We start from the raw sequence: 57,671 nt of genomic DNA, 5'->3' as shown, positions 1-57,671 counted from the left end.
GTTTAACTCAAGTTGGTTTACTGACAGAGCCATTAAAGTAAGTTATGAAAAAATTTCAAGAGCCACCTTTTAAACAAAATGCAATTGCGCTAGGTTTTACCCTTGGGGTACATGCAATTGCGATTGTTGGCTTGCTTTTCTTAGGTCTAAGTAAACCGCCTGAGCAACCGAAAAAACTGACGACTGTTCTCATCAAGCCTGAAGATTTACCACCACCGATGGCAAAACCTGTAGAACAGGAAACGACTGCTGAAAATCAAGCGGAAGAAATATTAAGCCCTGTTGTAGATAATACTCAACCTGAAAATGTTCCTGTCACTCCACTAACGCCTACTGCACAGCAACTCGCTGATGCAAAACAAAAAGCAAAAGAAGCAGCCCAAGCAAAACAAGCAGAAGAACAACGCAAAATTGCCGAAAAACAACGTGCAGATGAAGAAGTAAAACGTCAAACAGAACAAGCTGCTGCCGATAAAGCTGCGAAAGACAAAGCCGCTGCTGACAAAGCATCAAAAGACAAAGCTGCCGCTGATAAAGCTGCAAAAGACAAAGCCGCTGCTGATAAAGCTGCTAAAGACAAAGCTACTGCTGATAAAGCTGCTAAAGACAAAGCCGCTGCTGATAAAGCTGCTAAAGACAAAGCCGCTGCTGATAAAGCTGCTAAAGACAAGGCCGCTGCTGATAAAGCAGCTAAAGACAAAGCCGCTGCCGATAAAGCTGCGAAAGACAAGACCGCTGCTGATAAAGCTGTAAAAGACAAAGCCGCTGCCGATAAAGCTGCGAAAGACAAGGCCGCTGCTGATAAAGCTGCAAAAGACAAAGCTGCTGCCGATAAAGCTGCGAAAGACAAAGCCGCTGCTGACAAAGCATCAAAAGACAAAGCTGCCGCTGATAAAGCTGCAAAAGACAAAGCCGCTGCTGATAAAGCATCAAAAGACAAAGCCGCTGCTGATAAAGCTGCAAAAGATAAAGCAGATGCCGAAAGAGCCGAAGCAGATGCAAAAGCCGCTGCTGCTAAAAAGGCAGAGCAAGAGGCAGCTCAGAAAAAGGCAGATTCGAAAAAAATTGCTTCGACTGCCAAACGTGATTTCACAAATAAAATTGAAAGAGCTTGGAATGTCCCTGCTGGTTCAACAGGACAAAAAGCAACAGCCCGTGTAACACTTAGTGATAGTGGTGCTGTTTTATCTGTGATTGTAAATTCTAGTGATCCCGATGTAAAAGCAAGTGTAGAAGCCGCTGTTCGAGCCGCTGCTCCTTACCCTATGCCAGATGACCCTGATGCACGCCGTGAAGCAAGAAGCTTTACTTCTAGCTTTACTGCAAAACAGTAATGAATAGTTAACGTTACATGCTTTTAATAGAACAAAGCCTGTAACTATGTTAAATAATCAACAGCCACAAAAATACGAACATAAGTAATTGTAACTATGGACAAGACTCGTAAACACCTCATCTCTTTAGCAGTTTTGACTGCTATTAGCGCAATTGTTCCAACAGCAACTTTTGCACAACTTCACCTTGAAATTGCAAAAGCACCCGAACAAGCGCCAAAAATTGCAATTATCCCTTTTACAAATGACAGTGCGATTTATCCAATCATTGAAAATGATTTAAATCGTTCAGGTCGATTTACAAGTGCATCGCAAAACTTACCTGCAACTGCAAGCATCAACCAAATCCAAGCTGGTGATTGGCAAAATGCTGGTGTTCCATATGTGGTGGTTGGTCAAATTAAAACCATCGATGCGAATACATTTGAAATCCATTACCAACTCTATGATGTACAAAAACAACAATATTTATTAAATGAAGTGCTGACTGTACCAAGCTCTCGTGTTCGTCAAGCTGGGCATATGATCAGTGATGCGATATACCAAGCACTAACTGGTATTGCGGGTGATTTCAGCGGTCGTATCGCTTATGTATTACGTAATCCAGAAACCCCTGCTCAACGTTATACATTACAAATTGCCGATACTGATGGCGAACAACCTAAAACGGTACTGTCATCACGAGATCCAATCCTTTCTCCAACATGGACACCTGACGCTAAAAAGATTGCTTATGTCTCTTTCGAAACTAAACGTCCTGCAATTTACATTCAGGATTTAGCAACGGGTCAACGTGAGGTTTTAGCGAGCTTCAAAGGCTTAAATGGTGCACCAAGCTTCTCGCCCGATGGGCAATCTATGTTGTTCACAGCATCTATGCATGGTAATCCTGAAATTTATCAGATGAATTTAAATACGCGCCAATTACAGCGTATGACCAATGACTCAGCGATTGATACCGAAGCACGTTATGCACCTGATGGAAAATCATTTATTTTTACCTCAGATCGTGGCGGTTCTCCTCAAATTTATCGCTACAGTTTTGATGATAGTTCAGTTAAACGCCTTACCTTCAAAGGTGCATTTAATGCACGCGGCACGTTAAGTGCTGACGGTAAAAAAATTGCTTTAGTTCATCGACCAAGTGGCAGTAATTACAAAGTCGCATTACAAGATATTAATACAGGGATCACTAATATATTGACACCAACCAGTCTGGATGAGTCACCAAGTTTCTCTCCGAATGGGCAGATGGTTGTTTATGCAACACGTGAGGGTAACCGCGGCTTACTCTCTATTATGTCTACAGATGGTCGATTCCGTATGAATTTACCAAGCGAACAAGGTGAAGTCCGTGAACCCGCTTGGGCACCAAAATAAATTTGATTGATTGGAGAATCACATGAATATTAAATACCTAACACTCCCACTCTTAGCTGCGACGATTGCTTTCACGGGTTGTGCGAGTCGTAAACCTGCTGCTGAAATCACAGCAGGCAATACAGCACCTAATACATCAACCACGGTAAGCACTGACGGACTAAGTGAAGATGCTGCATTGAATGCACAGAACTTGGCTGGCGCTTCATCAAAAGGGGTAACTGCTGCGAACAAAGCATTTTTAGCGAAACGTGTTGTTCACTTTGATTACGATAGCAGCGATCTATCAAATGATGACTATCAAACACTTCAAGCACATGCACAGTTCCTTGTTGCAAATGCTAATTCTCGGGTGGCATTGACAGGTCACACGGATGAACGTGGTACGCGTGAATACAATATGGCTTTAGGTGAGCGTCGTGCAAAAGCGGTCGAAAGTTTCTTGATTACCAATGGTGTCAACCCACAGCAGTTAGAAGCCGTGAGCTACGGTAAAGAAGCACCTGTAAACCCGGGTCATGACGAAGCAGCGTGGAAAGAAAATCGTCGCGTAGAAATTAATTATGAAGCAGTGCCACCATTATTAAAATAATGTTCAGATTTGCAATAAAAATGCTCACAATGTGAGCATTTTTATTTTGATTAAGATGAAGATTTTTGCTTCGACTGAGGTTGCATCGACTCAATCATATCGTGCTTATTAAATTCTTTGTACTCAGGCTTCGCTTCATACTCTTTCCAAGCATCTTTCACACTTTCTTTCGAAATCGTATCTAAGCTAATCGATTCACTTGGCGTGGGGGTAGCTTCAAAATTTTTGGTTGACATCGTTACTCTCCAAACTTCCTGTCTAGTATGCAATCAACATAGCATGTAATAGAATGCTTGTAATCACAAAAGCAACATAAATAAAGTAAGATAATTTTTATTTTCGAGCGATCTCATCTAGAATAGCGACATTCTTTTTATCAATTTTTGATGCGGCTAAATCGGAGCAATTCAATATGTCAAACCTTACATTATCCCAATATTTAGAACAACAAAAAGGGAATTTGACACCAGAATTGGCACAAGTCATTGAAACAATCGCGGCAACATGCCAAACCATTGACCAAGCACTACAAAAAGGCGCTTTAGCTGGTATTTTAGGCAGTGCTGGCAACGAAAATGTACAAGGTGAAACTCAAAAGAAATTAGATGTCATTTCTAACGACTATCTTATTGATGCATTAAAAGCGCATCCGCAAGTAGGTGGATTAGCTTCTGAAGAATTGGATGATTTCACACCTGCCCAAGAAAATGGCAAATATTTAGTGTTATTCGATCCACTCGATGGTTCAAGCAACATCGACATCAACATGTGTGTCGGTACAATTTTCTCTATTCTTCCCGCTAAAAATGCAGTCACTCAATCTGCAGATTTTATGCAAGCGGGTACTGAGCAAGTCGCTGCTGGGTATGTACTTTATGGTCCTTCGACCATGTTAGCGCTTACCGTAGGTGCAGGTGTTGTATTCTTTACTTTCGATCCAACCACTCAAACCTTCCTACTTACTACGAATCAAGTTCAAGTTTTAGCAGATACACAAGAATTCGCTATCAACTCATCAAATCAACGTCATTGGGAAAATCCAGTGAAACGCTATATTGACGAGCTTTTAGCGGGTAAAACATCAGTCCGTGAAAAAGATTTCAATATGCGTTGGGTTGCATGTATGGTCGGTGATATTCACCGTATCTTATGTCGTGGCGGCATCTTCCTCTACCCTTATGATCTCAAAGATCCTAAAAAAGCAGGTCGTTTGCGTTTAATGTATGAAGCAAATCCAATGAGCATGTTAATTGAACAAGCTGGTGGTGCCTCTACGACAGGACGTGTTCGCATTATGGATATTCAACCAACAGAATTACACCAACGTGTTCCTGTTATAATTGGCTCTAAAAATGAAGTGGAACGCGTAACAAGCTACCACTAATTACTTTTATATTCAGGGCATTATTATCATCTTATAATGCCCTTTTGGATCTTTATATTATGGCTGTTATTTTTCTAGAATCAAAAGACAATGCAAAAATCAAACATTTGCGTGGGCTGATCGAACTCAATAGTGCTCGAAAGAAACATCAGCAAACTGTTCTAGAAGGTACTCATCTGTGTTTAGCATGGCTACAACAACATAAAAAAATCTTTTCATTATTTACGACTGAACAAGCTCTCGATCATTCTGAATTACAAAAGGTGATTGAATTACACCAGGGACATATTTTTGTCATTAGTGAAGTACTGTATAAAGATTTAAGTACTTTAGGTACAACTCTGCCTTGTTTAGCAATTGTCGATCTCCCTAAAACATCATTAACAATTGATTTTAAAGCTGATACCTTAATCTTAGAAAATGTGCAAGACCCTGGAAATGTTGGTACGCTATTGCGTTCGGCTGCCGCAGCCAACATTAAGCAAGTAATTTGTACGCAAGGTTCAGCCTCTCTTTGGTCCCCACGTGTATTACGCGCAGGAATGGGTGCCCATTTTAGCGTACATTGTTTTGAGAATTTTCAGTTAACCGACATTCTTCCCAAGTTTCAAATTCCTGTGTTTGTAACGAGTTCACATCGTTCAACCAGCTTGTATAGCAAAGATTTAAAGCAAGCATGTGTTTGGATTTTAGGTAATGAGGGACAAGGTGCAAGTGACTATGCCCTAGAACATGCTCAGGCTGTTACTATTCCTCAACCGGGTGGGCAAGAATCTTTAAATGTTGCCATCGCTGGATCAATTTGCTTTTTTGAAATGGTTCGCCAACGCCAATAAAACGTTAAATTATTTTAAATACGATTTTTTTAATGAAAAAATCCATTACACTCATTAAATAATTGCTTAAGTTGTCAACGCATCCACCATTTTCAACGTTATATGATTAATGAATTGAAATAATGGTGGGTATCCATGACAGGATTTTCCATCTCTATGGATTTAGCACCGAAACAGGCTCGAACTGAAAATGGTACTGATTGTAGTACTGTTGAACAACGTCTGTGTTTTTTTATGCAAGACGTTACAGGTCGTGCACTTGTGATGATGGAAAGTGCAACTCAGGGACAACAAGGCATTGCAATGGATTTGGTACAAGAAGCCTTTATTTCATTGCATAAATCGTATTCAGATAAAAGTATTGAAGAATGGTATCCATTGTTTTATACCATTTTAAATAATAAATTACAGGATTGGAGGCGCAAAGAAGCTCGTCGAGCAACTCCTTTCTCATTATTCAAAAAAATTAGCTTAGACGATGATGAGGAAATTATTGATGTGGTAGATGAATCTACCCCCAATCCATTCGAATTTCTGAACCAAGAAGTCACAATGGATGAAATTCAGGCTGCCATCAACCAATTACCAGTACGTCAACAGCAAGCATTTATGTTAAGAGCTTGGGAAGGTTTTGATACGGCAACCACCGCTCAAATTATGAATTGCAGTGAAGGTAGTGTAAAAACCCATTATCATCGTGCAATCCAAGGGCTTAGAATTGCTTTAGAGCATTTAAATCCACATACGGGAGGGTCATCAAATGAATAAAGATGAGTTCACTAAATCAGTGACTTCCAAACTCGATCAACTAGCAAAAGAGCAACATCACAAAAAAATGTTAGTGATGAACCATGTTCTAGATACTGTTCAAAAGAAACCAACCTCTTATTATAGTCTGTGGAAAATGGGAGGCTTTGCTTTAGCAGCAGCTCTTACTGGTATTGTTGTATTACCAAGCTCTCTACAACTGAACGATAAGCCACAAAGTCAGGTCGTTGTAAATCCAAAACTTTCACCACAAATGGTTGAAGATATGGAAATGTTGATGGTACTTGGTGAGGATAAAGTTCCACATGGCAGCTAAGAAAATAGCAATAGTTGTGTGTACACTCAGCTTACTTCAAACAAGTTTTGCTGGTTCTGAGCGTTTTTGGGTGTTCTCAAAATCAAATAAACCAACTACAGAAGAAGCTTGGGATGATTTATCTCCAGAAGTACAACGTGTTCTTATTCAACGTTATCAAAGTTTAAAAGAAATTCCAACTGATCAAGGCTCTCAACTTCAACAAAGAATGGAATGGTTTACTCAGCTTCCAGAAGATGAAAAACAAAAAATGCGTAATGTTTGGCAAAAACTGGGAACTCAGGAACGGAACACTTTGCGTAAACGTATGCAAAATGCCAGTGCCGAAGATAAAGTGAACATCCGTGAAGAATACTTAAGCAAATATTCTGAACACTAATTGTTTTTATATGAATTTCTCTTTAGTTGTATATATTTAATTTATAATTTGAACATATAAAAAGAGCGCTTTAAAAGCGCTCTTTTTATTCACTCTTACTTTTTATAACGACGATATGCTAGTAAACCCAACAAACCTAATGCAGAGAAGATACCCATACTTCCTCCGCCGCTTTTCGCAGGTCGAGTATCATCCGAGGTAGTTGCTGTACTAATTACGTTTACAGTTGCTAAATTTGAAAGTTTTGGTGTTTCATCATTATCATAAACTTGATAATTAAACGAATAATTAAATGGATTAAAAGTATTTACTTCTTGAATATAAATATTTCCACCATAACACGTTTCTTTTTGATCAGGCGGAGGACATTTACCTTTACGATCAGCAGTAACTATTAGATTTTTTGTTGGGACATTCGATAATCTTATCGGTAATTCTAACCCATCTTCATTTATCCAAAAGTCTGACTTATTAGGTTTTGTTTCAGGACCTTTACCACCTGGGCCTGTATCACCTGCATCGTTAGCTAGTTCTAAAAGATTCAATTTTGCGATTTCTTTTTGCTGATACTTTAATGTCACAGATGTATCTTTAGCTTCAGGTGCTTGATTTGTAAATGAGGCCTTAATTAAACCTTTTGTTTGTATTGTATGATCATTTTTATATGTGATGGTATAACTACACAAAGCTTGTTCACCATCTTGTGTAATCGTATCATCTTTTCTATATACAACAATTTGTTGAATCTCAGGAACCCAAGTACATACTAAATTTCTATCTTCACGAGAATTTAGTTGACCATTAACAACTGAACCAACCCCAACCGTATCAACTTTAATATCATATAATTCTGGGCTGAAAAAATCTAAATGATGACTATCATCTTCGTGTGGTAATGGAAGTTGAAATGATTGTAAGTCAATATAAATAGCCCGATATTTTAAATTTTCTTTTTTATCATAATATTCAACCAATTTTTTATATGGTTCTAATCGGTATTTATAGTAGGTAAGATATTCTGGATCATTTGGGTTTTTAACTAGATTATCAAAAAAATCATTCTGAACCTTATAATTACTTATTAATTGACTCAATGATCGATTAGTAATACTGTCAATATCACCTGCAGTTAATTTCATCAATTCTACAGAACCAATATCACATGTATTTTTTGCTTCCGGTTGATAAAATAATACTCCATCAGCAAGACGAGCTAATCCTCTTTGATCATATTCACTACAACCAATTGCACCTTCACTACTTACATTCACTAAATCCTGCTTATCGCCCCCTGCTTGTGTTATTCTTTTTGGATAATACATTGGTAAAAAAGCAGTATATTGAGATGCTGGGGCCATTGAACTTAATACAGTATCCATCGCAACATTGGTTAAATCAATGTTTGTTGTATTATCTTTATATACCTCTTCGGGTAAATCACATTTGCCATTATTTAATAATGAAAATGCATTATAGATAGCACCAATTGCCACATTATCTTCTTTTGAAGCATCACCCAACAAATAACGACAAGAATATGCTCCTGAATTATAAGCAATTATATTAAAAAGCAAAGTCTTTATACCAATCTTATCATATAGAAAAGTTGTATATGCTTTATTTTCTACAATAGTGTTACTTGTTAGTGCTAATGCACTACCGCTACTTAATATTGTTGAATTGTTTTGATCTTCAGATCCAGCTTTTGTATCACCACTAAATTTTATTAAATTTCCTTTGACAGAGTTAGCGGTATTCTGAGCAATCGTATTTGCTTCCAATTCTGCTTTAGGTAGACCACAAAACTCCAACATACTTAATGAAGTATCCGATCCATTTTTTATCAGACTACTTGCTGTAAAACTTATATTTCTTTCCGAATATAGATTATCATTCTTACAAGCCATTGCAATTACACTACCAACTGTAGCGTCATTACCTTCAAATAAACTTTTAGAAATTGTAGCCGAAGCAGCTAGTCCAGCTAGATAAATTGCCCCACCTGCACCAGTAGTTGCTTTAGAGTTTAATACCTTAATACTTTGTAATGTAATATTTGCACCAGCATAAATTGCACCACCATTTCCCTGATTAGGCGCAACACCATTCGCAAGTATTAAATTCGTTAAAGTTAAAGCGTTCTTACCAGCAGTTGTATTAAAAATTCGAGAATTCTCTGCTTTGATAGTAGTCTTAATTTCAACTTGTGCAGGATATTGATTTGACACATCATTAATTAGAACATTCTTTTCATTCCAATTAGCTGGAGCTGCCCCCCAAATTCTCACTTCTGAGTCAGGTGTTAATTCACTTTTTATCGTATATTCACCCGCTTCTAATTGGATATCTTGAGTATTAGAATAAATATCTGCAACAACACAACCATGTGCAGATACACGCGTTTTTGCAACCTCTAAAGCTTCTCTGATTGAACAAAGAGAATCTTCTTTATTTTCATCATTAAAGGTAGTCACTTTAATTGGTGCTGTTGCACTATTTGTTGCAGCTAACAATGGCATAGCTGAAACAACCATTAACGCTAATAAGGTTTTCTTATAATTTTTCATCTCATTTATCATCCTTGATTATGATTTAAAACGTCTCAATCCAATTAAACCAAACACCATTAAAATCCATCCAAAATCCATGCTGCCAACATTTACAGTTTTACTTTGAAAATTATTTGGCGGATCTTGGACAATTGTCGTAGGAATATCAATATAATAATTTGAAGGGTCATTAAGCCTAGTGATTGTAGTGATTACACGGATATTAAATTTATCTGCACCATGCCAATTACCATTTGGCACATAGACAATATTCCCTTTTGAATCTATTGTTAATTTACCTTTTGACTTTGTTTCAGTCTGTTCAATATTAAGACAACCTGGTTGCCATGGTAATCCGTTAGCATCTGTATCACTCTTAAATATTATTTTACACGCCTCAGGATCAACTAATTCACCATCCAATAAACTATTCGCAATACTAAACTTTGCGATTTGACCATATAGAATATCTTGCCCAGCAATTTCTACATCATTACGATTTACTACCAACTCAATCGCACCTAGATCACATAGTTCACTATAAACACTGCGCGCTTTACCTCGTTGATCAGAGGTTTCACAACTAATAGCCCCCTTGTTTGTCCCATCGCTAAAAATCCTCCCCTTATTAATGATTAGAGAGTCAGACAATGAATTATAAGAAGTTAATAATCTTGGTTGAAAAAAACCTAACATTTGATCTTTGGGAGTCGTATAAGGACATAATAATCCTTTGTCCTGAGGTAAATCACAATCCCCCTCCACTTGTCCACCTGCGATCAAATCAGTGTTTAATAGAAAATTTGGCAGTCCAGCGGGTGCATTACGATTGCAATCCACCTCTGTCAAATTACTTTGAATAACCGAAGAATCATTACTATCTGCAACACAGTTTTTATTATTTTTAGCTATGATACTATTTAAAATAAACGCACCATTCTCTAATTCAGCGGGTTTTGTGTCAGTAGCAGGGGTTGAAATCCATTTCGGAGCTTGCAAATATAGTCCAGCATCATTATAAATCATCGTAATATTATTGATGACCATTCCCCCTCGAATATTTGCTACATAGCCTCCCTTATTATTAAAAATGGTTGAATTTCTGAGTCCAAAAACTCTCAACAAGAGCGCATTCGAGATTGCGGTATCACTATAAGCATTTTGTACATATAAAATACTTCCATTTGCTTTTACTTCATTATTCTTTATCACTGATTGAGTAATATTATAACGAGGAACCTCACTATAAATGACCGCCCCCTGATCAGCTTTATTACCTTCAAAAATAGTATTACTTACACTAACAACACCTGCAGTTTTCTTGTCAGATAGTAAACCTTTATTATAAATAGCACCGCCTAAACTTGCATTACCATCCATCAATCTAGAGTATTGAATTGTTAATATTTCACGATTTAGAATCAAGCCACCTTCAACTACTTTCTGCGATGACCCTTTAAGATTCAGCTCTTTTAAGCCCACTGATAAAAGTTCATTTTCTACATTATTATCATCTATAATAAAAACACTTTCCGAACCCAACATTTTAATAGTAGCATTATTTAAACCTTGCTTATTATCATTAAAATCAGTACTGGAAGCAGTATTAATAGTCATCGATGCTTTAATTTGTATTGCCTTATTTAGAGTGTACTCTTTATCACGTTCTAGAATAATAATCGATGAAGCATCCTTATTACCACAACCATGATAACCGTTTTCAAATTCTTTTTGAGTACGATTATTTAAGAATGTTACAGCTTCACGTAATGAACAAACGGTATCATCTTTGTCTTCATCAACTAATGTTGTAACTTGAATATCCGCAGAATATACATGTCCAGTAATCGCAAATAAAGCGCAGGCAAGCGTCCGTTTGAGCATACCGTTCTCCTTCTATTTTCATTTTTCTTAGTATTGCAAACTACAAATTTGCAACCACATTCCTTTGTGCGTACTTTGTCATAGCTGTCAAAATTACTCAAGAAATTTTATGCGATTAGTGATATTCATCAATCAGAGCAAAAATTTGCTTAATCGTCGTATTTGAGAGCTTTGTTTTCTCACCTTTCAACATCTTTTCAAGTTGGGCAAGTGTCTGTAATAGAATGGAAGCTTGATGTGGCCCATTACTCAACAAATAATCAATAATTTGTTGGTCAAAATGAATTCCTCGCCTCGTCATAACAGAGTGTAATAAAGCCTGTCGATCTGTATATGAGCTTCCATTTGGCACTTTGACACTGACCGCTTGAGTCAGTCTCGACTGTAAGTCAGGTAATTCTAATTTTAATTCTATCGGTGCTACACGAGATGAAAAGACCAGTTGTCCATCATGATTATTCATTAAATGAAAAACAGCTTTTTGCCAATGAGGTACACCACTAATTGCATCAATATCATCTAATGCCACTAAATCATAAAACTCTAATGAAGTAATCGCTTCAATTGGTGCATCTAATAATTCTAATAATGAGACTTTTATTGCACGACGACCCAATTCTAAATATGAATCACAAATTGCAGAGAGTAAATGGCTTTTACCAGTACCAGCACCGCCATAAACATAAAAGCGATTTACCAGTCCAGTATGTAACTGTCGTATCGCATCAACTACATGACCCCACCCTGGCCCCGAAAAATCGCTAATTCGCGCATCGAGCTGTGGTTCTATATCGAGTTGTAGTTGACGCATATCGTTAATTTGTTCCTCAATTACTTTAGATCATTTGAATGTGAAGTTTCGCTATCTTGAGAGTTTTTAATCTCAATATCAAGTTCTACATCACCAGCATCTACATTTATACGTTGAATTTCACCATGTTGAATACTGACCTCAATTGGAGATCCGTAAAATCGACTTTTTTCGTAATTATCTCTTGCGTGTTTAAGTAACACGACGATAACAGCCGCTACAGGCAAAGCAATCAGCATCCCTAAAAAACCACCCAGTTGAGCACCAGCTAGTACCGCAAATACAACAGCAACAGGAGATAGACCAATTTTGTCACCAAGTAAGAAAGGCTGCAAAATATATCCTTCTACCATTTGCCCAATCATAAATACAATACCCACTAAAAGTAACTGCATCCAATCAAGACCAAACTGGAATAATGAAGCAATCACGGCTGCGATAATACCAACACCAAAGCCTAGATAAGGGATAATACTGGCCAAACCAGCAATCATTCCAATAATTAAACCCACTTCTAAACCAATGATTTGCAGGCCAACGGCATACACTATTCCTAATAGCAGCATTACGAGGAACTGACCTTTAACAAACGCTCCAAGGACACTATGACATTCACGAACAATGACTAAGGTTGATTCTTCATATGGACGAGGTATTAAACGACGCATACTTTGCAACATTCTTTCCCAATCAAGTAAGAAATAGAATGAAATGATAGGAATCAAAATAAATACGCCACCTAATTGAATAAAATTCAAACCAGATTGTGCTAAACGTAAAGCCATGGCTTGAATACTATCTGCACTGTAATTCGTTTGAATGTATTCCATAATTGCTTTAGAAATCTGTTCTGTATCCAACTCCATTGGAACAACATTAAAAGTATGGGATACCCAAGGTAGAAATGTCGCATTTACCCAATGTATACCTGCTGGAATACTATCTCGCGCATAGATTAATTGCTTCCAAACCAATGGAACAAGGAACCATAAAACAACTGTTAAGGTTACGCCAATCCCAACAAAGACGAGACTGATCGCCAACCAACGAGGTAATTTAATTTTTACAAGGACATCTACAAGGGGACTAAAGAGATAGGCAATAAAAAAAGCGCCAACAAATGGTAATACAACTGGTTTTAATAGATACAACACCCAAAGTAGTAATGCGAGTCCTGCGAGGATAAAGATACGACGTAGTACCTGATCTTGCATAAAATCTAGCCTTTTTTCGTGTAATCGTTATAAATGGGAAAAAAATTTAATTAAAGATAGCATTTTCGAGCATAAATAACATAAGAGTTTCGTATATTCAGGTTATAATCTGCCGCCAATGCGGAGACTTCACTATGAGCAACTCAACTTCTACCCCAAATACTGGTTTAAGCTATAAAGATGCGGGCGTCGACATTGAAGCGGGCGACGCACTGGTCGATCGTATCAAATCTGTCGCTAAGCGTACCACTCGTCCGGAAGTCATGGGCGGTTTAGGTGGTTTTGGCGCACTATGCAAAATTCCAAAAGGCTATGAAGAACCTGTATTGGTTTCTGGCACAGACGGCGTAGGTACAAAATTACGTTTAGCGTTAAATCTAAATCGTCACGACACGATTGGTCAAGATCTTGTTGCAATGTGTGTAAACGATTTACTTGTTTGTGGTGCTGAACCATTATTTTTCCTAGACTACTATGCAACAGGTCATTTGAATGTTGATGTTGCAGCAAATGTAGTAACGGGTATTGGTAAAGGTTGTGAACTTGCTGGCTGTGCACTTGTTGGTGGTGAAACTGCTGAAATGCCAGGTATGTATGAAGGCGAAGATTACGATCTTGCTGGTTTCGCTGTTGGTGTAGTTGAGCATAGTAAAATTATTGATGGCACTAAAGTAAAATCTGGTGATGTACTTATCGGGGTTGCATCAAGTGGTGCGCACTCTAATGGTTACTCATTACTACGCAAAATTTTAGATGTTAAGAACGTTGATTTAACTCAAATCGTTGATGGTCGCCCACTTGCAGATGTTGCAATGGAACCAACACGTATTTATGTAAAACCAGTACTTGAACTTTGCAAACAAGTTGATGTCCATGCAATGGCACACATTACTGGTGGTGGTTTACCAGGTAACTTACCGCGTGTTCTTCCAAATGGCGCACAAGCGGTGATTGATGAATCAAGCTGGGAATGGTCAGAATTATTCCAACTATTACAACGCGAAGGTAATGTAGAACGCTTTGAAATGTATCGTACATTTAACTGTGGCGTTGGCATGGTAATCGCTGTTGATGCAAGCGAAGCTGATAAAGCCATTGATGTATTAAATATTCAAGGCGAAAAAGCATGGAAAATTGGTTATATCCAAGAAAATGCTGAATCAGTTGAAGGTGCAGACGAAAAAATTCGCGTGATCTTTGCATAATGAGAATTGCTGTCCTTGTCTCAGGCAACGGTAGCAACTTACAAGCCCTGATAGATGCAAATCTATCGGGGCAAATCATTGGTGTACTCTCAAATAAAGCTGATGCATATGCATTACAACGTGCTGAGAAAGCCAATATTGCAACCGCTGTTATTTCACATAAAGATTATCCAAATCGAGAAAGCTTTGACGATGCTATGCATCAGCAATTGCTTGCTTGGGAAATTGACTTAGTTATCCTTGCAGGTTTTATGCGTATTTTAACGCCAAACTTTGTCAGTCAATGGCAAGGTAAAATGTTAAATATCCACCCTTCTCTGCTGCCTTTTTATAAAGGAATTAATACCCATCAACGTGTATTAAATACTGGAGATCGCTTGCATGGTTGTACCGTTCATTTTGTCACTGCTGAACTAGATGCAGGACAAAGTATAGCGCAATCCGCCATTCAAGTGAGTTTGCATGATAATGTAGAAAGCCTAGCACAACGTGTGCATGAGCTTGAACACTTCATCTACCCTCAGGTTGCAGAATGGTTATGTAATGGTCAACTCACTTGGACAAATGGTCAAGCATATTTCAATAAAAAACCTTTAGAACGACCAATTCAATTTGCTCAATTCTAAAAATAAAACACATCTTCGGATGTGTTTTTTATAATTCAATTTTTAAATTTTCACTGTTTTTCTATATAAGGATAATGAAGATAAATTGAAGCATAATATGTTTAGAGGAAGACCAATTTCCCAAAAGTAATACAAATCAATCGGAATAATAAAAAAATAAACACACCACTTAAAATATTATTCAAATTGTTGTTGCGAAAGCAAAAATAAGGCTAAGATTGGAAGAACATCTACAATTAAGAATAAGTAAATGTAAGGGTGTTGAACCAAGCGCCCAACAGAGGTGTTCAAACTTAGCCATAACAATTGTTGGTTATTTTGATAATAAAAATATTCTATCCCATAGAAAAATAGAATACCTAACATGTATACAGCTACACCATAAGTTTTCCATCGTTCTTCTTTATAAATTATTTGAATAAAGCGCATTTCTTATTGTCCATTAATTCAACCAAGTTTTGATCACCTCATACTTGGTTGAATTTCGTATTTTTTTAGCTTATTTATCAATCAAACTTCTGATTTTTTCCACAGTTTCAGTCGGATGCTCTAATGGGAACATATGTCCACCATTAACAATTGAAAAAGGAATACCCAATTTCCGTTTAGCAACTTGAGGAAGTTTTTCTTTTAAGAACACACTATCACGACCAACAACCAAATGAACAGGTACTCTAGGTTTTGGCATAGGTAACCACCACATCGATGGTGTCGTTCTAAACATTGCAACCTCATCCACTTTCGGAATGGTTAAAGTCACTCCACCCTTCAATGGATCATTGCTCAAAGCATGTTGAATATAAGCTTGGAAGCAATCTGCATCAAAGTGTTGATAAAATCCTCTGGAGCCTAAAAGTTGTGCTGCTTGTTCACGAGACTCCCAATGATCACGGCGACGTACTGATAGACCTGCTGGCGTAATTTTATCGACCAATTTAGGTTGAAAAACTTTAGCAAGATGAAAAGCAAATGATGCTTTACCTATAATAAATGGTGGGTCCAACATAATCACTTGAGAAAACAACTCAGGACGACGATAAGATGCCATTAGTGTTAATACAGAACCTAACGAGTGTCCCAAGCCAATTACTTTTCGACCTTGAGATTGTTGCACGATACTATCAATGATTTGATCAACTAAATGCCTCCACCCATGCGTAATTGGATAACGTTTATCAGTGCCAATCTCTGCAACATAAATAATGTCATATTGATCTTTTAACTGCTCAAATAGCTTCTGATAAACTTTAGATGGAACACCATTAGCATGTGCAAAATGAATCAAAGGTTTCATAAGCGTTTCTTTCAATTTATATATTGATTGGTCGATTATCTCGCGCTGCAAATGCTTTGCAATTTAAAAGGGAGAACTGCCCAGTTATGTTTAAAAATAAAAAAGGCTGTGAATGATCACAGCCTAGTCTTGATGATTATTGTATTTTTGCATTTTGTTGGGTTTGTAATTGTGCAGAAAGTGAACTACTAATTCCTTCACCAATCTTTGTACCCATACGTCCTAAAATCGACTCTAAAGGATTGCGTTGAACAGTATAATCTAATTTCTGATCTACTTTAAGATCGCGCATCAATGTTGTAATACTACCACTACGATCTGCAACACCTAACGCAATTGCCTGTTCACCCGTCCAGAATAGACCAGAAAATACCGCAGGATCATTTGACTTTAATCGTTTTCCACGACCTTCTTTGACTGCATTAATAAAATGTGTATGAACATTATCTAAAACAGCTTGCACATGTGCTTGTTGCGCTGGATTAATTGGCTTAGTCATACTTAGAATATCTTTATTATTACCAGAAGTTAAAGTACGGTCTTCAACACCAAGTTTTTGCGCTAAACCACTCAAACCATAATTCGGCATAATCACACCGATTGAACCAACCAAACTTGATGGGTTTACAATGATCTCATCTGCAGCAGAAGCAATATAGTAAGCACCCGATGCACCCATATCACCAATCACGGCATAGACTTTTTTATCTGGATGTTGTTTTTTAAGGTAGCGAATCTCTTGCCAAATCTCATCAGATTGCACGGGTGAGCCACCAGGAGAATTAATATTCAATGCAATCGCTTTACTGCCAGTGGCTTCAAATGCACGATTTAATGCTTTATTGGTGTCTTCACTATTGACAGTAGATTGACCACTAGAAGAATCAATAGTTCCAACAATATCAATCACAGCTAAATGATCAGAGCTGACATTCGTATTTGATTTTTCTACAGAAGTTGAGCAGCCTTTGCTCATTGCGATCAATACGATTAATAAATACGCAAAACCTAAGCATTTAAAAAAGATGCTCCAACGTCGACTACGGCGTTGTTCTTCGACAGAAGCCAAAACAGCTTTTTCTAAAATCTGCCATTCTTTGCCTGTCACATTATTGCTATTTGTAGGTTCATTTTGTGGTTTTGGTGGCCAATCGGACATAAGATTCCAATCCAATGTATTGTAAAGTGAATTTATTATATACGCTGATTTATAGAAAACTGTTTAAATAACTTGTTTTAACTTATAATTATTTTATACGTTATACTCTCCTCTTGTAATTTTTTTAATGTTTGATATATGGCACACCCCAAATCAACAAATAGTAATTACTGTCTCATACAATTTCTGAGTCATCAACCACTTCAATTAGGTCGTTTTATCGCAGGTTTTGTTGCACGATTGCTCAATAGTTTCCAGCTTTCTAAACTCTCAAAAATTATACAATTGAATTTACAGATCGTATTCCCTGAAGCATCTCAACAAGAAATAAATCAATTAAAAAAACAAGCAATTAAAAATGAACTAACCTCTTATTTTGAATTTGTGAGCATTTGGGGAGCTTCAAATGAGAAAAATATTCAGCGCATTCACAAAATTCATAATGAGCATTATTTTCACGAAGCCCTCGCAGAGAAAAAAGGACTTGTCCTGATTATGCCTCATTTGGGTACTTGGGAAGTGATGAATGCATGGCTATCCAAACATACTCAAATGACCATCCTTTATAAGCCTGTGAAAAATCCTGATGCTGATCGTTTTGTTCGTGATGCACGTAGCCGTAATCAAGCGAATTTAGTACCCACTGATGAAAGTGGAGTTCGTCAGATTTTTAAAGCATTAAAACAGGGTGGTACAACTGTTATTTTACCTGATCACACCCCTGATCACGGTGGTGAAATGATTAAGTATTTTGGTATTCCATTGGCATCAAGTAGTTTAAGCGCAAAGTTAATTCAAAAAACAAAAGCACGAACTTTGTTCCTTTATGCTTTGAGGAATGACCAAGGTGGATTCGACATGCATATCGAGCGTATCAATCCTCAAATTTATGAAGGTAATGCCGAAGATGGTACGCTTATTATTCATCAGACTTTGGAAAATTTAATCCAACGTCTTCCGATGCATTATCACTGGAGTTATAAACGATTCAGTGCGAACCCTAGCTTACGCAAAATTTATGATATTGACGTCAACGAAGCTTTAGCAAAAGTTGCTGAAGTTCGTCGGCAAGAAAATACTTAGCTTAATCCTATAAATATTGTGATATGAAAATATTACAATATTTAAGTTATTTTCTTTCCAACCATTTAATTTGCTGTCTTTGCTGTCTGAGCTCAACCTGACCATTTTCAAAAACAAAACGAATTGTTCCTGCTTCAACCGTAGTTAACAATGGAATGTGTAGCGCTTGTAGACGATTTTTCAACTCTTGACTGGGATGTCCATAACGATTATCAAACCCTGCCGAGGCAATCGCAAGTTTCGGTTTTAAAATCGCTAAAAAATCATAAGCAGAACTATGTTTACTCCCGTGATGTCCCAAGATCAAAACATCTACTTTTAAATCGGGATATTGTTGCATTAATTTATATTCAGCCTCCCAACCTGCATCTCCCATGATTAAAAAGTTTTGATAAGGTTGGGCATTTAGAAACTGCAAATACACCACACAGGAATACTCATTTTGCTGATCCTTTGCATGAATAAGCTCATCTGATTTAGGGGATAGAATTTCAACTTTTAGATTTTCATATGACCAATGCTGACCTTGCTGACAAAATGAGAAATTGTTTTTGAACTGCGTTTTTTGGTCATATTCATTTGACTGAACTTGGGATATTTCAAAGTTTTTTTGAATAATAGGAAAAGCACCACTATGGTCTTGATCAAGATGAGATAAAATTACATGGTCGATGTGGCGTACACCTTGTTGCCGTATAAATGGAATAACAACCCGCTCTCCTAAACTAAATTTATTTTCATTGTAAGAGCCCCCTGTATCAATCATAAAGATTTGCTCGGGATGTTGTAAAAATACAGCTTGCCCTTGTCCAACATCTAAAATATTTAAAACCGTAGGTTGAGTCTTTACACCTATACATATAGGTAAAAAACAAATCAATGCCCAAGCTTTAGGAATCGTTCCCCTCGGCATAAATAAAATAAGCATACCAAGGATTAAAGATACCATCGTTAAGTGTGTATAACTTACCCCATATAAATGCGGTGCAATATTTTGCAAGATGTCTAAAATTGACATCAATATAGATAATACAAAATCATTAATTTGAAATAAAAACTGCCCTAATGCAGGAATGATGAGCCAAATACATGCAGCCAGAATATCTAATGGCACAACGACACCGCCAAGTAAAGGAATTGCAATTAAGTTACTTAGAGGTGCAATCCAATAAACTTGCTGAAAGAAAATCAAGACTAATGGTAATAAGGCGATAAAAATCTTAGATTGCGATTCAACCAAAGCTTTAGCAGCTAAAAATATTTTTTGAGTCCACGTAATCGGCTGATCTTGCGGTAATTGTGCAATGGTCTGATAAACTCTAAGTAGAATAAAACAGGCCCCATATGACAGCCAAAAACCAGCGGATAGAATACTAAAAGGATCTAAAAGTAATAATATACTGGCACTATAAATCAATAAGCTAAATGGGCGAATCGATTGACGAAAGAAGAGAAAAATACTTGCAAGCAAAGCAGTCAATAAAGTTCTGATCGCTGGAATTTCAAAACCAACAAATGCCACATAGACCAGAACACTGAGTAAAAATGGCAATAATAATAAAATTTGTCTAGGCTGCCATAAGTATAGATGTGGGCAGTAACGCTGTATGAGACGTTGTATCAACCAAGACAACATGAATGCAAAGATCAACACATGTGGACCAGAAATCGCTAACAAATGCGAAATTCCAAGCTGTTGAAATTGTTGTTTCAATGTGCTGGATAACAGGCTTTCATCACCTGTTAGCAAGGCTAAAAGTAAACCTTTATGCTGAAGCTTAGAAGTTTGCAACATCTGCCGAAATGCTAAGCGTTTCATCTCAACGCTTAATAAAAACTTAGCAGAAAAGCTTTGCTGTTGCTTTAAGTGACCTTGATAACCCAAATGGTAAATTTCATCAAAGCTTAAAGGTTGAATAGACTGCACTGAAAATGCAGACATTATATTTTGCTGCAAAAACCATTTTTCCTGATCAAATGCACCCGCAACAGCATAACTATGCACTGGTTTAATCTGACCATAAACTCGATAATAATGACCCAACTCTAAGCTTTGCTTCTGATTTAACAGATATTTGTCTTGTTTTAAATAAAGTAACCAGTTGACAGATTGCTTATGTCGATTAAGCACTTCAGCAATTTGTTTATGACCATCATCACTCAATTCATCTATATTTTTAATATAAACAATTGCTTCATAGGATTGTGATTCAAACTCTTTTAATTGCAGTCGTTGTTCTAATGCGGAATCTGCAAAATGATATCCTGTTGTAAACAATCCCCAGCTTGCACTGATTAAAATAAGTGCTTTATAAAAAGGTCGATAAAAATAGAATTCTTTCTTGTATATGCCAAAGCTAAAGATCAGGATTGCAATAGCCAACCAAATCCACCATGTCAGCTCGATAAAATCAAGATGAAATCCGATGATTGCAATACCAGCAATCCAGCCCAATAAAATAATTTTTAACATGTAATTTTTTAATTAAGTTTTTGATTTTTCTGAACGCAAAATTAAAGCCCGTTTTCAGGGCTTTAACAAGAGATCAAACAAAATAAATTATTTTGGATCAATCCATAAACCATCTTGCATATGCAAAATCGAATCTGCTGATTGAGCCAATTGCTCATCATGAGTCACGATTAACATCGCCATATTCAGCTCTTTTTTGAGATCAGTCAGCAATTCAAAAATACTCAATGCTGTTTTACGATCTAAATTACCAGTTGGTTCATCTGCTAAGACAACTGCAGGTTTCGTCACTAAGGCGCGCGCTAAAGCCACACGTTGACGCTCACCGCCCGATAATTCACCTGGTTTATGATCTAAACGATGCGATAGACCGACACGATCAAGTAGGTATTCTGCTTGTCTTTTAACATCCTTATAATTACTTTCACGACGTAACATCAAAGGCATGGCTACATTTTCTAAAGCAGAAAACTCAGGCAACAAATGGTGAAATTGATAAACGAAACCTAGATATTGATTACGTTTATAACCACGCTCTGCTTCGCCTAAATTATCAAAACGCTGACCTTGCAAAAAGACTTGTCCTTGCGATGGTTGCTCTAGGCCACCAAGCGCATGTAATAACGTACTTTTACCTGAACCACTCGAACCAACAATGGAAACAAACTCGCCTGCTTTTACTTGAAGTGATAAACCTTTAATCACTTCAACTTTGCTTTTACCATCATCAAAATGTTTATAAATATCTTTGGCTTCTAAGACGATCTTACTCATAACGTAATGCCTCAGCAGGTTGAACTTTGGCTGCACGTAATGCAGGATAAATTGTCGCCAAAAAGCTCATCAATAATGAAACAATGACAATTACGGTAACATCTTGCCATCTGAGATATGAAGGCAGATAGTGAACAAAATAGGCATCAAACAAGTTCAAACCTAGAGCAGTATTGAACCAAGAAATAATATCGCTAATGGTCAATGCTAAAGTTACACCTAACACTGTTCCTGCAATCGTTCCAATGACGCCAATCACTGTGCCTTGTACCATAAAAATTTTAGTGATCATGGACGGTGAAGCACCGAGAGTCCGCAGAATCGCAATATCAGATTTTTTATCTGTTACAACCATTACTAAAGATGAAACGATATTAAATGCAGCAACCACAATAATCAGAACAAGAAGTAAACCCACTAAGGTTTTTTCCATCTGAATTGCATTGAAAAGATTGCCGTGCGTATACGTCCAATTCGATGCGTAGAAATTACTTGGTAATTGTTTCACGATATCATCTGCAACAGATGGTGCGGCAAAAATATCATCTAGCTTTAATCGCACGCCTTGCGCACCATCAGGCAAACGCAATAATGTTGATGCATCATTTAAGGCGATATAACCCACCATCGAATCAACTTCTGCACCTACACTAAAAATTCCAACGACTTTAAAACGTTTAAAACGTGGTACCACACCTGCTGGTGATGGTGTTGCTTCAGGCAGAACTAAGGTGACATTGTCATTTAAACCGAGACCAAGCGCATCGGTCATGTCCTTGCCTAGAACAATACCGAACTCGCCTTTCTTCAAAGCATTTAAATCACCTGAGACCATATGGTTTTGGATAATTGAAACTTTCTTTTCATATTTAGGCTCAATTCCGGTCACCATAATCCCTGCAACTTGCCCTTGAGCGGTTAACATCCCTTGCAATTGAGTAAATGGTGCAACACCTGTCACATGCGGATGGTGTTCAACTCTTTTTACAAGCTCAGGCCAATCTGTTAGTATCTGAGTAGAAGAAACTGTGGCTTGCGGAACCATTCCAAGAACACGATTTTTTAATTCACGGTCAAAACCGTTCATAACAGACAGTACTGTAATAAGGACAGCAACGCCAAGGGTTAAACCAATCATGGAAACCAAGGCAATAAAAGAAATAAAATGATTACTTCGCCGAGCACGAGTGTATCTCAACCCTATATACAGCGAAATTGGCTTAAACATACCATTTAGTCCGAGGTGATTTATTATGGAAAATTCACAACATCAGCTTGTTGAGGACAACTCTGAACGTCGAGTGATGTCTCGTATTGATGCTGTGTTAAGAATCAACTATCAAGTCATTCCTGACGACGTTGCGCTGAATGATCCTTATGATTCTCACTTTGTATTGCCACGCTATTTTCTACTACTTGCTGAATTAGATCAATTTGATCATGCATTTCGCTACGAATTAGAACAATTAAATGAAAAAGATCAACAAATTGCTCGCATATTATCCCTTTTCAATCAAAAATTGAATCTGATTACTGGTTCTTTTTACGACAATATCGTGCAATCCCTACTGCCAGTCCCTGAACAAGTTAACTTTTCCGAGAACGGTTTGAGCTTCTTTAGCTCACAAGATATTAATGAAGGAACCTACATTCATATTACGTTGAGTCATCCTGAAAACTACTTTCATATCGCAGCAACTGCTCAAGTTGCTTACAGCTCAGCAGATGAACAAGGTAAATTCCGTATTGGTGCTTACTTCATTACCCTTAATCCACAAGATCGTGCCAAATTAGCGGAAAGTATTCAAGAATCACAACAAACTGAAATCAACCCAAATTAAATATGAAAATGTCGTTTTCATATTTTCAAACGGCGATAGGTATTAAAATCTTTATAAAAATAAAGACACAAACCTAATAGAATGATGCTCGCCCCAACAAAAACCTGTACAGACAACTGTTCATGATTGAGGTAAGCACCTATGAGTATTGCCAACATTGGGGTCATTACGGTCGTCAGTGATAAGGTGGTCGCTTTCAAATTTTGTACCAACTTAAAATAACAAAACATCGCAATTAACGAAGCCATTACAACGGTATAAGTCAATGCTAACAATGATTTCGTCGAAGGAATGTGCGTTGGTGCATGTTGCCAAATCCAAGGGAGTAATAATATGGCTAAGATTGTTGAAACCAGAATTGAACCGGTTGCTTGAGCCATCGGTTGCACATCCGCATTGATTTTTTTCACCAGAAAAATAGAAAGCGAATATGCAAAAACACTCATCAGCATTAAAACAATACCTATCGGCTGCACATGCTTTTGACTGCCACTCAGACAAATCATCGCTAACCCAATAATTGAGGTTCCCATCCCCAACCACTGCAAACCAGCTAACTTTTGTTGAAAACCAAAACTTCCAATCAGCCCAGCCATGATCGGAGCTAAGCCAAACATCAATGCAATCAACCCAGAACTTAAATAAGGTGTTGCTGCATAAGTAAAAATTTGCGAACCGATCAAACTTAATGAACCAGCTACATAACTTGATAACGCAACTTTATGAATCGGGAATTTAACCTTTAATAGCAATAGCACGCTAAGCGCCAAAGGTAAGGCAATAAAAAAGCGTAATACCAAAGCCCACATAGGGTGTAAATCAGTAACACTCCAAACAATTGCCAATGGCGTGGTTGCCCAAATGAATACTAATAATCCATATGTCAGTACTAAGTTGATTCGTGAAGGCATATTTAGCTCAAGAAGCGGTTTTGCGTTTTTGTTTGAAAATAGTTTGATCTAAAGAGCTTGAGAATTCACGTTTATCACGTTCAGAAATAGGTGGTGGACCGCCTGTTTGGACACCTGCACCACGCAAAGTATCCATAAAATCACGTAAATGTAGGCGTGCTTTAACATTTGCAACCGTATAAATTTCACCTCTAGGATGAATAGCAATGCCGCCTTTTTCAATGACTTGTGCAGCAAGTGGAATATCTTGTGTAATGACAATATCATTTTCATGCATACGCTCAATGATTTCTTTGTCTGCTTGATCTGCCCCACTCATCACCTGAATCGAATTAATCCGTAGAGATGGCGTAATCCCAACATTCTGATTAGCGACAAAGGTAACTTCTAATTGATAACGATCAGACGCACGTAAAATCACTTCACGTAAGATTTTAGGTAAAGCATCCGCATCTACCCATAATTTAAATGGCAGCACGTTGGCACAAGCCCATAAAAATAAAAATATAGTGTAGCAGATTACGGTAAAAGTGGAGTTAGCATCATTAGAATAATTGCTGCTATCCATTTCATTGATTAGATTTGAGATCAAAAACAGAAATTTGAATTAATTTTTAATGAATTACATATCCAGACTTGAAAAATGGATGTTACCCTCGATTTAATAGAATAAGTTCAATCTTTTTAGCATCAAGCTTTATGAAAAATCAAAACAGTCCTGAAACTATTAAAATTCAAGATCAAAATTTCGGCAATCATGTTGAGCATTGGAACCTATTGACTGATACACCCGAAACAGATGTTCCCAAATGGTTAGGATTGGCACTTGATGCTCCAGTGATGCCTATGGGCTTATGTGAAGATGAACAAGATATGGATCAATCATTTTGGTTGATTCAAGGGCCAAAGGGTCAGTCTATTTCAATCAATCAAATTATTGCGGTTGAAAATCAAAAACCACGCGCCTTAAAAACAGCATTCCCAAGTTTTGAAAGCCCATATAAATATGATGCCCAAATTGAGCGTATTATTACTTGTGATTCTGCGACTCAAGCAGTATTACGTCTGAGTTTAAATAAAAATACGGTTATTTATGCATTTGATAATTTATTCAGTGTTAATAACTGCCAATATGATCAAAATCAAACTTATCAAGTTCAATTTAATGCTTGGGCATATGAATTAGAAGCAGTTGCTGAAAATGAGAAAATCATTGTTGATGACCCTGCATCGATTAAACATCATCGTGCTTTAAATTCTATTTTGGCTGAACATAATGGTGTTGCACCAGAAAACTTACAAGAGCTGATTAACGACTGGCAACCACAAACACCTGAAGATCACGAACCTGTGACCGTTGATTTTTCTAAAATGGTGGCATATTTGTATGGTGAAGCATTAGGTCAAGAAGATGAAGCTTGGTTCCAAGGTAATATTGTTGGCAAAACAACCATGCAATTTATGCAAGATGAATATACGCTGTATGATGTGACTTTAGTTTTAGAAGATGATTTACCTGCAATTTTAATTCGAATTGCAACAAAAAATGATTTGTATAAAAACTTTAACATTGGCGAATATATTCGCGGCAACCTATGGATTCAGGCGAATATTTATGCTAAAACTGCACTAAAGTGACAAAAAATCACACAAATGGCATTTTTAGGCGTTCTAATGAAAATTATACCAGAACAGACAACCACCAGTTTGATTCATTCGAGTGATCAAGGTCTTAAACTTGATATTGGTGCTTTTTGCTTTTTTTTACTTGGTATGTTTTTAGCAGCACTCTTTTTTCATCAAATCGGCTTATTTTAATTTTTAGATTTAAATTGTGTTAATAAAAAAGCCCTCATTCATGAGGGCTTTTATTTTATGGATGATAAATTGCTTAACCGTGACGTTTTGCAAACTCGTCCATGAAATTAACCAATGCTTGTACCCCTTCTAAAGGCACAGCATTGTAAATACTTGCACGCATACCGCCCACAGAGCGATGACCTGCTAAGTTAAGCAAATGGCTTTGCTCAGCTTCTTTCAAGAAGGTTTTTTCAAGTGCTTCATCTGCAAGTGTGAATGGTACATTCATGATTGAACGATTTGGAATTGCGATTGGATTATTATAAAAATCACTAGAATCAATATATCCATAAAGCAATTTTGCTTTTTCTTGGTTTACTTTATACATTGCGTCTACACCGCCTTGTTCAAGTAACCATTCAAATACTAAACCAGACAAATACCAAGCATAAGTTGCAGGCGTATTTACCATTGAATCATTTTTTGCCTGATCTGAATATTTCAAAATGCTTGGAATTTCAGGTTTTGCTTGATCTAATAAATCATCACGCACAATAACGATCGTTAAACCTGCTGGGCCAATATTCTTTTGTGCCCCAGCATAAATTAAACCGAATTTACTTACATCTAATGGTGCAGACAAAATACTTGAAGAAAAGTCACATACCAACGGCGCATTAACGTCTGGTACACCTGCAAATTGTAGACCACCAATCGTTTCATTATCCGCATAGTGCACATAAGCCGCATCGTTTGAAAGATTCCAAGTGCTTTGCTCAGTAATGGCGTGTTTTCCATCAATGAGCGTACCCGCTTCAATGACATTGATGTCCCCATAACGTTTTGCTTCTTTCAACGCTTTTTCAGACCAAATACCAGTATGAATATAATCAGCTTTCGCATTCTTGCCGAGCAAGTTTAAAGGAATTGCTGAAAATTGAAGCGATGCCCCACCTTGTAAGAACAATACTTTATAGTTCTCAGGAATGTTCATGAGCTTACGCAAATCTGCTTCAGCTTTTTCCGCGACAGCAACATAGTCACTACTACGATGACTCATTTCCATGATCGACAAACCTTTACCTTGCCAATCCAACATTTCTTGTTGAGCTTTCTCTAAAACGGCAGTAGGTAATGCAGCAGGACCAGCGCAGAAATTATAAGCACGCATGAGTTTTCCCTTGTCAAAGTGAAACAAATTGAAATGGGGATTTAATCATAGATTAGCGAAGGTTGCAGCAGCTTATCGAGTAAATATTTAAATTTTAGTGCAAAAAACATATAAATTTTTTAATCTGCTTTTGATTATTTTGATGCATTTTATTCACTGATCACAGTTTAAATCCCATTCTTCGTTATAGATTAAAAACTCTATTTTTTACAAATTCAATACACCAATTGAAGTGATATAACTATTTAATTAAGAACATAATATTTCAATTTTATAAAAAGAATTTAGACTATCTGAGGATATTATTAAATTGCGACATGCTCTTATGTTGAAACAACATGATCGACCGAGCCTTCAGGTCAAACGGTTTCCAAAACAGCTCAGCCTATATATGAGCCTGATTAGTTGTACCCTATTTTCATTACCATCATTTGCTCAGACCTTCAGTTATAGCCAAGCTGAACAATATGTCGTGCAAAATGCTTATAGTTCTCAAGCGCAACAAGCCTTACAGCAAGCATCGCAATTAGAAATGGAAGCTGTAAAAAATTTAGGCTTACCAAGAATTGATTTAAATGCTCGAGCCTATGCATTTCATAGTGAAACGAGCGTGCCTCTTGAATCAAGTAAACGTCGTTTAGAAAATTCATTAACAAATGGTTTCGATGAAAAATTATCTCAATGGCAAAATGTATTACCTCCAGAAGTCATCGATCAGGTCAGCCAAGGTTTTGATCAAGTTGTTAGCGATGGTTTAAATAAAGTTCCAAATAACTTAGATGTCACTATTGAAGATCATGATGTTCGTACTTCAGTTTCAATGGTTATGCCGCTATATACAGGTGGAAAAATTAATAGCGCTAAACAAATCGCCACTATTCAAGCAAAACGCTCAAATATTAGTGAAAAACAACAGCAAGATACACAACGTTTCGAAATGATTCAGGCTTATTTCAATGTGCAATTACAACAACAATTAGCCAAGTCAGCGTTGTTTAATTTGAATGCGATGCAAGAACATTATAACAATGCGCTAAAACTTGAAAAACAAGGTTTTATTAACAAGGGACAGCGTATGCAATTTGAAGTTGCACGCAATAATGCTGAACGTACTTACCAAAATGCACAGTCTAATTTAAAAGCGAGCGAATTTAGTTTACAGAATCTATTACAAACCAAAGAAAGTGTCAGTCTAAGCACCCCACTTTTTGTGAATTTAACTCAGAATCATTCTTTGGATAAATTGCTTGCAAATTATGATCAGAACTCAAGTTTGATTAAAAAACTACAAATAGATACTGAATTGGCCAATGAAAATGTGAAAGTTCAACAAGCCTCTAAAAAACCAAGTGTTTTTGCTTTTGGAGAATACGGCCTAGATAGCAAAGAAAATTGGATTGTTGGTGTGATGGCAAAATACAATTTATTCTCAGGTATAGACAATAATAAAAATATCCGTGCAGCAGAGCTCAAAAAATATGCAGCAGAGCTTATGACTGAACGGACAAAACAAGAAGTCGAAAATGTTTTATACAAATCTTATAGTGAATTAAACTCTTCACAAAATAGCCATCAATTACTTACCCAGAATACCAAAGCAGCTCAAGAAAATTTAAGAATCCAACAACTTTCATTTAAAGAAGGTATGGGTACTGCAACGCAAGTGATTGACGCACAAAATGCTTTAAGTGCTTTAAAAACTGAAATGGCACTCAACTCGTATAAATATATTTTATCTTTGGCCACCTTATTACAAAGCTATGGTTCTATTGATGAATTTAAGCTTTACGTTAATCAACCACGTACTGACTATATCCGCTAATTGGAGAAATTTATGAGCCAGAATCCATCATCATCCAATTCAGAACGTGATACAGATCAAGTCAATCAAACAACAGATGCTCAAACAAAAGAAACAGCATCTGAACCAGTTTCTCTAATTGAACATACAGAAAAAGTAGACACTGAAACAGCACCTTTGAATAAAAAAATTCCACCGAATAAATCATCTAAAAATGGAAAACTCAAACTTATTGGGTTAATTATCCTTATTTTATTATTCGGTTTAATTGCATTTGGTCTATGGAAAGCTTATCAACCTCAGACCATTGAATTACAAGGTCGCGTTGAAGCAGAAACAGTACATATCAGTACCAAAGTTCCAAGCCGTATTGAAGAGTTTTACGTCACCGATGGACAACCCGTTAAAAAAGGACAGGCTTTGGTTCGTTTTGTTAGTCCAGAGTTAGAGGCAAAGAAAGAGCAAGCACAAGCAGCTTTACAAAGTGCTACAGCATTTCATTCAACCGTATATCGTGGTGCTCAGCAAGAGAATATCGCAACCTTATACGCCAACTGGCAAGCAATGAAAACCCAAGCTGATTTGGCAGCAACCACTTATAAACGTGGTGAAAATTTATTTCAACAAGGTGTCATTTCTCGTCAACGCCGTGATGAAATGTTAGCCGCCCAAACTTCGGCACGTGAAACTGCTGAAGCAGCTTATCAACAGTACGCACGCGCTAAACGAGGCAGTACGGAGCAACAAAAATCAACTGCTGATGCACAAGTGGCTATGGCTCAAGCAGCGGTAAAAGAAGCCAATGCTTTAACCGAAGAGACCAAACTGTATTCACCGACTGATGGTACTGTTTCTAAAACTTACGGTAAACCAACTGAGTTAGTCGCGACAGGCATCCCTGTAGTAAGCATTATTGAAGACCATGATTTATGGGTAAGTTTGAATGTCCGTGAAGACATGTATAGCTCAGTCTATAAAACCAAAACTTTAGAAGGCTTTATACCCGCCCTCAACAAAAAAGCCACGTTTAAAGTCAAGAATATTGATGCAGAAGGTGACTTTGCAACGATTAAGACAACAAGACAAACTGGCGGTTATGATATTCGTAGCTTCAAATTTCATTTAGTACCAGAACAAACCATTCCAGACCTAAAAGTCGGTATGAGTGTTTTATTTAACATTGCAGAGGCAAAGTAACCGATGTTTGCAGTAATGCTTCGGGAGTTGCGCTATTTAAAACACCATAAAGCTGATTTTTTTATGGCGATCATTGCCCCTTTGTTGGTGATTCTTCTTTTTGGCAATATGTTTGCATCGGGTAAAGCTGAGCATTTACCTATCGTTGTGATTGATCAAGATCAAAGTGAAATGAGCCGCAAAGTCATTCATGCACTGAGTATCAATCATACTTTACAAGTAAAAACTATCACCACTAGCCAAGATGAAGCCGAACAGCTTATTAATAAAACTGAAGCATGGGGATTCGTTTTAATCCCCGATGGTGCAGAACAAAGATTAGTAAAAGCACAGGATGCTCAAATCAGCATTGCCTATAACCAGTCCTTTTTTAGTATTGGCAATACCATTTCCTCCGCCATGCTAATCAGCACATTAAATGGTATGGCGGATTATATGAGACAGAGTTACTTATCAAATGTAATCCCCTACTTGGATGTTCCGACACCTCATATCAAAATTTCTACACTATATAATCCTAATATGAGCTATGAACTGTTTCTGGAACCATTCATGGTGCCTGCGGTGCTACATCTACTGCTTTGCTGTTGTGTGGCTTTTGCCATTGGACAGGAATTTAAAAGGAAAACCCTGAATAAATGGGTTGACTCAAAACACATTATTTCTAGCCTATTAGGTAAAATCCTGACCTATGTCTTTATTTTTTGTGCGTGGACATGGTGCTGGATGTTTTGGCTAGCACATATTCGTGGCTACTTTATTGCTGGTTCGCTCAGCCTAATTTTGCTTGCACAATTTTTACTTTATTTTTCTTATGCTGTCATCAGCAGTACTGTTGTATTAGCCACCAAAGATCTACCTAAAACCTTTGGTTTTATTGCACTTTACGGTGGATCATCACCTAGTTTCTCGGGAATTACCCTCCCCCTGAATAATGCACCAGCATTTACTCAATTTTGGTCAATGATTATTCCGTATACGCCTTATGCGAAACTACAAACTGAGCAATGGGTGATCGGTAGCGATATTTCCGTATCTCTCATTCCTTTTGGTATTTTAGTTATTTTCTCTGCTTTTTATCTAGGTTTAAGTATTCGTTTATTGAAGAAAAATATTCAGGAGCAAAATCAATGAAATCATTTTGCTTCTATTACATCCAAACGTTTAAAAATATTGTTGCAAATAGTTCTGTATTTACCACATTGATTGCAGCTGTAATCATGTATAGTTTTTTCTATCCTACTGCTTATAAAGCTCAGTCGGCAGCAGATATCCCAATTGTGATTGTTGACCAAGAACAAAGTATTTTAACCTCAAAAATTATTAGTCAAGCTGCTAATAGTCCACATATTCGAATCACAACAGTTACCGATAATTTCTTGGAGGCTGAGAAACTCGTAAAAAATCAGAAAGCTGAAGGCATTTTACTTTTACCCGAAAATCTTACCAATAGTTTGAAACGCGGCGAAATGGGTGGAATCGGTCTTTACCTAAGTACAGCCTATTTCATTCGAACCAAAGAAGTGGGAATTGGTCTAGCGACTTCAATTGAAGCGAGTTTACAAGAATATTTAGAAAAATTTGGCAAAGCTTCTTCATTTCATCCTGAGATATCAATTCATCAGATTCCTCTATTTAATACATTATCTGGCTATGGCAGCTATATTTTTCCTGCTGTATCTAGTCTTATTATTCATCAAACCATATTACTCGGGCTCGCAATGTTGATTGCGAGCTATAGAGAAAAAGGTTGGGTTGCCAACCGATCAGAATTTTTTGCGATTTTTGCCGCAATATTAACCATCGGATGTTTAGGTTGTCTCTATTTATTTGGCTTTACATTTTGGTTATATGAATATCCGCATGGGGGTAATTTCTGGGGAATGCTATTCGCTGTTCCAATTTATGTGAGTTGTATCATTGGTTTAGCAATGCTTATTGGCTCATTGGTGGATATGCCCGAACGAGTCGGACATTTAATTGTTGTAACTTCAGTGCCTTTGTTTCTATTAACAGGAACAGCATGGCCACATCAAGCTATGCCTGAATGGATGCAGTGGTTTGCATGGATATTACCCTCTACCAATGGGGTACAAATGTTTGTGCAGCTCAATCAGATGGGTGTACCCACCTCTATTGTTATGCCAAAACTGATTTATCTTGCGACGGTAGCTGCAATTTTACTGGCACTTTCTTATTATCGGTTAGTGATGATGAAATCAATAAAAAAGGAAGCCGATTAGCTTCCTTTTTTATGAATAAGATATTTACGCTTCTGGCGTATCATCTTTTGGTTCTGCTGCAACGTCTTCAGAAGTCACTGCTTCAGCCTCAGTCACTTCAGTTTCAGTATTTATCACTGCTTCTGTCGCTTCCAACACTTCGTCATCTTCAACAGCTTCAATTGACACCACACCTACCAGAGTTTCAGCATCACTTAAACGAATCAGGCGAACACCCTGTGCATTACGACCTGTGGTTGCAACCTCAGCCGCACGGGTACGCACTAGTGTGCCTCCATCAGAAATCAGCATCAGTTCCTTGCTTTCATCAATGGATACCGCGCCAACCAGCTCACCATTCCGTTCGCTGGTCTTGATTGCAATCACACCTTTACCGCCACGTTTCTTGGTTGGGAAGTCATCTACAGGTGTACGTTTACCATAACCGTTTGCACAAGCACACAGTACTTCACCCGTTTCAGGTACAACCACAAGTGAAACAATACGACTGACAACATTCGAATCTGATGAATCATCATTGTCATCGCTATCATCATTTTCGACTTCAGCATCTTCAGATTCAATGGTATTGCTTGCAAAACTCACACGCATACCACGCACGCCTTTTGCAGTACGTCCCATCGCGCGAACATCTGTTTCAGCAAAACGAATTGCCTTCCCTTCGTTCGAGAACAACATGATCTGCTGATTACCATCGGTAATTGCAACACCGATTAAAGTATCTTCTTCGTTCAACTCAATCGCACGTAAACCATTAGAACGAACATTGCTAAATTGTGCTAATTCAACACGTTTAACCGTACCTGATGCTGTTGCCATGAATACATAGTGATTTTCAGGGAATTCAGTCAACGGTAAGATTGCAGTCACGGTTTCATTTGCATCCAATGGAAGCAAATTAATAATTGGACGACCTTTTGCACCACGTGAAGCTTGCGGAACCTCAAACACTCTCAAGCGATAAACTTTACCAACATTGGTAAAACATAAAACTGTTGCATGGTTTGATGCCACAATTAAATGTTGAATAATATCATCATCTTTCATTGAAGTTGCAGACTTACCACGACCACCACGACGTTGCGCTTGATAGTCAGAAAGTGGTTGAGTTTTCGCATAACCTGTTTGAGAAACAGTCAATACCACTTGTTCTTCTGGGATCAAATCTTCACGGCAGAAATCAACGCCTGATTCAACAATTTCAGTACGACGCCCATCACCATATTGTTGCAAGATTAAAGCAAGCTCTTCACGGATCACATTCATCAATAAATTAAAATCATTGAGAATTGCTGTTAATTCAGCGATTTGACCTAAGATTTCAGAATATTCTGCATGTAACTTGTCTTGTTCGAGACCCGTTAAACGATGCAAACGCAATTCCAGAATTGCGGCAACCTGTGTTGGAGATAAACGATAAATATCACCTGACAAGCCAAATGGACGTGTAGGGTCTTCGCCTTCAATCTCATCGGGACGAACAGAAATCGCGCCTGCTTTTTCAAGTAGTGCAACCACACCACCGCCTGCCCACTCACCTGCCTGTAAACGCTCACGTGCTTCAGCGGGGTTAGCAGAAGTTTTAATGGTTTCAATAATGGCATCAATATTTGCCAAGGCAACCGTTAAACCCTCTAAGATATGTCCACGTTCACGTGCTTTACGCAATTCGAACATGGTACGGCGAGTCACGACTTCTTGGCGATGACGAATAAATGCCGCAATAATATCTTTCAGGTTCATCAACTTAGGCTGACCGTTGTCTAAGCAAACCATGTTGATGCTGAACGAGTTTTGAAGTTGGGTATGCAGGAATAAGTTATTCACTGCAACTTCTGCATTTTCACCACGCTTCAAGTCGATCGCAATACGCATACCGTCTTTATCTGACTCGTCGCGCAGTTCAGAAATACCTTCAAGTTTCTTTTCTTTGACTAACTCGGCAATACGCTCAATGGTTTTTGCTTTATTAACTTGGTAAGGAATCTCAGTAAACACAATCGTAGTACGACCCGTTTTTTGATCTTCTTCGAAGTGATATTTACCACGAATATGAAGACGGCCTTTACCCGTACGATAAGCATCTACAATACCTGATTTACCGTAAATAATACCGCCTGTAGGGAAATCTGGACCCGTAATGTGTTCCATCAAGCCTTCAATCGAAATATTCGGGTTATTGGCGTAGGCTAAACATGCATTCACGACTTCTGTCATGTTATGCGGTGCCATATTGGTCGCCATACCTACCGCAATACCTGTCGTACCATTAATCAAAAGATTTGGAATACGTGTCGGCATGACTTGAGGAATACGCTCAGAACCGTCGTAGTTATCTTCCCAATCAACAGTATCTTTTTCTAAGTCTGCTAAGATTTCATGGGTCAACTTTTGCATACGAACTTCGGTATAACGCATTGCTGCTGCGCTATCCCCATCGACCGAACCGAAGTTACCCTGACCATCAACTAACATGTAACGCAAACTGAAGTCTTGCGCCATACGAACGATTGTTTCATATACTGCGCTGTCACCATGAGGGTGATATTTACCGATCACGTCCCCGACAACACGAGCAGACTTTTTGTATGCTTTGTTATAATCATTGCCCAATTCATGCATTGCAAACAACACACGACGGTGAACAGGTTTAAGACCGTCTCTCACATCTGGCAATGCACGAGATACAATTACGCTCATCGCGTAATCTAGATATGAATGCTTGAGTTCGTCCTCAATGGCAATCGGTCTAATTTCCGATACGCTCATGCATACTCCTTGTTTACAAGTAGATGGCTCTACTTGTTTTTATGTATTCAATCTTGCAAAAAATTAGTTCAGAAAATTGAACTAAAATTAAAAAATATAGCGAAAAATTATAGCATAAATGACAGGTTAACTGGGAGTTTGCTAATCTGAAAATAGCATTTTTTTACAATAAAAAATTTATTAGAATTAATAAGTTAAAAATCTAGTTTTCCATTTTTTAGTGAATAGAATAAAAGGTTACTTTTTAATCAAAATAAAGGCATTTTTAATAAAATATTCAATCCAGTTTTTTAAAATCAGCGGTATAAATAGGCACATTCTCTTTGAAAAAAAATTAAGTCTAGCTCCAAGGACTTTGCTGTTAGCTCAAAGATCATGCTGTGCATTTGACCTCGATGATGCGTTTGATGGTTAAATAGGTGTGCCAATATTTCAATCAAAGGCTCAGTATAAACTTGACCTCGACGGACATAAGTAATGGTTTGATGGAATGAAACTTCATCATGTTCATGAATAAAATTTATCAGACTTTGATCATGTTCAATTCGAGCATTCTCTAATTGGGCGAGTTGATTATAAAGAATTTCATCCAAAGTATACGTTGATGCAACAACACCTTTGATACGCTCAAACCAAAGTATATCTCCTACCAACACATGATTTGCCGTTTGCATAAGGGATTTAAAATAAACTTTACAATCTTGATTTAATTGCTCCTCTGTTAAGCCGATGAGCGTAGAAAATAACTTTTGATTTGCCCACTGATTATAATGAGCCAGCATCAGAAAATAGGTCTTAAAAGTATAATTCATCGGCAATGCTCTCATTTATTTATTCTTATTTTTAACATAAAAAAACGCCCCTTTCGGAGCGTTTCAAACTTAATTCAGAGAATTAAAGTTTAGATACCAATTCTGGTACAACAGTGTTCAAATCGCCCACTAACCAGTAGTCAGCAACGCTGTTGATTGGCGCTTCTTCGTCTTTGTTGATTGCAACAATAACTTTAGAATCTTTCATACCCGCTAAGTGCTGAATCGCACCAGAGATACCGATTGCCAAGTAAAGATCTGGCGCAACGATTTTACCAGTTTGACCAACTTGGAAGTCGTTTGGTACGAAACCAGCATCTACCGCAGCACGTGAAGCACCTTGAGCAGCACCAAGCTTATCAGCTAATGGGTCAAGTACTTTGTGATAGTTTTCACCAGAACCTACACCACGACCACCAGAAACAACGATACGCGCAGCAGTTAATTCTGGACGATCAAGTTTCACGATTTCTTCGCTTACAAACTTAGAAATACCAGCATCTTTCGCTTCAGCAACAGCTTCAACTGCAGCAGAACCGCCTTCAGCAGCTGCAGCATCAAATGCTGTACCACGAACTGTACCAACGATGATTGCTTCGTCAGATTGAACAGTTGCGATTGCGTTACCTGCATAGATAGGACGCTTGAAAGTATTTGCAGATTCTACAGAAATGATATCTGTGATCATGCTTACATCAAGAAGTGCAGCAACACGTGGAAGGATGTTCTTACCAGTAGTTGTAGAAGCAGCTAATACGTATTTGTAACCTTTCGCTAAATCCGCAACTAAAGAAGCTACGTTTTCAGCCAATTGATTTGCATAAGCAGCATTGTCAGCAAGTAATACTTTGCTCACACCAGCAACTTTAGCAGCAGCATCAGCAACTGCCTGAGCGCCAGAACCAGCTACTAATACAGTAATATCACCACCGATTTTTTGAGCTGCCGCAACAACGTTTAAAGTTGCACCGTTAAGTGACTGGTTGTTGTGATCAGCGATAACTAAAATACTCATGATTTTATCCTTCTGTATTAGATCACTTTCGCTTCATTTTTCAATTTTTCAACAAGTTCGTCTACAGACTTAACTTGTACGCCAGCTTTACGTTCAGCAGGTGCTTCAACTTTAACTGTTTTAAGTTTAGTACCAGTTGCAACGCCGTAGTCAGCAGGAGACTTAGTATCAAGCGGTTTTTTACGCGCTTTCATGATGTTTGGAAGAGCAGCATAACGCGGCTCATTCAAACGTAAGTCAGTTGTGATGATTGCTGGAAGACCAAGCTCAACAGTTTGTAAACCGCCATCAACTTCACGAGTAACTTGTACTTTACCGCCGTCAACTTTAACTTCAGATGCAAAAGTACCTTGACCAGCACCAAGTAAAGCACCAAGCATTTGACCTACTTGGTTAGAGTCATCATCAATTGCTTGTTTACCAAGAAGAATTAGTTCTGGTTTTTCAGCATCAACAACGCCTTTTAAAATTTTAGCAACTTCTAAAGCGCCAATTTCATCAGTAGTTTCAACTAAGATACCACGGTCAGCACCTAAAGCCATTGCAGAACGAATTTGTTCTTGCGCGTCTTTAGAACCCACTGAAACAACAACGATTTCTGAAATCGTTCCTTTTTCTTTTAAGCGAACCGCTTCTTCCACTGCGATTTCACAGAATGGGTTAATTGACATCTTAACGTTAGTTAGGTCAACCCCAGTATTGTCCGGCTTAACACGAACTTTAACGTTGGCATCAACCACACGTTTTACAGCGACAAGAGCCTTCATGTAATCCTCGGCTGTTCTAAGCAAGTAAATGTAGTGAAGAGCATTCTAACTCTTCGATCGAAACTTTTTAGGTGCCCTATCTTGCAATGTATTTGGCATTTCGGTCAAGTCACAATTTTCGCTATGACTGTAAAAAAGATGAAATGCTCAGTTCACTAATTTTGGCAGGTTATTCAGCATATAAATATTGTTATACTTTCAGCACTTATATTAGAGTTTGATTTAGCTAATATTTTATATAATTCAACCACCTAAAATGGTTATATAAAACACGTACAAAAGATCTGTAACCGATCATTTCTGATAAATCTTAATCCAATTTACATTTTGCAAAAACTTGGCAATAAAGTAAGAATGTTTGTTCAATAAATTGCAACTACAAATAAAAAAACAGTCGGTTATTAAACATTCAACTTTGCAACATCATATATCGTTTATGATCTAATTTTACTCAAAAAAGAATACCGCAATTACCATTTAAACATTGGTAATGGACTCCATGGCTTATGCAAAAAACGTTTAAACCCAAGAAACATCAAATTCTTATGAAAACCACAATTCGGATATTGTTGCGTTAAATATTTAAAAGTTTGAAAGGGAATATTTGAACGTAATAATCCTAATGAAAAATCGGCATAATCAGCCTTTCTAAAATGCTCAACTAAGGGATATTGATCACATTCGGTAGTTGTTAGCTTGTGATGCTCCGTAATCATTAAAGTTAGTTCATTTTGCCAATCAGATAGTTGATTGATTTCAAGATATTGCCTCATCTGCTGCACAGAGGGTTGAATGTAATCAATCGTTTTTGCTGTCCAAATACCAATATCATGAAAGGCAACAGCAATCGCAATTTTATCACGGGTTTGTTGGCAATCATCTTGGGCTAGGATTAAACAACAAACAGCCACACGCTTACAATGATTCAAATAACCTTGATAGTCTGCACCTATTATTGTTTGATATTGAAATAAAATCTTCTCAATATAATTCGCACACTGAATAAATACTTCATTATCCAACGATAAAGCTGTTTCTTGTTGTTCACTCATTTTTTTGTGCTCGCGGATGGGCTTGATCATAGACTTTTGCTAATTGATCAAAATCAACATGGGTATAAATTTGGGTCGTTGATAAATTACTGTGTCCTAACATCTCCTGAACTGAGCGTAAATCACCGCTTGCTGAAAGCATATGGCTGGCAAAACAATGGCGTAATAAATGCGGATGTACATCGACATTAACACCTGCTCTTTGTGCTTGCAATTTAACGCGATTTTCAATTTGACGAGGTTGTAATGTATTTCCTCGTTGTGAGATGAAAACTGCTGATTCGGCAGTAAAATTTCCTTGCCAAATTCGGTAAACTTTAAGCCATTCAATCAAGCCTTGTTTTGCCTTGCTTCCAAACGGCACAACTCTCGTTTTATTGCCTTTACCCGTTATACGCAACAATTGTCGATTAAAATCAATATCCTTAATCTTTAACCCTTGTAATTCGGCTAAGCGCAATCCACTGGAATAAAGAAGTTCAAGCATTGCTTTATCACGTAGCCATAATTGTTGTTCGATCGGCTTCTCGGGCGCTGCCTGATCTAGAATCTGATTCACTGTTTCAATATCAATCATCCCTGGCAAAGGACGCGGCTGGCGCTTTAATCGAAAGTCTTCAGATGGATTTTGTTGTAGATACTGACCTTGCTCAGCCCACTTCATAAACTGACGAATTGATGTTAAATGGCGTTGCAGACTACTCGAACTCAATTGATCTTGCTCAACTCGTGCAGCCAAGTATTCTCTTAAATCAGATGCTTCGACATCTTCCAATCGTAGCTTTTTGTATTCACAAAAATTTAAAAAATCGGTTAAATCACGTTGATATGCTGCAATCGTATGTTCCGATTGATTTTGAATAATGCGTTCTTTTAACCACATGGAAAGAAGTTTTATAGGAGTTTCCAAATTTCTCTCCATCTTGGAATATCGACCAACTTGTATTTTAACAAATTTTCTTCTGTTTTATCTTTAAACAAATCTCGAGGTATATATAGCTGTGTAATACAATATATTTCAAGTTTTTTGTAGCGCCATCACCATGTCAATGTTGCTTATCCCCTATCTCATTGCAATCTCAATTCTTACGATTACTCCTGGTCTGGATACAACACTCATCATCCGTACCGCAACACTTGAAGGTAAAATGAAAGCATTTCAAGCAGCTTTAGGAATTAATCTAGGTTGTATTGTGTGGGGAGTGATCGTGGCCTGTGGCTTAGGTGCATTGTTGATGACTTCGGATCTTGCTTTTAATGCTTTGAAATGGATAGGGGCAATTTACCTGACATGGTTAGGACTCAATCTCCTTTTAAAACCTCGTAGCCAACTTGCGAGTTTAAATAATTCAGCAGTGACAAGGCAAAATTGGTTTATGAAAGGTTTTTGGGGAAATTTACTCAATCCCAAAGTCGGTATTTTCTATATTTCCTTTTTGCCACAGTTTATTCCACAGTCTGCATCTCCAGTAATTTGGACCATGAGTCTTGTGATGATACATGTCGTAATCGGATTGATCTGGTCAATTTTTCTAATTGCTGCGATGCAGTCCATTTCCGCTTATTTAAAGCAACCTAAATTTATTCGATATATGGATCGCGTCACAGGAAGTATTTTTATCTTGTTTGCACTGAAACTAGCATTGAGTAAGCGATAAGTCATAAAAAAAGCGTGCTGGTATCACAGCACGCTTTTTATACGTTTTAATCATGGTCTAAATCATTTTTAAATAGGCATTTATTTGTATTGCCACTTCATCTGCATCCTGCTTTGCCAAACCATGATCACCACCCTCGACAATATAAAGTTTTGATTTTTTAAGTATCTGATTTAAATATTGCCCAACTTCGATTGGGCTAACTGAATCTTGATCGCCCCAAATGAGTAATGTTTCTACCTCAATCGTAGATAGAAATTCCTCATAATCGACCTTTGTCGTCACAAACCAATCAGGGGATTCCAAATATTCCTGTCGATAAAGCTGACGCCAATCTTGCACCTGAAATCGATCTAAATTGATTCCACCTGAAGTTGCAATCAATACGAGACCTTTAACCAAATCAGTTTTCTGTAAGGCCGCAGCAATTGCAAAAATCCCACCCATGGATTGAGCGATGAGAATAGAAGGTTGCTGAATCTGTGCAACCACATAATTGCTCAGATCATCAAAATTGTTAATCTCTGGATCAGTTGCCACACCATGAAAGCCTGGATAATGAATTATTTGTCTGGTGTAGGCTTCTGGAAGTTTGGCAACCAAAGGATTCCAAAATTGAGTATTTCCAGACGCACCTGCAAGAAAAACTAAATGATTCATTGTTATCCTTTGAAATTATAATTTTCTCTTCATGTAGACACTCCATTTAGGAATGTCTACTGATTCCAAGATTAACCTTGGAAATATCGTAAATCCAATCGTGCATCGTAGACATGCGTGGTTGGACCTGTCATCCAAACCACATCACCTTCACGCCAAGCGATATGCAACTTACCACCTGCAAGCTGAACTTCAACTTCATTGGCAAGTAAACCACGGCGCATACCACTAACCGCTGCTGCACAAGCTCCTGTACCACAGGCTAAAGTCTCGCCGACACCACGTTCAAACACACGTAAACGAATATGCTTTTCATCAATGATCTGCATAAATCCAGCATTCACCCGTGAAGGGAACCGTGTATGTGATTCTACTTGTGGGCCAATACGCTCAACATCAGCAGTTAATACATCAGGTACGATAGTCACAGCATGAGGATTCCCCATGTTCACAACATCAATATTGATACTTTGATTGTTTGCAAGTTCTAATGCGTATAAGCCTTCAATATCTTCATGTTCTTGGGTAAGAAATGGAATTTCTTTTGGAAGAAATTTTGGTGGTCCCATATTTACACGAACCCACCCATTGGCACCCAATTCAGGCTCAACAATACCCGCTTTAGTTTGTACACGAATTTTAGTTTTGGTCGTCAGTTGACGCTCATGTACAAAGCGAGCGAAACAACGTACACCATTACCACATTGTTCTACTTCCGAACCATCAGCATTAAAAATTCGATATTTAAAATCAACATCAGGAAAATCAGGTGGTTCAACAATCAAAAGTTGATCGAAACCCACACCAAAATGACGATCGGCTAAACGTTGAATGGTTAAAGTATCTAAATAAGCTCGCTGCGTGATCAGGTCAACGACCATAAAATCATTGCCCAAACCATGCATTTTGGTAAATTCTAAATACATCTCAATTTACTCCTCAGGCAATAAATGTTCTTTTTCCCAAAGTGATTCTATGGTTTCACGTTCACGAATTAAATAGGCTTGATCACCACTGACCATAACTTCGGCAGCACGACCACGGGTATTGTAATTCGAGCTCATTACAAAACCGTATGCACCTGCGCCCAATACCGCCAATACATCATTTTCCTGTAAAGCTAGATCACGCTCTTTACCCAGAAAATCACCTGTTTCACAGATTGCACCAACTAAATCCCAAGTTTTAACTTCAACATCAGGATTTGGATTGACTGACTGAATATCCATCCAAGCTTCATATAAAGCAGGACGAATCAGGTCATTCATCGCTGCATCAATAATGGCAAAGTTACGATGATTCGTCGGCTTGAGTAAATCCACCTTGGTGAGTAATGCACCTGCATTGGCAGAAATACTACGTCCTGGTTCCATATACACTTTGAGACCGAGCTTTTCTAAAGCTGGACGCATTGAATTAGCATACTCTTCAACACTTGGCGGAGTTTCATCTTTATAACAAACACCCAAACCGCCACCGATATCAATATGTTTGAGGTTGATGCCCAGACCTTTCAACTGTTCAATCATCACAATGACCCGATCAAGCGCATCAACAAAAGGCTTGGTTTCAGTCAATTGCGAACCAATATGACAGTCAATACCGACAATTTCCAGATTCGGCAGTGAAGCTGCATATTGATAGGTTTCATTGACCGTATCACTTGGAATCCCAAACTTGTTTTCTTTCAGACCTGTTGAGATATAGGGATGAGTTTTCGCATCCACATCTGGGTTTACACGTAATGAAATCGGGGCTTTTTTACCAAGTTTCGCCGCTACTTTCTGGATACGATCCAGCTCAGCATGTGATTCCACATTGAAACATGCAATACCTACGGTCAAAGCCTTTTCAATGTCAGCTTCAGATTTACCTAAACCAGAAAATACAATTTTTGAAGGTTCACCACCTGCTGCGAGAACACGTGCTAGTTCCCCACCCGTCACAATATCAAAACCTGCACCAAGTTTTGCTAATACATTCAGAACAGCGATATTTGAGTTTGACTTCACTGCAAAACAGATTTGATGATCAATAAAATCAAAAGCACGATGCATATCTAAATAATGCTTCTCAAATGTAGATTTTGAGTAAACATATAAAGGCGTGCCAAATTGCTGTGCGAGCTGATCTAATGAACATTGCTCAGCATGCAATACTCCATTAATGCGAGTGAAACTCATGAAGATGTCCTTATTTACAAACTTAAGGTGAGGTTGTCTGTGATACTGTTGAAGATGTTGCTGCTTGGTTTTCAGCTTTCACATCATCAGATGACGTTTTAGCCTGAGACGTTTCATTTTTATAAAGCAGGTATTTTGCACGTTTGTCATGATTGATATCAGAAGGTAATTGCAATGCCCCTGACTGACCACATGCAGTAAGTACCACACTACTGAATAATAAACCGATCGAACAAATGACTTGACGCATCTGAGCACCTAACTTTTACAATTCGGAGCAGTATAACGTGATCATCAGATTGGCTAAAGTCTAAACTTGAAGGAATAAAACAATATCCATAAAAAAACGCCGACTTAGATGCCGACGTTCTTGTTCATTACTTCTTTAACTGCTTACTTCTTTTTATTTAAGAAATAACCAATTGCCAAAATAACAAACCAGATTGGGCTAACTTTAAGTGACTCTAAAGTGGTTTCGTCCAAAGCAAGGAAATAAATCGTTGCAAGGAAGAATAAAATAACCACCCAACAAGTAAACACGCCACCAGGAAGTTTAAAGGTTGATTGTGCATGTAACTCAGGACGGTTTTTGCGGTAGTTAATGTAACTCCACATAATCACAATCCACACACAGATAAACAGGATGGTTGATAAAGTGGTTGCTAGAGTAAACGCTGTCACTTCATCATTGGTTCCCGTCTGTACTTTATAAATGAACTGTACAAATGCACCAATAAAGATACAGATTGATGAGAAAACCAATGCTTTTGAAGGAACGGCAGATTTAGACAATTTACCAAATAATTTTGGTGCTTGCTTATCCGTTGATAAACCAAATAGCATACGACTGGTCGAAAATACACCACTATTCATTGATGACATCACTGAAGATAACACCACCAAATTCATAATAATCGCCGCAGAAGCAATACCTGCTTGTGAGAAGATGTTTACGAATGGGCTGACTTTAGGGTTAATTTGATCCCAAGGTGTTACACACATCACCACAAACAATGCCAATACATAGAAAATAATGATACGAATTGGGATTGAGTTAATCGCTTTCGGCAAGTTACGTTTTGGATCTTGTGTTTCAGCAGCGGTTGTACCGACCAACTCTACACCGACAAAGGCGAAAATTGCAATTTGGAAGCCTGCGAGGAAGCCATCTAACCCTTTAGGGAACATACCACCATGTGTCCACAAGTTGCTAATACTCGCCGTTGTACCCGCAGCATTAGTGAACCCCGTTAAGATCATCCATAAACCAACCGCAATTAAGACAATAATTGCTGTGATTTTAACCATTGCAAACCAGAATTCCATTTCACCGAATAATTTTACGGTGACAAGGTTCAACCCAAGTACAAATAGAATCGCAACACTACTAATCAACAATCCGCCCAATGGAGTAAATGACTCACCCCCATTGAAAAATTCAAGATAGTAAATAATGGCTGATAGGTCGGCAATACCAATCGTGACCCAACATAGCCAATACGTCCATCCAACAAAATAACCCGCCCAAGGACCGATTAAATCAGTGGATAAATCAATAAAAGATTTATACTTTAAATTCGATAAGAGTAATTCACCTAAGGCACGCATGACGAAAAACACCATGATACCGATCAAGCCATAAATGAATAAAATAGATGGTCCAGCTAAACTAATGGTTTTGCCTGACCCCATAAACAATCCCGTTCCGATTGCTCCACCAATTGCAATCAGTTGAAGATGTCGATTAGATAGACTACGGTGAAGCTCACTTTGCTCGTTGGCCTCACCTAAATTTTGATTCGACATTTTTACAAAAACTCTCAAGTATTTTTCGTTCGTTAGCTAATGCTCAAATCAAAATGACAATTCGCACCATTTAATGGCATCTTCTTGCATTGTAAATTGCTTTGATGATGTTTTAGCTAGCCAATTTTCTGTCTGTACAACTCAACATTTCAAGTTAAATACAAATGGACCTGATCATACGCACAAGGATGTACCAACTCAATGCACTTTTTTGACTCTATATTTTTCAATAGCTTAAAAATTAGGCAATAAAAAAGCAGCCTCTGAAGGCTGCCTTTATATCTAGATATTTACTTTAATTTATTATGATATTAGTTTTGTTTATTCTTAATACGATCTTCCCAGAACGTAGCATTACGAATACCAAGTTTTACTGGATCAAAAGTAAACTCTTTAACACCCGCTTTTTGCTGCTGTTCATAATCTCTCAATGCTTTAATCGTTGGTTTCCAAATGAAGTAAGTCACAATAATACCAATGATATTAATCCAAGCCATTAAACCTACACCGATATCTCCAATTCCCCAAATATAACCTGTTGCACTGATTACACCATATGAAACAGAAAGAATGATGAAGCATTTGGTGATAAATAATAAAGATGGAGTTTTAGTAATATAACTTAAATAAGTAATATTGGTTTCAGCAATATAGTAATACGCAACAATCGTTGTAAATGCGAAGAAGAATACAGCTAATGCAACAAAGATTTGTCCAAAACCACCAAATACTGTACTTACTGCCATTTGAGTAAACGCAGGAGAGCCAATTTCAGCCGTGGCGGCAACATTTTGTACAATAAATTGACCTGCTTCTAGAGTACCTTGAACATTGTACATTCCAGTAATAAGAATCATAAATGCAGTAGCAGAGCAAACAAATAAAGTATCGATATAAATTGAGAATGCTTGTACTAAACCTTGTTGAGCAGGATGCTCTACCTCAGCTGCGGCAGCGGCATGTGGTCCTGTACCCTGACCTGCTTCGTTAGAATACACGCCACGTTTTACTCCCCAACCAATTGCAGCACCAAGACCTGCCATAGGAGAAAAGGCATCAGCGAAAATTAAGGAAATCACACCAGGTAACTTATCGATATTGATAAAGACAATAATTAATGCCATGACAATATAGCCAGCCGCCATAAACGGCACTACAAATTCAGCGAATTTTGCAATACGTTTGATACCACCAAAAATGATGACTGCAAGTAGTGTTACAATCACAACTAAAGCGAGTAGTTTATAAGTGCCGACATTTCCAAAAACAATTGCACCTTCACCTGTGATTTGTGTGAAAGCATTACCTACTGCATTTGCTTGAATACCGGGTAAAAACAAACCACATGAAATGATCGCAGCAATCGCAAATAAAATACCCAACCAACGCTGACCTAGACCTTTATCAAAATAAAAAGCGGGTCCACCACGATATTGTCCTTGATATTCAACTTTATAAATTTGACCTAAGGTTGATTCAACATAAGCAGTACTCGCTCCTAAAAATGCAACAAGCCACATCCAGAAGACCGCACCTGGTCCACCAAAACCAATTGCTGCTGCTACACCTGCAATATTACCTACACCAACACGACCTGAGAGTGAAACAGCGAGTGCTTGAAACGAAGAAATACCTTGTGCTGATGAGCCTCCTTTAATGAGGAGCCTTATCATATCTTTGATCTGACGAACTTGAACAAACCTTGTTAGGACGGAGAAAAATAAACCTGCACCTAAACATAAATAGATCAGAGCTTTGCTCCAAATAATACTATTTATCCAATCAACAATTTCTGCTGCACTCATGAACACCAACCTTTTGTATAATTTAAAAATATATCAATTGATACATTTTCATTTGTCTGAGCATCAGCAATATTTATGCCATTCAATATAATTCTTATGACAACAAATGAGCAAATGCTCAAAGACCTTCCGTGGAAAAAGTGAATTTAAAGAATTTTTCGACTCAAAAACCTACTATATCTTACTTGTAAAAGTCTTATATCGTGTTATTTTTCTGAGCACTTCCCTTTAACCAGTCAATTACGAAAACACCGTTTACTCTTAATTCCTTATCAAGAAAATGAACGATATTGATCTTTTCCGTAATTACTCTACTTTTTAACTAATTTATCGCAAATTTTCAATTTTATATATGGCAAAAATTAAAACTGTTTATCGATGTGAACAATGTGGCTCCGATCATCCAAAATGGGGAGGACAATGCTCTGAATGTGGAGAATGGAATAGCCTCATAGAAGTTCGCATAGAGCCAATCGTATCCCACAGAGCGCAATCAAAGATGGGAGGCGGTTATGCAGGTCAAGCAGCGAGCATCACAACTCTAAATAAAATTTCCGTTTCACATGAAACTCGTCTAGCTACTGGGATTGGCGAATTTGATCGTGTACTTGGTGGCGGTTTAGTGACTGGATCAGTCGTTTTAATCGGTGGTGACCCTGGTATCGGAAAATCTACCATCTTGTTGCAAACAGCTACTCACATGGCAGCAGCTAAAAGTTCCGCTCTTTATGTCACAGGTGAAGAATCATTATCACAAGTCGCTTTACGTGCGCAGCGATTAGATTTACCTACAGACCAGCTCAAAGTAATGGCTGAAACCTGTGTGGAAAGAATCTGTGAAGTATTGGCTCAAGAAAGACCAGCCGTTGCGATTTTAGACTCGATTCAGACCTTATATACAGAAACCTTACAATCTGCACCAGGTGGTGTCTCACAAATCCGTGAATCAGCAGCCCTACTCACACGTTTTGCAAAAAATAGCGGAACAGCGTTATTTATCGTGGGGCATGTAACTAAAGAAGGTGCTTTAGCTGGACCACGTGTGCTTGAACATATGGTGGATTGCGTACTGTATTTCGAAGGTCAGTCGGATTCTCGATATCGTATGATTCGTGCCGTGAAAAACCGTTTTGGAGCAGTCAACGAGCTAGGTGTCTTTGGCATGACCGATAAAGGGCTACGAGAAGTCGCCAATCCCTCCGCTATTTTCCTCAGTCGTTATGATGAAGCCATTCCGGGTTCAATTGTGATGATTAGCCGTGAAGGCACTCGCCCATTACTCGTCGAAGTTCAAGCTCTTGTTGATGATGCACATGCTCAACCTCGGCGTGTTGCATTAGGACTTGAACAAAATCGTCTGAACATGCTACTTGCGGTAATGCATCGACATGGTGGTGTTCAAACCGCGGGACAAGATGTTTATGTCAATGTCGTAGGTGGATTAAAGATCACGGAAACTGGTTCAGATCTAGCGGTATTACTCGCCTGCGCTTCAAGTTTGCGTGGTAAAGCATTACCACAACAACTGGCTGTTTTTGGTGAAGTTGGTTTATCGGGAGAAATACGCCCTGTTCCGAATGGTCAGGAACGCTTAAAAGAAGCGGCAAAACATGGTTTTAAATATGTGATTTTACCAAGAGCAAATGCGCCACAAAAAAGTATTGATGGTGTTCAAATCATTGCTGTAGCTCGTTTACATGAAGCATTGACTGAAGCAATGCAGCTTAGTGATGAGCTGACATAAAAAAACATACTTTTTTAGTTGAAATTATCAACGAATACCTTCATAAATACACTTACATCTTGGAATTAAATAGGAATTTTCGATGCAAGTACACCAGCGTGGCTTGATGGCAGCTTTATTGATGGCAACTTTGGTCGCAGCACCAGTTGCAGAAGCTAAACGTGCGGGCGGTGGCAAAAGTCATGGTATGACTCGTTCAACGACGACGACTCAATCTCAGCCAACTACAACTCAATCGTACCAACAACCTACAACTAAAACTACGACGACTCAAAAATCAGGTCCAGGCGTAGGTTCTATGGTTGCTGCTGGTGTAGCAGGTGCTGCTGTAGGTGCAGTTGCTGCAAATGCATTGGCAGATGACAACAATCCTACTTCTGCTGAGCAGCAAGCTGCGCAAGAAGAGGAAAAAGGTGGTATTCCAGGTTGGTTATGGGTACTCCTAGCTGCTGCAGTTGCATTCTTTGTATTCCGTAAATTCGGTGCAAAAAAAAAATTAGCCACAGCTAATCCATATGCTCCAAATAATAACGGTCAAAACAACTTTGGCCGTCCTGTAAGCCCACAACCAACTATGCGTCAAACTGCTGGTGACAATACCAATATTTTTGGTCAATCAGTTGGTGGTGGCGTTGCGACTCAGGCACCGTTTGGTGGTGCATCAATGAGCAGTGGCAACCAATTACCTGATGGGACTGAACCTGCTGCTTTCCTTCGTATTGCACGCCAACGCTTCAATCACATTCAATCAGTAAATAGCGCAAGCAATATCGAAGAAATTCGTCGTTACTTGACTCCTGAGCTTTATAACTCAATGTATAGCGACATCATGGCTAACCAAGACCAAGATGTGGCTGAGTTTAGCAATCTTAATGCGATGGTTGCTGAAAGCACAACTGAAAATGGACAATATGTGGTTAGCGTTCGTTTCACCGGTACGGTAAGTGAAGATTTAAATAGCTTGCCACAACCATTTACTGAAATTTGGCACTTTGTTAAACCTGTTGGCTCGCAACAAGATTGGGTTGTGGCAGGAATCCAACAAGCATAATTGCTAATATCATTTAAAAAAGGAGCTATTCAATAGCTCCTTTTTTTTATTGGTGCAATTTTATGATAAATAAAAAAAGCCACTCTCGATTTCTGAGAATGGCGGAGTGTAAACGAAATTTAAGTAAAACGTTGTTTACAATAAGGATAACCAAACATATAGGCATCTTCATAATAATTAATATTTGTCAGGAAACATATTCCACATTTGGGGAATAGCCTTTACTTATTTGAATTTTTTAGATGAACATTTGATTTAGATTTTATGGATAGCTTAATTACAAAGCTAAAAATGACTAGTTACAACGTAAAAAAAGAGCTGAAATCAATGTTTAAAACAATCTATTGGATTAGGTGACTAAGCCTTTGCCTAGCAACAAATATACTAATCGTGCAATCAGCTCAAAAGATTAAAGCAATAAAAAAGCCTTGCCGAAGCAAAGCTTTTATTTCTGTTCTAAATCTTCTAACTATACTTAAGACACAAACTGTAGGAATACCCAGTACAAGCCACCTGACAAACAGATCGTTGCAGGTAAGGTAAATACCCAAGCTGAAAGAATGGTACGAACTGTTGCGAAATTCAAACCTGATTTATTTGCCACCATCGTACCTGCAACCGCACTGTTTAAAACGTGTGTTGTTGATACAGGCATACCTAAACCATCAGCAGCAGCAATCGTACTCATCGCAACTAATTCCGCTGACATCCCTTGACCATAAGTCATGTGGTTTTTACCGATACGCTCACCCACTGTAATCACGATACGTTTCCAACCCACCATCGTACCTAAACCAAGAGCAAGCGCGACTGCGACCTTCACCCAGTTTGGAATGTATTGTAAGAACGAATCTAAGTTACTACGATATTCTTTTACCAATTTTTCTTGGTCTTTATTCATTTCAGGTAAAGCATCTGCTTTATCTAAACGTTTAAATGTCGTTGTACTTAAATACATGTCATTACGAATTTCACTCACAGCAGCTTCAGGAATATCCTTTAAGTTGCCATAAGTCGCTACACGATCACCCAAATGAGAGGTCATGCTTGCAAGAGCAGGAACAACTTCTGGGGTTTGCTCTTTGGTTTGAATAAATTTCGTCAAAACTTCACGAGCTTTTTCATCAGATAATTCATTCTGATTGACATTCAACACGGTCGCTGTTTGAGCCGAAAGCTGTTCGAATGATTGTAGATGTTGAGCATCTAAGTTTTTATTCAATGAATAAGCCAAAGGAACTAAACCAATCAAAATCAACATGATTAAGCCCATGCCTTTTTGACCATCATTTGAACCGTGCGCAAAACTTACACCCGTACAGGTAAAGATTAAAATCGCACGAATAAGTGGTGGTGGTGGTTTGTTACCAACAGGAGGTTGGAACAATTCCAATTGGCGCTTAAAGATTGTTTTAACCAGTAAGAATACAATTGCTGCAAATGCAAAACCGATCAAAGGAGAAAATAACAATGCCTTCCCGACTTTGATGACTTGATCCATATCAATGCCACTGGTCGCTCCAGTTGATGCATTTAACAAGTGATTCATAATCCCCACACCCAAGATCGAACCGATCAAAGTATGAGAACTTGATGCAGGAATACCTAAGAACCAAGTTCCTAAGTTCCAAAGAATGGCTGCAATTAACAAAGCAAATACCATTGCAAAACCAGCCCCACTTCCGACATTCATAATCAGTTCAACAGGAAGTAAAGCAATAATACCGTACGCAACAGCACCACTCGCGACCATAACCCCAAGGAAGTTACAGAAACCAGCCCACATCACTGCAACAGGTGCAGGTAATGCATTGGTATAAATCACGGTGGCAACCGCATTGGCTGTATCGTGGAAACCATTAACAAATTCAAAGCCTAAAGCAATGAAAAGTGCCGTGGATAGAAGAATAACTGAATATAAACTCAAAGGTGGTACATGCGCTAAGTCAGCACTCACCTGAAAACCAATATAAATAAGTGTTGCAATAATAATTGTTAAAAACACCGGCATAAAAAATTTCGGTGTAGGAACATGTACATTCGTCGATTTTGCCGTAGAACTGGCAAGCGGTGAATCCGAAACAGGAGGAAGATTAGAATTCATGTAGACGGTAAGAGGATAATAAAATCCTCTGTATTGTTTAATTAAATTATGACAATTATATGACAAAGGACTGTCATATGAAGCCAAATTTTCATATTTTTCTTATATTTTTTTATGTTTTTTTTGATTCAAACCAAGATTATTTTTATTTTTATATAACAAAAACAATATCTTAATTAAAAATAAGTTCAATAAAACCTGTTTGTCTGATTTTGCAACAAACACAATAAAATGTGAAACTTATTTGTCATATTCCGAAATATACGTTGTGTTTTTAGGCATTATTCACCAAAATTATTGCAATTTCATGAAGCTTTTATGACATTTTCAACCTGACTGGATGAATTACATCATCCTGATGCTGAAAATACGCGCTTTTTGTTCGCTTCTGTTACAATGCCCCTGCTTTTTATCTTCATCATCGACTGGGGTTTCTGAATGTCCACGCTTACCACCCTACAATCACTTCTTGCCCAACGTATCCTAATTATTGATGGTGCGATGGGGACGATGATTCAACGCCATAAATTAGAAGAACAAGATTATCGTGGTGAACGTTTTGCAGATTGGGCCTCAGACCTAAAAGGCAACAATGATTTATTGGTACTCACACAACCACACATTATTCAAGGCATCCATGAAGCTTATTTGGATGCAGGTGCAGATATTATTGAAACCAACAGCTTTAACGGCACACGTGTTTCATTGTCGGACTATCACATGGAAGACCTCGTCCCAGAGATCAACCGTGAAGCAGCACGTTTAGCGCGTGCGGCCTGTGACAAATATTCAACTCCAGATAAACCGCGTTTTGTAGCAGGTGTCCTTGGTCCAACTTCTCGAACCTGTTCAATCTCACCGAATGTAAATGACCCTGCTTTCCGTAACATCACCTTTGATGAGCTCAAAGAAAACTATATTGAGGCGACTCATGCCCTCATCGAAGGTGGTGCAGACATTCTATTGATCGAAACTGTGTTCGACACCTTGAACTGTAAAGCTGCAATCTTTGCGGTAAAAGAGGTGTTCAAGCAAATCGGTCATGAACTGCCGTTAATGATCTCAGGCACCATTACGGATGCATCTGGTCGTACCTTAACAGGTCAAACTGCAGAAGCGTTCTGGAACTCGGTTCGTCATGGTGACTTACTCTCAATTGGTTTTAACTGTGCGCTCGGTGCAGACGCAATGCGTCCACACGTAAAAACCATTGCTGATGTTGCTGATACCTTTGTTTCTGCCCATCCAAACGCAGGTTTACCAAATGCCTTTGGTGAATATGACGAAACGCCTGAACAAACAGCAGCATTCATCAAAGAATTTGCTGAAAGTGGTTTAATCAATATTACCGGTGGTTGCTGTGGTACCACACCAGATCATATCCGTGCGATCTATAACGCAGTTAAAGATATCAAGCCACGTCAAATTCCTGAAACCAAACCAGCCTGCCGTTTAAGTGGTTTAGAACCATTTAACATTTATGATGATTCTCTATTCGTCAATGTCGGTGAACGTACCAACGTTACCGGCTCAAAAAAATTCCTGCGTCTTATTCGTGAAGAGAAGTTTGCCGAAGCTTTGGAAGTAGCTCAGCAACAAGTTGAAGCTGGTGCACAGATCATCGACATCAACATGGATGAAGGCATGCTCGATTCGCAAAATGCGATGGTGCACTTCCTGAATCTGGTTGCTTCTGAACCTGATATCTCACGTGTGCCAATTATGATTGACTCATCGAAATGGGAAATCATTGAAGCAGGCTTGAAATGTGTACAAGGTAAACCCGTCGTCAACTCAATTTCATTGAAAGAAGGTTATGACGAGTTTGTCGAAAAAGCTCGTCTATGCCGTCAGTACGGTGCAGCAGTTATTGTCATGGCTTTTGACGAAGTTGGTCAGGCAGATACCGCTGAGCGTAAGCGTGAAATTTGTAAACGCTCTTATGACATTTTAGTCAATGAAGTTGGCTATCCAGCTGAAGATATTATTTTCGATCCAAACGTGTTTGCAGTAGCAACAGGGATCGAAGAACACAATAACTATGCCGTAGACTTTATTGAAGCAACGGGTTGGATCAAACAAAACTTACCACATGCCATGATTTCAGGTGGTGTTTCTAACGTTTCGTTCTCATTCCGTGGTAATGAGCCAGTGCGTGAAGCGATTCACTCGGTATTCCTTTACCATGCCATTAAACAAGGCATGACCATGGGTATTGTCAATGCTGGTCAAATGGCGATTTATGACGATATTCCAAAAGAACTCAAAGATGCGGTTGAAGATGTCATTCTGAATCAAAACCAAGGTGAATCAGGTCAAGCTGCGACTGAGAAACTGCTTGAAGTCGCTGAAAAATACCGCGGACAAGGCGGTGCTGCCAAAGAAGCCGAGAACCTTGAATGGCGTAATGAGTCAGTCGAAAAACGTCTTGAATATGCCTTAGTCAAAGGGATTACCACTTATATTGATGAAGATACCGAAGAAGCCCGTTTAAAAGCCAAACGCCCTCTTGATGTGATTGAAGGCGCATTGATGGACGGCATGAATGTGGTCGGTGATCTATTCGGCTCAGGAAAAATGTTCCTGCCACAAGTGGTAAAATCTGCCCGTGTGATGAAGCAAGCTGTAGCATGGCTGAATCCGTACATTGAAGCTGAGAAAACAGGTAGCCAGTCTAAAGGTAAAGTGTTGATGGCAACCGTAAAAGGCGATGTACACGATATTGGTAAGAATATCGTGGGCGTGGTGTTGGGCTGTAATGGCTATGATATTGTCGATTTAGGTGTGATGGTACCTGCGGAAAAAATCTTACAAACCGCGATTGATGAGAAATGTGACATCATTGGTTTATCTGGTTTGATCACCCCATCTTTAGATGAAATGGTGTTTGTTGCCAAAGAAATGCAACGTAAAGGTTTTAATATTCCTTTATTGATCGGCGGTGCAACTACATCCAAAGCACATACCGCAGTGAAGATTGATCCTCAATATTCAAATGATGCTGTAATTTACGTCGCGGATGCTTCACGTGCAGTGGGTGTCGCAACCACCCTACTTTCTCCTGAAATGCGCGGTAACTTTATTGCAGAGCATCGTGCTGAATATGCCAAGATTCGTGAACGTTTAGCAAATAAGCAACCGAAAGCTGCAAAATTGAGTTATGCAGAATCCGTCGAAAACGGTTTTAAAATTGATAATCACTATGTACCACCAAAACCAAATGCTTTGGGTACACAAGTTATTAAGAATTATCCGCTTGAAACCTTAGTTGAATATTTTGACTGGACACCATTCTTTATCTCATGGAGTTTGGCAGGTAAATTCCCGAAAATCTTAGAAGATGAAGTGGTCGGTGAAGCAGCGACTGATCTTTATAATCAAGCGCAAGCGATGCTGAAAGACATCATTGAAAATAAACGTTTCGATGCCCGTGCTGTATTTGGCTTATACCCTGCTCAGCGTACTGGTGCGGATACCGTCAGCGTATTTGATGAATCAGGTCAAAATCGCACTCATACCTTTGAGCACGTACGTCAGCAATCAGACAAAGTGACAGGTAAACCAAACTTGTCTTTGGCGGATTATATTAAGCCTTCTGAACAACCTGAAGATTATCTCGGTGGTTTTACGGTGTCGATCTTTGGTGCTGAAGAATTGGCAAATGAATATAAAGCCAAAGGTGATGACTATTCAGCAATCTTGGTTCAGTCTTTGGCCGATCGTTTTGCCGAAGCCTTTGCAGAACATTTACATGAACGTATTCGTAAAGAGTTCTGGGGCTATAAAGCCGATGAGACTTTGGGCAATGAAGAATTGATCAAAGAGAAGTATGTCGGTATTCGTCCTGCGCCTGGTTACCCTGCTTGTCCAGAGCATTCTGAAAAAGCAGTGTTATTCGACTGGTTAGGTTCGGAAGCAAAGATCGGTACAAAATTGACTGAACACTTTGCGATGATGCCGCCTTCTTCTGTCAGTGGTTTCTATTATTCGCACCCTGAAAGTGAATACTTTAATGTTGGCAAGATTTCTCAAGATCAGCTTGAGGATTATGCGAAGCGTAAGGGCTGGACACTCGATGAAGCGAAACGTTGGTTAGCGCCGAATTTAGATGATTCGGTTGTTTAATTTAGAATAAAAAAATCTCCCCTAACCCCTCTTTTTCAAAGAGGGGGAATGTCATGTGATTCAATTTGTTACGTGACAGCTCCTCCCTTTTCAAAGGGAGGTTGGGAGGGATTTATACTTTACAATTTTAGCCTGAATATTGCCCACTCTAACTTTCATTTTACATGACCATATTTTTTTATTTTTAATAGGTTCTGGATACTTTAATCTACTAACTATTTTTATTTTTTCTAATGTATTCAATTGACCCAATAATATTTTTTTACGCCTTAAAAACCCAGTCAAGCCGTTCATCCCTGATCCTAAAAATGCTATATTTAAATACGCAGTCCCAATAATCTTATTATTAAACTCATATGTAATTAAAACTGCTAATAGCTGTTCTCTTAATTTACGAAATAAAGTCCTTTCATATCTTCCCGTAATAACTCTTACAAATTGCTGAGCTACAGTGCTTGCTCCTTGAAATTCTTTCTTCACATGCGTAAAGTAAATTGCCCTAAGTATAGCGTAATGATCAATACCGTAATGAAAATCAGATCTATGGTCTTCTGCTAAATACAAGACCTCAATTATTTCATCGTCTAATGCTATATTTAAGTTTTCTAAATAATTACAACATTTCGAAAAATCATTATTTAAATTATCTAAATTAAAAAATATAAAAACTTTACCTAACATATAAAATGGAATTGTGAAGAAAAAGTATAAAGTTTTCATACTTTTTCTCGAACTTCAGGAATAAACTTTTGAAATGCTGTTTTGGATAGACAAACTGTTCCTCTTTGATCAGCAACCATAGAATAAAAATCCCCTTCAAACTTTGTTGCCATACGATCACTAAAAAAGAAATACTTTTTCTTCAATTCAAAACGGCAATAAATAGTCGATTGTCTTTTTTCACCATATTCTGTCGCATGTATAGTCAATATATCTGGACCAAAGATATTCTTTTGAATTGAACCTTCTATGCTAGCTCGTGCTCTATGCTTACCTGTATATTCTAAAATATTGATGTGTGCTTAAAAAACAGGAGGGTTTAACTTGGTAAACTATACATACTCATTAGGAGTTTACCATGAGCAAGAAACAGAA

Annotated in this window: 52 protein-coding genes (1 of these 52 running past the window's edge); 23 read left to right on the top strand and 29 right to left on the bottom strand. The window is 38.1% G+C overall.

The features are described 5' to 3' along the window. The 4 genes from tolR to pal form a co-directional block, all read left to right on the top strand. Positions 1 to 41 carry the 3' end of a protein TolR gene (gene tolR, locus M5121_RS00260; RefSeq protein WP_087536408.1) on the top strand. 412 nt of this gene lie to the left of the window's left edge, so only the last 41 of its 453 coding nucleotides appear in the window; the start codon falls outside the window, past its left edge; its stop codon occupies positions 39 to 41. 3 nt (positions 42 to 44) lie between these two features. Beyond that, on the top strand, positions 45 to 1,334 hold the full coding sequence (gene tolA / locus M5121_RS00255; RefSeq protein ID WP_249569836.1) for a cell envelope integrity protein TolA: 1,290 nt from the start codon (positions 45 to 47) through the stop codon (positions 1,332 to 1,334). A 96-nt stretch (positions 1,335 to 1,430) separates the two neighbouring features. Further along, positions 1,431 to 2,714, top strand: a complete 1,284-nt coding sequence (tolB, locus tag M5121_RS00250) for a Tol-Pal system beta propeller repeat protein TolB (protein ID WP_249569834.1) — start codon at positions 1,431 to 1,433, stop codon at positions 2,712 to 2,714. Positions 2,715 to 2,736: 22 nt separating this feature from the next. Further along, a complete protein-coding gene (gene pal, locus M5121_RS00245; protein WP_087536406.1) occupies positions 2,737 to 3,306 on the top strand; it encodes a peptidoglycan-associated lipoprotein Pal in 570 nt (189 codons plus the stop codon). 50 nt (positions 3,307 to 3,356) lie between these two features. Here the strand turns inward: pal and M5121_RS00240 are convergent, their stop codons facing one another. After that, a complete protein-coding gene (locus tag M5121_RS00240; protein WP_005161254.1) occupies positions 3,357 to 3,542 on the bottom strand; it encodes an NF038105 family protein in 186 nt (61 codons plus the stop codon). Between the two features lie 176 nt (positions 3,543 to 3,718). Between M5121_RS00240 and M5121_RS00235 the strand changes: the two genes are divergently transcribed. The 5 genes from M5121_RS00235 (at position 3,719) to M5121_RS00215 (ending at position 6,989) form a co-directional block, all read left to right on the top strand. Further along, the gene (locus M5121_RS00235; protein WP_087536405.1) at positions 3,719 to 4,690 is read left to right on the top strand and encodes a class 1 fructose-bisphosphatase; all 972 of its coding nucleotides are present in this window, start codon (positions 3,719 to 3,721) and stop codon (positions 4,688 to 4,690) included. Positions 4,691 to 4,749: 59 nt separating this feature from the next. After that, positions 4,750 to 5,526, top strand: coding sequence for a TrmH family RNA methyltransferase (locus tag M5121_RS00230; protein WP_249569832.1), 777 nt, complete (start codon positions 4,750 to 4,752; stop codon positions 5,524 to 5,526). Positions 5,527 to 5,682: 156 nt separating this feature from the next. Further along, positions 5,683 to 6,294 (top strand): RNA polymerase sigma factor, encoded by a 612-nt coding sequence (locus M5121_RS00225; protein ID WP_249570067.1) that lies wholly within the window; start codon positions 5,683 to 5,685, stop codon positions 6,292 to 6,294. Then, positions 6,287 to 6,610 (top strand): hypothetical protein, encoded by a 324-nt coding sequence (locus M5121_RS00220; protein ID WP_005161264.1) that lies wholly within the window; start codon positions 6,287 to 6,289, stop codon positions 6,608 to 6,610. Before M5121_RS00225 ends, M5121_RS00220 begins: the two co-directional genes overlap by 8 nt. Then, the gene (locus M5121_RS00215; protein ID WP_249569830.1) at positions 6,600 to 6,989 is read left to right on the top strand and encodes a DUF3106 domain-containing protein; all 390 of its coding nucleotides are present in this window, start codon (positions 6,600 to 6,602) and stop codon (positions 6,987 to 6,989) included. The genes M5121_RS00220 and M5121_RS00215 overlap by 11 nt, the downstream gene beginning before the upstream one ends. Before the next feature lie 95 nt (positions 6,990 to 7,084). Here M5121_RS00215 and M5121_RS00210 read toward each other — a convergent pair whose 3' ends face one another. The 4 genes from M5121_RS00210 to cxpE form a co-directional block, all read right to left on the bottom strand. Next, entirely contained in the window at positions 7,085 to 9,556 is a 2,472-nt protein-coding gene (locus tag M5121_RS00210) for a CSLREA domain-containing protein (RefSeq protein WP_249569828.1), read from the bottom strand. Positions 9,557 to 9,574: 18 nt separating this feature from the next. Continuing rightward, on the bottom strand, positions 9,575 to 11,422 hold the full coding sequence (rbtA, locus tag M5121_RS00205; protein ID WP_249569826.1) for a rhombotarget A: 1,848 nt from the start codon (positions 11,420 to 11,422) through the stop codon (positions 9,575 to 9,577). A 115-nt stretch (positions 11,423 to 11,537) separates the two neighbouring features. Further along, positions 11,538 to 12,233: a DnaA regulatory inactivator Hda gene (hda, locus tag M5121_RS00200; RefSeq protein ID WP_087536399.1), complete on the bottom strand. Its 696-nt coding sequence runs from the start codon at positions 12,231 to 12,233 to the stop codon at positions 11,538 to 11,540. 20 nt (positions 12,234 to 12,253) lie between these two features. After that, entirely contained in the window at positions 12,254 to 13,447 is a 1,194-nt protein-coding gene (gene cxpE / locus M5121_RS00195) for a chloramphenicol efflux transporter CxpE (protein WP_005161270.1), read from the bottom strand. A 134-nt stretch (positions 13,448 to 13,581) separates the two neighbouring features. Here cxpE and purM point away from each other — a divergent pair, with 134 nt between their 5' ends. Together purM and purN are read left to right on the top strand one after the other, a co-directional pair. Next, on the top strand, positions 13,582 to 14,652 hold the full coding sequence (purM, locus tag M5121_RS00190) for a phosphoribosylformylglycinamidine cyclo-ligase (RefSeq protein ID WP_249569824.1): 1,071 nt from the start codon (positions 13,582 to 13,584) through the stop codon (positions 14,650 to 14,652). Then, positions 14,649 to 15,278 carry a phosphoribosylglycinamide formyltransferase gene (gene purN, locus M5121_RS00185; protein WP_171063585.1) on the top strand — a complete coding sequence of 210 codons (630 nt, stop codon included), beginning with the start codon at positions 14,649 to 14,651 and terminating at the stop codon, positions 15,276 to 15,278. Before purM ends, purN begins: the two co-directional genes overlap by 4 nt. Positions 15,279 to 15,455: 177 nt before the next feature. On the opposite strand, the gene M5121_RS00180 is transcribed toward purN, so the two are convergent. From M5121_RS00180 to sppA, 3 genes are all read right to left on the bottom strand, one after another. Beyond that, complete coding sequence (locus tag M5121_RS00180; protein WP_249569822.1) at positions 15,456 to 15,707, bottom strand: hypothetical protein; 252 nt, start codon at positions 15,705 to 15,707, stop codon at positions 15,456 to 15,458. A gap of 70 nt (positions 15,708 to 15,777) precedes the next feature. Next, positions 15,778 to 16,572 (bottom strand): alpha/beta fold hydrolase, encoded by a 795-nt coding sequence (locus M5121_RS00175; RefSeq protein WP_249569820.1) that lies wholly within the window; start codon positions 16,570 to 16,572, stop codon positions 15,778 to 15,780. A 136-nt stretch (positions 16,573 to 16,708) separates the two neighbouring features. Continuing rightward, a complete protein-coding gene (gene sppA, locus M5121_RS00170) occupies positions 16,709 to 17,731 on the bottom strand; it encodes a signal peptide peptidase SppA (protein WP_087546831.1) in 1,023 nt (340 codons plus the stop codon). Between the two features lie 138 nt (positions 17,732 to 17,869). Between sppA and M5121_RS00165 the strand changes: the two genes are divergently transcribed. After that, positions 17,870 to 18,814 (top strand): lysophospholipid acyltransferase family protein, encoded by a 945-nt coding sequence (locus tag M5121_RS00165; RefSeq protein ID WP_249569819.1) that lies wholly within the window; start codon positions 17,870 to 17,872, stop codon positions 18,812 to 18,814. Between the two features lie 46 nt (positions 18,815 to 18,860). On the opposite strand, the gene M5121_RS00160 is transcribed toward M5121_RS00165, so the two are convergent. The 3 genes from M5121_RS00160 to M5121_RS00150 form a co-directional block, all read right to left on the bottom strand. After that, positions 18,861 to 21,287, bottom strand: a complete 2,427-nt coding sequence (locus M5121_RS00160) for a DNA internalization-related competence protein ComEC/Rec2 (protein ID WP_249569817.1) — start codon at positions 21,285 to 21,287, stop codon at positions 18,861 to 18,863. A gap of 87 nt (positions 21,288 to 21,374) precedes the next feature. Next, complete coding sequence (gene lolD / locus M5121_RS00155) at positions 21,375 to 22,061, bottom strand: lipoprotein-releasing ABC transporter ATP-binding protein LolD (protein ID WP_050041672.1); 687 nt, start codon at positions 22,059 to 22,061, stop codon at positions 21,375 to 21,377. Beyond that, a complete protein-coding gene (locus tag M5121_RS00150) occupies positions 22,054 to 23,289 on the bottom strand; it encodes a lipoprotein-releasing ABC transporter permease subunit (RefSeq protein WP_005161293.1) in 1,236 nt (411 codons plus the stop codon). Before M5121_RS00150 ends, lolD begins: the two co-directional genes overlap by 8 nt. A 25-nt stretch (positions 23,290 to 23,314) precedes the next feature. On the opposite strand from M5121_RS00150, the gene M5121_RS00145 reads away from it, so the two are divergent. Continuing rightward, positions 23,315 to 23,902 carry a PilZ domain-containing protein gene (locus M5121_RS00145; RefSeq protein WP_005161296.1) on the top strand — a complete coding sequence of 196 codons (588 nt, stop codon included), beginning with the start codon at positions 23,315 to 23,317 and terminating at the stop codon, positions 23,900 to 23,902. Between the two features lie 17 nt (positions 23,903 to 23,919). Here the strand turns inward: M5121_RS00145 and M5121_RS00140 are convergent, their stop codons facing one another. Together M5121_RS00140 and M5121_RS00135 are read right to left on the bottom strand one after the other, a co-directional pair. Continuing rightward, positions 23,920 to 24,813, bottom strand: a complete 894-nt coding sequence (locus tag M5121_RS00140; protein WP_249569815.1) for a DMT family transporter — start codon at positions 24,811 to 24,813, stop codon at positions 23,920 to 23,922. A gap of 7 nt (positions 24,814 to 24,820) precedes the next feature. Next, on the bottom strand, positions 24,821 to 25,291 hold the full coding sequence (locus M5121_RS00135) for a YaiI/YqxD family protein (RefSeq protein ID WP_004661117.1): 471 nt from the start codon (positions 25,289 to 25,291) through the stop codon (positions 24,821 to 24,823). A gap of 221 nt (positions 25,292 to 25,512) precedes the next feature. On the opposite strand from M5121_RS00135, the gene M5121_RS00130 reads away from it, so the two are divergent. Next, a complete protein-coding gene (locus tag M5121_RS00130) occupies positions 25,513 to 26,451 on the top strand; it encodes a hypothetical protein (RefSeq protein ID WP_249569813.1) in 939 nt (312 codons plus the stop codon). A 36-nt stretch (positions 26,452 to 26,487) separates the two neighbouring features. Then, positions 26,488 to 26,631, top strand: a complete 144-nt coding sequence (locus M5121_RS00125) for a hypothetical protein (RefSeq protein ID WP_171287519.1) — start codon at positions 26,488 to 26,490, stop codon at positions 26,629 to 26,631. 73 nt (positions 26,632 to 26,704) lie between these two features. Here the strand turns inward: M5121_RS00125 and serC are convergent, their stop codons facing one another. After that, entirely contained in the window at positions 26,705 to 27,784 is a 1,080-nt protein-coding gene (serC, locus tag M5121_RS00120) for a 3-phosphoserine/phosphohydroxythreonine transaminase (protein WP_046739427.1), read from the bottom strand. A gap of 325 nt (positions 27,785 to 28,109) precedes the next feature. On the opposite strand from serC, the gene M5121_RS00115 reads away from it, so the two are divergent. Genes M5121_RS00115 through M5121_RS00100 form a run of 4 tightly spaced genes read left to right on the top strand, consistent with a single transcriptional unit; the run spans position 28,110 to position 33,025 of the window. Then, entirely contained in the window at positions 28,110 to 29,606 is a 1,497-nt protein-coding gene (locus M5121_RS00115) for a TolC family protein (protein ID WP_034602728.1), read from the top strand. Between the two features lie 12 nt (positions 29,607 to 29,618). Beyond that, positions 29,619 to 30,782 (top strand): HlyD family secretion protein, encoded by a 1,164-nt coding sequence (locus M5121_RS00110; RefSeq protein ID WP_249569811.1) that lies wholly within the window; start codon positions 29,619 to 29,621, stop codon positions 30,780 to 30,782. Between the two features lie 3 nt (positions 30,783 to 30,785). Further along, entirely contained in the window at positions 30,786 to 31,916 is a 1,131-nt protein-coding gene (locus M5121_RS00105) for an ABC transporter permease (RefSeq protein ID WP_249569810.1), read from the top strand. Then, positions 31,913 to 33,025, top strand: coding sequence for an ABC transporter permease (locus M5121_RS00100; protein WP_249569808.1), 1,113 nt, complete (start codon positions 31,913 to 31,915; stop codon positions 33,023 to 33,025). Before M5121_RS00105 ends, M5121_RS00100 begins: the two co-directional genes overlap by 4 nt. 24 nt (positions 33,026 to 33,049) lie before the next feature. On the opposite strand, the gene gyrA is transcribed toward M5121_RS00100, so the two are convergent. The 6 genes from gyrA to xerA all read right to left on the bottom strand — a co-directional run bounded on the left by gyrA (position 33,050) and on the right by xerA (position 40,323). After that, entirely contained in the window at positions 33,050 to 35,794 is a 2,745-nt protein-coding gene (gene gyrA, locus M5121_RS00095; RefSeq protein ID WP_249569806.1) for a DNA gyrase subunit A, read from the bottom strand. A 296-nt stretch (positions 35,795 to 36,090) separates the two neighbouring features. Continuing rightward, positions 36,091 to 36,606: a DinB family protein gene (locus tag M5121_RS00090; protein WP_249569805.1), complete on the bottom strand. Its 516-nt coding sequence runs from the start codon at positions 36,604 to 36,606 to the stop codon at positions 36,091 to 36,093. Positions 36,607 to 36,688: 82 nt separating this feature from the next. Next, positions 36,689 to 37,621, bottom strand: a complete 933-nt coding sequence (locus tag M5121_RS00085) for an electron transfer flavoprotein subunit alpha/FixB family protein (protein WP_249569803.1) — start codon at positions 37,619 to 37,621, stop codon at positions 36,689 to 36,691. A gap of 17 nt (positions 37,622 to 37,638) precedes the next feature. Further along, a complete protein-coding gene (locus M5121_RS00080; protein WP_005161342.1) occupies positions 37,639 to 38,388 on the bottom strand; it encodes an electron transfer flavoprotein subunit beta/FixA family protein in 750 nt (249 codons plus the stop codon). 470 nt (positions 38,389 to 38,858) lie between these two features. Then, complete coding sequence (locus M5121_RS00075) at positions 38,859 to 39,440, bottom strand: phosphohydrolase (RefSeq protein WP_249569802.1); 582 nt, start codon at positions 39,438 to 39,440, stop codon at positions 38,859 to 38,861. Beyond that, positions 39,433 to 40,323 (bottom strand): site-specific tyrosine recombinase/integron integrase, encoded by an 891-nt coding sequence (gene xerA / locus M5121_RS00070; RefSeq protein WP_162620868.1) that lies wholly within the window; start codon positions 40,321 to 40,323, stop codon positions 39,433 to 39,435. The genes M5121_RS00075 and xerA overlap by 8 nt, the downstream gene beginning before the upstream one ends. Positions 40,324 to 40,483: 160 nt before the next feature. Between xerA and M5121_RS00065 the strand changes: the two genes are divergently transcribed. Then, positions 40,484 to 41,098, top strand: coding sequence for a LysE family translocator (locus M5121_RS00065; RefSeq protein ID WP_249569800.1), 615 nt, complete (start codon positions 40,484 to 40,486; stop codon positions 41,096 to 41,098). Positions 41,099 to 41,155: 57 nt separating this feature from the next. On the opposite strand, the gene M5121_RS00060 is transcribed toward M5121_RS00065, so the two are convergent. The 6 genes from M5121_RS00060 to M5121_RS00035 all read right to left on the bottom strand — a co-directional run bounded on the left by M5121_RS00060 (position 41,156) and on the right by M5121_RS00035 (position 47,552). After that, a complete protein-coding gene (locus M5121_RS00060; RefSeq protein WP_249569799.1) occupies positions 41,156 to 41,758 on the bottom strand; it encodes an alpha/beta fold hydrolase in 603 nt (200 codons plus the stop codon). Between the two features lie 71 nt (positions 41,759 to 41,829). Continuing rightward, positions 41,830 to 42,684: a diaminopimelate epimerase gene (gene dapF / locus M5121_RS00055; protein ID WP_249569797.1), complete on the bottom strand. Its 855-nt coding sequence runs from the start codon at positions 42,682 to 42,684 to the stop codon at positions 41,830 to 41,832. A gap of 6 nt (positions 42,685 to 42,690) precedes the next feature. After that, positions 42,691 to 43,941 carry a diaminopimelate decarboxylase gene (gene lysA / locus M5121_RS00050; RefSeq protein WP_249569791.1) on the bottom strand — a complete coding sequence of 417 codons (1,251 nt, stop codon included), beginning with the start codon at positions 43,939 to 43,941 and terminating at the stop codon, positions 42,691 to 42,693. 22 nt (positions 43,942 to 43,963) lie between these two features. Then, positions 43,964 to 44,191 carry an LPS translocon maturation chaperone LptM gene (lptM, locus tag M5121_RS00045; protein ID WP_004661075.1) on the bottom strand — a complete coding sequence of 76 codons (228 nt, stop codon included), beginning with the start codon at positions 44,189 to 44,191 and terminating at the stop codon, positions 43,964 to 43,966. Positions 44,192 to 44,334: 143 nt separating this feature from the next. Continuing rightward, positions 44,335 to 45,747, bottom strand: coding sequence for an amino acid permease (locus M5121_RS00040; RefSeq protein WP_249569789.1), 1,413 nt, complete (start codon positions 45,745 to 45,747; stop codon positions 44,335 to 44,337). 311 nt (positions 45,748 to 46,058) lie between these two features. Further along, positions 46,059 to 47,552 carry an alanine/glycine:cation symporter family protein gene (locus M5121_RS00035; RefSeq protein ID WP_249569781.1) on the bottom strand — a complete coding sequence of 498 codons (1,494 nt, stop codon included), beginning with the start codon at positions 47,550 to 47,552 and terminating at the stop codon, positions 46,059 to 46,061. A gap of 352 nt (positions 47,553 to 47,904) precedes the next feature. On the opposite strand from M5121_RS00035, the gene radA reads away from it, so the two are divergent. Both radA and M5121_RS00025 read left to right on the top strand, forming a co-directional pair. After that, positions 47,905 to 49,296: a DNA repair protein RadA gene (gene radA / locus M5121_RS00030; protein ID WP_249569779.1), complete on the top strand. Its 1,392-nt coding sequence runs from the start codon at positions 47,905 to 47,907 to the stop codon at positions 49,294 to 49,296. Between the two features lie 82 nt (positions 49,297 to 49,378). Beyond that, the gene (locus tag M5121_RS00025) at positions 49,379 to 50,347 is read left to right on the top strand and encodes a Tim44 domain-containing protein (protein WP_042891853.1); all 969 of its coding nucleotides are present in this window, start codon (positions 49,379 to 49,381) and stop codon (positions 50,345 to 50,347) included. A gap of 475 nt (positions 50,348 to 50,822) precedes the next feature. Here the strand turns inward: M5121_RS00025 and M5121_RS00020 are convergent, their stop codons facing one another. Beyond that, positions 50,823 to 52,451 carry an inorganic phosphate transporter gene (locus M5121_RS00020; protein ID WP_249569776.1) on the bottom strand — a complete coding sequence of 543 codons (1,629 nt, stop codon included), beginning with the start codon at positions 52,449 to 52,451 and terminating at the stop codon, positions 50,823 to 50,825. A gap of 438 nt (positions 52,452 to 52,889) precedes the next feature. Between M5121_RS00020 and metH the strand changes: the two genes are divergently transcribed. After that, positions 52,890 to 56,576 (top strand): methionine synthase, encoded by a 3,687-nt coding sequence (metH, locus tag M5121_RS00015; RefSeq protein ID WP_249569775.1) that lies wholly within the window; start codon positions 52,890 to 52,892, stop codon positions 56,574 to 56,576. Between the two features lie 90 nt (positions 56,577 to 56,666). Here the strand turns inward: metH and M5121_RS00010 are convergent, their stop codons facing one another. Beyond that, positions 56,667 to 57,296: a transglycosylase domain-containing protein gene (locus M5121_RS00010; RefSeq protein WP_249569772.1), complete on the bottom strand. Its 630-nt coding sequence runs from the start codon at positions 57,294 to 57,296 to the stop codon at positions 56,667 to 56,669. Beyond that, positions 57,293 to 57,505, bottom strand: coding sequence for a hypothetical protein (locus M5121_RS00005; protein ID WP_249569770.1), 213 nt, complete (start codon positions 57,503 to 57,505; stop codon positions 57,293 to 57,295). Before M5121_RS00005 ends, M5121_RS00010 begins: the two co-directional genes overlap by 4 nt. Between the last annotated feature and the right edge of the window lie 166 nt (positions 57,506 to 57,671).

The organism is Acinetobacter sp. ANC5681, from assembly GCF_023488045.1.
Classification (GTDB): domain Bacteria; phylum Pseudomonadota; class Gammaproteobacteria; order Pseudomonadales; family Moraxellaceae; genus Acinetobacter.
The sequence above is the reverse complement of the archived record's forward strand: the minus strand, read 5'-3'. Positions and strand labels throughout refer to the sequence as shown.

Coding starts and splice junctions, on each gene's coding strand:
- tolA (WP_249569836.1), top strand. CDS start 45: ATGAAAAAATTTCAAGAGCCACCTTTTAAACAAAATGCAATTGCGCTA.
- tolB (WP_249569834.1), top strand. CDS start 1,431: ATGGACAAGACTCGTAAACACCTCATCTCTTTAGCAGTTTTGACTGCT.
- pal (WP_087536406.1), top strand. CDS start 2,737: ATGAATATTAAATACCTAACACTCCCACTCTTAGCTGCGACGATTGCT.
- M5121_RS00240 (WP_005161254.1), bottom strand. CDS start 3,542: ATGTCAACCAAAAATTTTGAAGCTACCCCCACGCCAAGTGAATCGATT.
- M5121_RS00235 (WP_087536405.1), top strand. CDS start 3,719: ATGTCAAACCTTACATTATCCCAATATTTAGAACAACAAAAAGGGAAT.
- M5121_RS00230 (WP_249569832.1), top strand. CDS start 4,750: ATGGCTGTTATTTTTCTAGAATCAAAAGACAATGCAAAAATCAAACAT.
- M5121_RS00225 (WP_249570067.1), top strand. CDS start 5,683: ATGGATTTAGCACCGAAACAGGCTCGAACTGAAAATGGTACTGATTGT.
- M5121_RS00220 (WP_005161264.1), top strand. CDS start 6,287: ATGAATAAAGATGAGTTCACTAAATCAGTGACTTCCAAACTCGATCAA.
- M5121_RS00215 (WP_249569830.1), top strand. CDS start 6,600: ATGGCAGCTAAGAAAATAGCAATAGTTGTGTGTACACTCAGCTTACTT.
- M5121_RS00210 (WP_249569828.1), bottom strand. CDS start 9,556: ATGAAAAATTATAAGAAAACCTTATTAGCGTTAATGGTTGTTTCAGCT.
- rbtA (WP_249569826.1), bottom strand. CDS start 11,422: ATGCTCAAACGGACGCTTGCCTGCGCTTTATTTGCGATTACTGGACAT.
- hda (WP_087536399.1), bottom strand. CDS start 12,233: ATGCGTCAACTACAACTCGATATAGAACCACAGCTCGATGCGCGAATT.
- cxpE (WP_005161270.1), bottom strand. CDS start 13,447: ATGCAAGATCAGGTACTACGTCGTATCTTTATCCTCGCAGGACTCGCA.
- purM (WP_249569824.1), top strand. CDS start 13,582: ATGAGCAACTCAACTTCTACCCCAAATACTGGTTTAAGCTATAAAGAT.
- M5121_RS00180 (WP_249569822.1), bottom strand. CDS start 15,707: ATGCGCTTTATTCAAATAATTTATAAAGAAGAACGATGGAAAACTTAT.
- M5121_RS00175 (WP_249569820.1), bottom strand. CDS start 16,572: ATGAAACCTTTGATTCATTTTGCACATGCTAATGGTGTTCCATCTAAA.
- sppA (WP_087546831.1), bottom strand. CDS start 17,731: ATGTCCGATTGGCCACCAAAACCACAAAATGAACCTACAAATAGCAAT.
- M5121_RS00165 (WP_249569819.1), top strand. CDS start 17,870: ATGGCACACCCCAAATCAACAAATAGTAATTACTGTCTCATACAATTT.
- M5121_RS00160 (WP_249569817.1), bottom strand. CDS start 21,287: ATGTTAAAAATTATTTTATTGGGCTGGATTGCTGGTATTGCAATCATC.
- lolD (WP_050041672.1), bottom strand. CDS start 22,061: ATGAGTAAGATCGTCTTAGAAGCCAAAGATATTTATAAACATTTTGAT.
- M5121_RS00150 (WP_005161293.1), bottom strand. CDS start 23,289: ATGTTTAAGCCAATTTCGCTGTATATAGGGTTGAGATACACTCGTGCT.
- M5121_RS00145 (WP_005161296.1), top strand. CDS start 23,315: ATGGAAAATTCACAACATCAGCTTGTTGAGGACAACTCTGAACGTCGA.
- M5121_RS00140 (WP_249569815.1), bottom strand. CDS start 24,813: ATGCCTTCACGAATCAACTTAGTACTGACATATGGATTATTAGTATTC.
- M5121_RS00130 (WP_249569813.1), top strand. CDS start 25,513: ATGAAAAATCAAAACAGTCCTGAAACTATTAAAATTCAAGATCAAAAT.
- M5121_RS00125 (WP_171287519.1), top strand. CDS start 26,488: ATGAAAATTATACCAGAACAGACAACCACCAGTTTGATTCATTCGAGT.
- serC (WP_046739427.1), bottom strand. CDS start 27,784: ATGCGTGCTTATAATTTCTGCGCTGGTCCTGCTGCATTACCTACTGCC.
- M5121_RS00115 (WP_034602728.1), top strand. CDS start 28,110: ATGTTGAAACAACATGATCGACCGAGCCTTCAGGTCAAACGGTTTCCA.
- M5121_RS00110 (WP_249569811.1), top strand. CDS start 29,619: ATGAGCCAGAATCCATCATCATCCAATTCAGAACGTGATACAGATCAA.
- M5121_RS00105 (WP_249569810.1), top strand. CDS start 30,786: ATGTTTGCAGTAATGCTTCGGGAGTTGCGCTATTTAAAACACCATAAA.
- M5121_RS00100 (WP_249569808.1), top strand. CDS start 31,913: ATGAAATCATTTTGCTTCTATTACATCCAAACGTTTAAAAATATTGTT.
- gyrA (WP_249569806.1), bottom strand. CDS start 35,794: ATGAGCGTATCGGAAATTAGACCGATTGCCATTGAGGACGAACTCAAG.
- M5121_RS00090 (WP_249569805.1), bottom strand. CDS start 36,606: ATGAATTATACTTTTAAGACCTATTTTCTGATGCTGGCTCATTATAAT.
- M5121_RS00085 (WP_249569803.1), bottom strand. CDS start 37,621: ATGAGTATTTTAGTTATCGCTGATCACAACAACCAGTCACTTAACGGT.
- M5121_RS00080 (WP_005161342.1), bottom strand. CDS start 38,388: ATGAAGGCTCTTGTCGCTGTAAAACGTGTGGTTGATGCCAACGTTAAA.
- M5121_RS00075 (WP_249569802.1), bottom strand. CDS start 39,440: ATGAGTGAACAACAAGAAACAGCTTTATCGTTGGATAATGAAGTATTT.
- xerA (WP_162620868.1), bottom strand. CDS start 40,323: ATGTGGTTAAAAGAACGCATTATTCAAAATCAATCGGAACATACGATT.
- M5121_RS00065 (WP_249569800.1), top strand. CDS start 40,484: ATGTCAATGTTGCTTATCCCCTATCTCATTGCAATCTCAATTCTTACG.
- M5121_RS00060 (WP_249569799.1), bottom strand. CDS start 41,758: ATGAATCATTTAGTTTTTCTTGCAGGTGCGTCTGGAAATACTCAATTT.
- dapF (WP_249569797.1), bottom strand. CDS start 42,684: ATGTATTTAGAATTTACCAAAATGCATGGTTTGGGCAATGATTTTATG.
- lysA (WP_249569791.1), bottom strand. CDS start 43,941: ATGAGTTTCACTCGCATTAATGGAGTATTGCATGCTGAGCAATGTTCA.
- lptM (WP_004661075.1), bottom strand. CDS start 44,191: ATGCGTCAAGTCATTTGTTCGATCGGTTTATTATTCAGTAGTGTGGTA.
- M5121_RS00040 (WP_249569789.1), bottom strand. CDS start 45,747: ATGTCGAATCAAAATTTAGGTGAGGCCAACGAGCAAAGTGAGCTTCAC.
- M5121_RS00035 (WP_249569781.1), bottom strand. CDS start 47,552: ATGAGTGCAGCAGAAATTGTTGATTGGATAAATAGTATTATTTGGAGC.
- radA (WP_249569779.1), top strand. CDS start 47,905: ATGGCAAAAATTAAAACTGTTTATCGATGTGAACAATGTGGCTCCGAT.
- M5121_RS00025 (WP_042891853.1), top strand. CDS start 49,379: ATGCAAGTACACCAGCGTGGCTTGATGGCAGCTTTATTGATGGCAACT.
- M5121_RS00020 (WP_249569776.1), bottom strand. CDS start 52,451: ATGAATTCTAATCTTCCTCCTGTTTCGGATTCACCGCTTGCCAGTTCT.
- metH (WP_249569775.1), top strand. CDS start 52,890: ATGTCCACGCTTACCACCCTACAATCACTTCTTGCCCAACGTATCCTA.
- M5121_RS00010 (WP_249569772.1), bottom strand. CDS start 57,296: ATGAAAACTTTATACTTTTTCTTCACAATTCCATTTTATATGTTAGGT.